This is a genomic window from Streptomyces sp. NPDC090127 (assembly GCF_044746945.1).
Classification (GTDB): domain Bacteria; phylum Actinomycetota; class Actinomycetes; order Streptomycetales; family Streptomycetaceae; genus Streptomyces.
The window spans coordinates 113,235-169,504 of the sequence record NZ_JBIVDE010000007.1; the positions used below are offsets into that span (position 1 = coordinate 113,235).

Sequence of the window (56,270 nt, forward strand, 5' to 3'; positions counted from 1 at the left end):
CGCCGGGAGACATCGGCACCGCCGCCGAATCCCCGGGCCCCCGGGTCCCGTTCAGACAGACCTGGATCAACGTGTCCCCCCGTTGCCCCCGTTGTCGCGGTTCGCGGTCACTCATGTCGCACCATTCGTCGAGCGGTCGAGCGGTCGAGCGGTCGAGCGGTTGTGCGAGGGTGCCGGCCCGGCCATGAGACATCAGCCATCAGCCATCAGCCACCGGACCGCCGTCGTCGTGTCGTCAGGCCACCGATGCCAGCCGGAGCACCGATCCGCCTCGCGCCCGCGTCAGCGCCCCGGTCGTCAGCACCGCCCGGGGAACGACCACGCCGCACGCCCCGCACACCGGGCCGAACCACGGCTTGTCCGCCAGATCCGGACGCCAGTCGATCCGGTCACCCGCGCACACCGGGCACTGCTCCCCGGGATCGGACTCCAGGGCGGTGATCAGCCGCCGCAAGACCTCGGCCAGCGGCTCCGAGGGATGGACCGCCGGGTCGTCGCAGCGGGCCACCCCGTTGCCGCCCCAGGTCCGCCGGTGCCAGTCGTCGAGCGCGCCCGGCCTGCGCAGCCCCTCGTGCTTCTCGCGCCGCCGTCGCGCCGCGAACTCCTTCTCGTACGCGAGCCACACGGCCCGCGCCTCCTCCAGCTCGTCGAGCGCGGCCACCAGCCGCCCTGGATCGAGCTCCCGATCCTCGGGCCCGAACCTGTGCCGTCGGCACAGGTGGTCCCAGGTCGCACGATGCCCGTACGGCGCGAACCGCTCCAGGCACTTACGCAGCGAATACCTCCGCAGCGCCGTGTCACTCCTTGGATCGCGCACCTGTCTCGCAAGACTCCGGAAACCCGCCATGGCTCCGCACCTCCGTCGCTGCTGCTTCGGCGTCAAGGACGTTATGGGATGGACGAACGACTACCCCGTCGTGTTCCATCGAAAATTCGATGGGGCCCATCAGAGGCGCACGGGGGAGCTCTGGTGCAGGACGTACTGCTGGGGATCGCGGACAACCCGGCGCTGCCGGAGCGGCTGCTCGAACGGCTGATAGCGATCGGTGACGAGAACACCCTCTTCCTCCTCGCCCGCCGCCCACGGAGGAGGAGGAACTCGCCCCCACCCCATGTGGCCGACCGGGCCGCGTTTGGCTCAGAACCGGCGCGTACCGGCGGCGCTGCTCGCCGCCCTCCTCGCCGGCGGCGGCCGGCCCGTGCGGAGCCGCTGTGACGCATGTCACCGGTGAGCCGGGGGCGCGCCGATCACCCGCCGGTGTCCGCCGAATCCGGCTCGTGGGCGCCTCCCACCCCGCGCCGCCCGTGGCGACGAGGCCACGGCTGCTCGTCGACGCGGAGCGGTGCCTGGTCGGGAACGCTGAAGCGCCCGCCGCCTACCGCCCCCCGATCCGTCCCGCCGTCGCCACCACCCGTGCCAGTTCCGGGTGGCAGATGTCGCTGTGCTCGCCGACGACCTCCGCCGCGTCCACGCTCACGCACCCCGTCGCCGGGAACCCGTCGCGCAGGGCTCGCGTCAGGGGGAGGGCCGGGGTGTTCGGGACGGCCTGGACGCCGTCGTGGCCGATGGCCATCCAGCGTTTGTCCGTGCCGAGCAGCGACTCCGCGTCCCTGGCCAGCCGGGAGGCCAGCGGGTAGAAGACCCGGAGCGCGCTGTCGTGCCGCGAGTAGCAGGCCACCACCGGCCCGTCCACCCGTCGCTGAAGGCCCCTCAGCGAGCCTCCCCGGCCCGGCTCGTGCGGCAGGCGCGTCGCGAACGCGTAGTGCGAGAAGGCCCCTTGGAGAAGCGTCACCGACGCCACGTTCCGCGCCCCCGCCGGCAGTCCGCGCAGCGCGTACGCGACGAGGCGGGCACCGAAACTGTGCCCGACGAGGTGGATCCGCAGGCCGGGGGACGAGTGGGCGACGTCGCCGAGCAGTCGGCCGAGGCCCCGCTCGCCGACGATGCCCGCCCGCCGTTTCATCGTGTAGTACGTCGCCTGGCGCAGCGCCTCCTTCGCGCCCTTCCAGTACCGCGACAGCGTGCCGCCGCCGAACGCCTCGCGCGGGGTCGGCACCGTCCCCGGCCCCGCCGCCTCCTCCAGCGCGTCGGCGAACATCGCGCAGACCACCACCGGGTCCGCGAGCAGGAAGTCGGGCACGTCCTGGGCGTCCTCCTGGACCCCCCGCGAGGGGACTTCCTGCGAGCCGTCCGTGTCCGTCAACGTCCGCAGCAGCCCGCCGAACTCGGCGAAGGCGGCCTCGTCGTCCGGCTGCTCCTCGAGCAGCGCGGCCAGCCGTCCGACCACCGCCTCCTTGCCCGGGTGCAGGGCCGCCACGGACTCGAAGTCGGGGATCGGCTCGTCCGAGAACATCATCGACGGCCACACCACCCCCACGTACCCCACGCGCACCCCGGGCCGCACGGCCTCCGGGAAGGGCGCGAAGAACGCGGAGAAGAGCCGTTGGGCCACGGACGGGGTGTTGTTCCACCCGTGGGCGAACAGCACCACATCCGTGACCCCCCGGGCGGCCAGCTCCGCGAACACCTCGCGCTGCCCGGCCGCCCCGTCGCCGTCCTTGTCGAAGGTGATCTCGCGGTACGGCTCCACACTCATGCCGGCCATGGTCTGCCCGTCCCTCCGCGTCGAGGAAGCTGCGAAGAAGGCCCCGAAGGCCTCCGGAGAAGCCGGGCCCGAAGGCCCGCCCCCGTAGGACGCCCCGAAGGCATTCGGGGCGTCCTACGGGGAAGCCTCGGAGAAGCCCCCGGGAAGCCTTCGGGGAATGTCCCATCCAGAGGCTTCCCGCGCCGGCATCCCGTGCACACGGAGAGGCGTCCCGGTTTTCAGCGCAGGCGCGCCGCCGCGACCTCGGGGAAGTGCACGAGCAGGTCGTACGACGTGGCGAGCCGGACCGGCGCCTGGCTGCCCGGCCACGGGTACGCGGTGCCGACCAGCCAGGCAGGGCGGTGGACGTTCAGCCAGCTCCGCGCGGCCGGTGTCGTCGTGCGCAGGTCCAGGTAGTAGGGGCGCGACGACACCCGGTCCAGCACCTCGGCGCCGCTGTCCCCCGCGCCCGGCAGCCCGACGGTGAAGCTCCTGATCGGCTCACCCGGCGCCTCGGTGTCGTGCGCGTTGAACGAGCCCTTCCCGAAGGAGGCGCCCATGCTCACGTAGTCGCGGCCCAGCGCGTCGCGCAGGAAAGCCCCCTGGAGGCGCGGGTACTGGTCCGGCTTCAGCGTCTCGTAGCCGACGTGCCCGTTGTGCGCGGAGAGCACCATCCGGTCGCCGGTCGCCCGCTGCCACCACACGGTGTTCTCGGCCATGATCCGGTCCCGGTACAGCATCGCGTCGGCGATCCCCGTCCCCGTCATGTCGTACGCGTACTCCGTGCCGACCTGGGCGATCGCCCGCGCGTGCTGGACCGTCCAGGCGTGCTCCTCGCGGTCCCGGCCCGGCTTCTGGCGCTCCAGGAGGGCCAGCGCGCGGTTCACGTCGGCCGCCATCCGCCGCCGCTCCTCCGCCGGCCTGACCAGGTACGCGTTCATCCAGGCGTCGACCTCGCCGACCGGCCGCGAGGCCCGGTAGAGCTCCTGGAAGCGCGGCAGCAGCCGGGGGTACGTCCGGGCCACGTACCCCGTGACCCTGTCGAAGAGGTTCGCGCCCGCGTAGCCGAGGTCGTTGCCCATGAAGCGCACCGGGTGGTCCGGGTGGCGCAGGTTGTGCTGCCGCATCCAGACGACCAGGTCGAGGTACTCCTCGGTGTTCCAGAAGCGGTACGCGTTCTGGAACTCGTCGTCCAGGATCCGCGCCGGGTCGCCCTTGCCGAACCGCACGTAGTCGTCGAGCAGCAGCCCCGTGGACCAGTTGGCCTCCAGGGCGAAGGTGGTGAACCCCTGCTTCTCGACCAGGTGCTCGAAGATCCGGTGCTTGGTCTCGAAGAACTCGCCCGAGCTGTGCGTGGCCTCCCCGATCCCCACCACCTTGGCCGAGCCGATCATCCGGTCCAGCGGGCGCAGGTCGACCAGGGGCCGGGCGCTGCGGGCGAGTTCGCGAGCGGGGTCGGGCGTCACCGTCGGAGCGTCCGCCCGTGCGGCGGGGGCCAGGGCGGCGAGACAGAGTGCCACGACCGCGCCCATCAGCGGTAACCGGCGCCGTCGTGCGGAGGCGGGCGGGTGCCCAGCCGTGTCCATGTCCATGTCCATGTCCATGTCCATGTTCGGGTTCGGGTTCTTGTTCATGGATCAAGCCTGTCGGCCGGTCACTCGCCCCGGCCAACCCGCCAACACCCGCCCCGTACGGGGGTTTCCCCCACCCATCACCAGCCACCCGCCACCCGCCGCCCCCGCCCGTCACCGGTACAGCAGGTACTCCCTCCGTACCGCCCGGAACGCGGCCAGGTCCGCGCCCCACGCCCCGACCACCTCGTCCGTGTCCGCGCCCGCGTCGATCATGGTCCGTACCCGCGTCGAGCCCGTCAGCTTGTCGATCCAGTTGTCCGGTCGCCACGCGAAGCCGCTCCAGGACCGCCTGGCGCTGACGAGGAGCCCGATCCCGGTCCGTACGGGGTCGAAGTCCGCCCGGTCGTGCACGTGCACCTGCACCCCGCCGACCGTCTTCCCCTGGAACTTGGAGAAGGTCGGGGCGAAGTACGCCTCCCGGAACCGCACCCCGGGCAGGCCGAGCGCGTTCGCCGCCTCCGCCCACCGCCGGTCGATCCCCTCCGCGCCGAGCAGTTCGAAGGGGCGGGTGGTGCCGCGCCCCTCGGAGAGGTTGGTGCCCTCGAAGAGGCAGGTGCCGGAGTAGACGAGCGCGGTGTCGGCCGTGGGCATGTTCGGGCTCGGCGGCACCCACGGCAGCCCGGTCGCGTCGAAGAAGTCCGCGCGCCGCCACCCGGACATCCGTACGGTCTCCAGCTCCACCGGCCGGGCCAGGAACTCCCCGTTGAACAGCAGCGCCAGCTCCGCCACCGTCATCCCGTGCGCCTGCGCGATCGGCTCGCGCCCCACGAAGGTCGCGAACGCGCGGTCGAGGACCGGCCCGAGCGCGGCCCGCCCGGTCACCGGATTCGGCCGGTCGAGCACGACGAACCGTTTCCCCGCCAGCTCGGCCGCCACCATGCAGTCGTAGAGCGTCCAGATGTACGTGTAGAAACGGGCGCCGGCGTCCTGGATGTCGAAGACGACGGTGTCCACGCCCGAGGCCGTGAAGACGTCCGCCAGCGGCTGACCGCTCTTCAGGTACGTGTCGTAGACCGGCAGCCCGGTCGCCGGGTCGTCGTACCGACCCTCGGAGCCGCCGGCCTGCGCCGTGCCCCGGAAGCCGTGCTCGGGGCCGAAGACCGCCACCAGGTCCACCCGGTCGTCGGCGTGCATGACGTCGACGACGTGCCGGACGTCCGCCGTGATCCCGGTCGGGTTGGTGACGACACCGACGCGTTCCCCGGCGAGCGCCCGGTAGCCGTCGGCGGCCAGCCGCTCGAACCCCGTACGGACCCGCCTCCCTCCCTCGTGCGCCGCCGCGGCCGGGGCGACGGCCGCGCCCACCCCGAGTGCGCCGCCGGCGGCCAGCAGACCGCGTCTGGACAGGCCCGACAGGTTCATCCGGAAACCTCCTTGATCGCCTTCCCCGACATGGCCCCGCACGCTAGCGCCCCGGACGCCCGCAGGGAACGAGGCGTGCGCACGGGACTTTCGCCGACACATACCGACTGGTTAGTCTGCCCGTACTGTCACGACGGAGAGGCGGGTCCCCGATGAGTACGGTGCAGGGTTCTGGAGTGGTCGTCACGGGCGCGGGCGGCGGCATCGGGGCCGCCCTCGCCCGCCGGTTCGCCGCCGAGGGCGCCCGGGTCGTCGTCAACGACCTCGACCCCGACCGCGCCAAGGCGGTGGCCGAGGAGATCGGCGCCACCGCCGTCCCCGGCGACGCCTCGGAGATCGTCGAGGAGGCCCGCCGGCTCCTGGGCGGCACCGTCGACGTGTGGTGCGCCAACGCCGGACTCGCCTCGGGCGGCGACGCCTTCGCCGAGGAGGCCGTCTGGGCCGCCGCCTGGGACGTCAACGTGATGGCCCACGTCCGCGCGGCCCGCGCCCTGCTGCCCGAGTGGCTGGAGCGCGGCAGCGGACGCTTCGTCTCCACGGTCTCCGCCGCCGGGCTGCTCACCATGGTCGGCGCGGCCCCGTACAGCGTCTCCAAGCACGGCGCGTACGCCTTCGCCGAATGGCTCTCCCTCACCTATCGCCACCGGGGCCTCAAGGTCCACGCGATCTGCCCGCAGGGCGTCCGTACGGACATGCTCACCGCCGCCGGATCGGCCGGTGAACTCGTCCTCGCCCCCACCGCCATCGAGCCCGAGGACGTCGCCGACTCCCTCTTCGACGCCATCGAGGCCGACCGCTTCCTGGTCCTGCCGCACCCCGAGGTCGCCGACTACTACCGGGCCCGCGCCGCCGACCCCGAGCGCTGGCTCGGCAACATGAACCACATCCAGCGCAAGTGGGAAGGGGCCCGCGCATGACCTCCACGGAGTCCCGCTACGCCGCCAGGCCCTGGCTCGCCCAGCTCACCGAGGCCCAGCGCGCGCCGATGTCCCCGCCCACCACCGCGCTGCACGCCTTCCGCGCCGCCGCCGCCCGCGTCCCCGAGCAGCCGGCCCTCGCCTACTTCGACGGCCGGCTGACCTACCGCGAGACCGACGCGCTCTCCGACTCGGTCGCCGGACACCTCGCGGCCCGCGGCCTGGCGAAGGGCGACCGGGTCGCGATCATGCTCCAGAACAGCCCGCACTTCGTCCTCGCCCTGCTCGGCGCCTGGAAGGCGGGCGCCACCGTCGTCCCGCTGAACCCGATGTACAAGTCGGGGGAGGTCGGCCACGCCCTGCGGGACTCCGGGGCGACCGCCCTGATCTGCTCCGACCGCGCCTGGGCGGCCTTCCTGCGGGAGGCCGTCGCCGACACTCCCGTACGGATCGCGCTGACGGCCTGCGAGCGCGACCTCCAGACCCGGGACGACCCGCGCGTCCTCGCCTTCGAGCGGGTGGAGACGGACGCCGACGACCTGCTCGCCGCCGCCCGCGCCGGGCACCCCGCCCCCGCGGACCGCGAGCTCACCGGCGACGACGTGGCCCTGGTCAGCTACACCTCGGGCACCTCCGGCACCCCCAAGGGCGCCCTCAACCTCCACCGGGGCATCGCCTACAACGCCGAACGCCAGCGCACCGGCCACCCCGTCCCCGAGGGCGCCGGCTACTTCGCGCTCGCCCCGCTCTTCCACATCACGGGCCTGGTCTGCGAGCTCGCCGCCTGCTTCGGCAACGCCGGCACGCTCGTCCTCGCCTACCGTTTCGACGCCGGTGTCGTCCTCGACGCCTTCCTGGAGCACCGCCCCGCCTACACGGTCGGCCCCTCCACCGCCTTCATGGCCCTCGCCGCGCACCCCGGCGCGACCCGCGACCACTTCTCCTCGTTCCTGGTGATCTCCTCGGGCGGCGCCCCCGTCCCGCCCGCCCTGGTGGAGAAGTTCCGCGCCGGCTTCGGCCCGTACATCCACAACGGCTACGGGCTCACCGAGTGCACCGCCCCCTGCGCCGCCGTGCCGCCGGAGAAGGAGGCCCCGGTCGATCCCGCCTCCGGCACCCTCTCGGTCGGCGTCCCCGGCCCCGACACGCTCGTCCGGATCCTCGACGAGAACGGCGCCGAGGTGCCCTTCGGCGCGCACGGCGAGATCGCCGTGCGCGGCCCGCAGGTCGTCCCCGGCTACTGGCGACTCCCGGAGGCCACCGCCACCACCTTCCCCGAAGGGGAACTGCGTACCGGCGACATCGGCTTCATGGACGAGGACGGCTGGCTGTACGTCGTCGACCGCAAGAAGGACATGATCAACGCCTCCGGATTCAAGGTCTGGCCGAGGGAGGTGGAGGACGTCCTCTACACCCACCCGGCCGTCCGCGAGGCCGCCGTCGTCGGCATCCCGCACGCCTACCGGGGCGAGACGGTCAAGGCGTACGTGAGCCTGCGCCCGGGCAGCGCCGTGGACCCCGCCGAGCTGGCCGCCTACTGCGAGCAGCGGCTCGCCGCGTACAAGTACCCGCGCGAGGTCGAGATCCTGGCGGAGCTGCCCAAGACGACAAGTGGGAAGATCCTCAGGAGGGAACTCCGTTCCCCCTGGTAGACACGACACACATCACGACACCCACGGTGATCACGAGAGAGGCGGCGGCGCATGGCCAGGACCACGGACGGGAGCGGTACCCCCGTCCCCCAGAGGCTGCTGGCCGCCGCCACCCGACTCTTCGCGGAGCAGGGCTACGACCGCACCTCCGTCCAGGAGATCGTGGAGGCGGCCGGGGTCACCAAGGGCGCGCTCTACCACTACTTCGGCTCCAAGGAGGACCTCCTCCAGGAGGTCTACTCCCGGGTGCTGCGGCTCCAGCAGGAGCGGCTCGACGCCTTCGCGGACGCCGACGCCCCGGTCGAGCGGCGGCTGCGGGACGCCGCCGCCGACGTCGTGGTGACCACCATCGACAACCTCGACGACGCCTCGATCTTCTTCCGCTCGATGCACCACCTGAGCCCGGAGAAGAACAAGCAGGTGCGGGCCGAGCGGCGGCGCTACCACGAGCGGTTCCGCGCGCTCATCGAGGAGGGCCAGCAGGCCGGGGTCTTCTCCTCCGCGACCCCGGCGGACCTGGTGGTGGACTACCACTTCGGCTCCGTCCACCACCTCTCCACCTGGTACCGCCCGGACGGCCCGATGACGCCGCAGCAGGTCGCCGACCAGCTCGCCGACCTGCTGCTGCGCGCACTCCGGCCGTAAGGCCTCGCACTCCGGCCGTAACGCCTCTCTAGAGGTACTTCTTCAGCTCCCGCCGCGCCAGCGACCGCTGGTGCACCTCGTCCGGGCCGTCCGCGAGCTTCAGCGTCCGCGCGCCGGCCCAGAGCTCGGCCAGCGGGAAGTCCTGCGACACCCCGCCCGCGCCGTGCACCTGCACGGCCTTGTCGATGATGTCGACCACCGCGCGCGGGGTCGCGATCTTGATGGCCTGGATCTCGGTGTGGGCGCCCCGGTTGCCGACGGTGTCCATCAGCCAGGCCGTCTTGAGGACGAGCAGCCGCAGCTGCTCGACGGTCACCCGGGCGTCCGCGATCCAGTTCTGGACCACGCCCTGCTGGGCGATCGCCTTGCCGAAGGCGGTACGGGACACGGCACGGCGGCACATCAGCTCGATGGCGCGCTCGGCCATGCCGATCAGCCGCATGCAGTGGTGGATCCGGCCGGGGCCGAGCCGGGCCTGCGCGATGGCGAAGCCGCCGCCCTCCTCGCCGATCAGGTTCGTGGCCGGGACCCGGACGTCGTGGAAGACCACCTCGGCGTGGCCGCCGTGGTAGTGGTCCTCGTAGCCGTACACCTGCATCGCCCGACGCACCTCGACGCCGGGGGTGTCGCGGGGCACGAGGATCATCGACTGCTGGCGGCGGATGTCGATGCCGTCGGGGTCGGTCTTGCCCATCACGATGAAGATCTTGCAGTCGGGGTTCATCGCCCCGGAGATGTACCACTTGCGCCCGTTGACGACGTAGTCCTCGCCGTCGCGCAGGATCCGCGTCTCGATGTTGGTCGCGTCCGAGGAGGCCACCTCGGGCTCCGTCATCGCGAACGCCGAGCGGATCTCGCCGGCGAGCAGCGGCTCCAGCCACTGCTTCTGCTGCGCCTCGTCGCCGAACTGGGCGAGCACCTCCATGTTCCCGGTGTCCGGCGCGGCGCAGTTGAGGGCGGTGGGGGCCAACTGCGGGCTGCGGCCGGTGATCTCGGCGAGCGGCGCGTACTGGAGGTTGGTCAGCCCCGCCCCGTGCTCGGCGTCCGGCAGGAAGAGGTTCCACAGGCCCTGGCGGCGGGCCTCCGCCTTCAGCTCCTCCACGACCTGCGGGGTGTCCCACGGCGAGGCGAGCAGCGCCCGCTGCTCGTGGGCGGTCCGCTCGGCCGGGTAGACGTGCTCGTCCATGAAGGCGAGCAGCTTCTCCCGCAGCTCCTCGGTGCGCGCGTCGTATGCGAAGTCCATGGCGGATCAGCCTTCCTGGAGGGTGGTGAGGCCGTGCTCGATGAAGACGGGGACGAGGTCGCCGATGCGGTCGAAACCCGCGCCGACGGTCTGGCCGAGGGTGTACCGGTAGTGGATGCCCTCCAGGATCACGGCGAGCTTGAACCAGGCGAAGGCCGTGTACCAGGAGATGGCGGAGGTGTCGCGGCCCGAGCGGGCGGCGTACCGCTCGATCAGCTCGGCGGGGTCCGGGTGCCCGGCCGCCCCGGCGGTCGTGGAGACGGGGGAGTGCGGGAGGTCGAGCTTCGCGCTGTACATCGCGAGCAGTCCGAGGTCCGTCAGCGGGTCGCCGAGCGTGGACATCTCCCAGTCGAGGACGGCGTTGATCCGGTCGTCCGCGCCGATCAGGACGTTGTCCAGGCGGTAGTCGCCGTGTACGACGGTCGGCGCCGGAGACGCCGGCAGCGAGCGGCCGAGGGCGGCGTGCAGCTCGTCGATGCCCCCGAGCTCCCGGTTGCGGGAGGCGTCGAGCTGCTTGCCCCAGCGGCGCAGCTGCCGGTCGAGGAAGCCCTCGGGTCGCCCGAAGTCGCCCAGGCCCACGGCCTCGGGGTCCACGGCGTGCAGCTCCACGAGGGTGTCGACCAGACCGAGGACGGCCGCGCGGGTGCGCTCGGGGCCGAGCGGGGCGAGCTGTCCGGCCGAGCGGTACGGGGTGCCCTCGACGAACTCCATGACGTAGAAGGGCGCCCCGAGGACGGAGTCGTCCTCGCAGAGCAGCACGGTCCCGGGGACCGGCACCGCCGTCGTGTGCAGGGCGCTGATCACCCGGTGCTCGCGCCTCATGTCGTGCGCGGTGGCGAGGACATGGCCGAGCGGAGGCCGGCGCACCACCCAGCGGTCGGTGCCGTCGGAGACCACGTACGTCAGGTTGGAGCGGCCGCCCTCGATCAGCCGGGCGTCGAGGGGGCCGCGCACGAGCCCCGGCCGTTCCCGGTCGAGGAACCGGCGCAACTGCTCGGGGTCGAGGCCTGGCGGCTGGGCTGACGTCATCGTGCGTACCTCCGGGGACGGGGGACCGGTCGGCGTTCATGATGACCGACCAGTCGGTATGTCGTCCAGGGCGGGGTGCCGGGCGGTGCGGGAAATTCCTGTCGGCGGTCTGGCCCGGAATCGGATCCATGAATAGGGTTCACATATGAATCCCGAGCTGCTTGTCGAGGACGTCCGGCTGACCCCGATCCTGATCGCCGACCCACCGCTGCTCAACACCCAGGGCGTCCATCAGCCCTTCACCCCGCGCCTGATCGTCGAAGTGGTGACGCGGGGCGGCGTGACCGGCCTCGGGGAGACCTACGGCGACGGGAAGTATCTGGACCTCGCCCGGCCGCTGGCCGAGGCCCTGCCCGGAAGCTCGGTCACGGACGTGAACGGCCTGTTCGCGCTGGCCGCGCTCGTGTGCGGCGACTCGGGGGCCGTGGACGAGCGGGTCGACGCGGGCGGCCTGCGCGGGGTCCAGACGGCGGACAAGCTCCGCCTCTCCGTCGTCTCCGCCTTCGAGGTCGCCTGCCTGGACGCCCTCGGCAAGACGCTGGGCCTGCCCGTGCACGCGCTGCTCGGCGGCAAGGTCCGTGACTGGGTCGAGTACAGCGCGTACCTCTTCTACAAGTACGCCGGGGCCGACGACTGGGGCGCGGCCCTCGACCCGGCCGGCATCGTGGCGCAGGCCCGCCGCTTCGACCGTGCGTACGGGTTCCGGTCCTTCAAGCTCAAGGGCGGCGTCTTCCCGCCCGAGGAGGAGATCGCCGCGATCCGCGCCCTGGCCGAGGAGTTCCCCGGTCGGCCGCTCCGGCTCGACCCCAACGGCGCCTGGTCCACGGAGACCTCGCTCGCCGTGGCGCGCGAGCTGAAGGACGTCCTGGAGTACCTGGAGGACCCGGCGAGCGGCATGGAGGCGATGGCGTACGTCGCGGCCCGCACGGACGTGCCGCTGGCGACCAACATGTGCGTGACGACCTTCGAGGAGGTCCCCGAGGCCTTCGCCGAGGACGCGGTACGGATCGTCCTGTGCGACCACCACTACTGGGGCGGTCTGCACCGCACCCGTGAACTGGCCGCCCTCTGTCGCACGTACGGTGTCGGGCTCTCCATGCACTCCAACACCCACCTCGGCATCAGCCTCGCGGCCATGACCCAGGTCGCCGCGACGCTGCCCCGGCTCGACCACGCCTGTGACACCCACTACCCCTGGCAGACCGAGGACGTCGTCACCGCCCGCCCCGAGTTCCGGGGCGGGCGCCTCGCGGTCTCCGACGCCCCCGGTCTCGGCGTCGAACTGGACCGCGACCGGCTCGCGGCCCTGCACCGCCGCTGGCGGGAGGACGACGGCACCCACCGGGACCGCGACGACGCGGCGGCGATGCGGAGGCTGCGGGACGCCCTCTAGGGGGTCTTGTGGATCATGCCGGGATCCGCACGTCACCCCCTAGGGCTCTCCCGGGCGGCTCAGGGGAGGGTGAGCGGCTGGGTCTTGTCCCCGGGCGCGGGCGCCGGCCGGTCCGGGTGGACGGCGACCAGCCGGGCGTTGCCCTGCGCGTAGACGCTCTCCCGGCCGAAGAACTGGTAGCCGGACTCGAGGAGCTGAAGGATCTCGTGCCCCAGCATCGCCTGGGGCCCGCCCTCGTCGGCCGACTTGTTGCTGTCCCAGAGCGCGCCGTCGCCCAGGGCCTCGACCTGCTGCCAGAAGTTGCCCGGGTTCAGCTGCCCGCCGGTCAGCATGCCCTCGATCTGCGGACCGAGACTGGTGATGATCTTGAAGACGGCGCGCTCCTCTATGCCGCCGTCCATGAAGGCGTAGTTGACGGGGACGGACCACTTCGTGGTGTTCAGCCGCCGGCCCATTCGCGCCCCCTCCGACAGCCGGTCCCCGACCTGGGGCTTGCCCTGCTGGTACGTGGCCCACGGGCCGGTGTCGCCGGTGCGGCCGAGGATGAGCTTGCGCTTGGCGTCGAGCGCGGCGGTCCGGGTCGTCGACACCGTGTCCGAGGCGGTGGAGGTCAGGTCGGCGCGGATGGTCGTCTCCAGCGCCGCCTCCAGATCCGCCTTGCTCCGCCCCGCGGGCGGGCCCACCAGGTTCTCCAGGTACTCGATGCTGTCGCTGAGGTCGGAGTTGCTCATGAGCCACTTCATGTTGCCACGCTGGGCCTGCCAGGTGTCGTACTCGGCGATGTAGTCGTCGAGGCCGTCCGCCGCCTGGGCGACCAGCCGCAGCACCTCGTCGTCGATCTTGCCCGGGTGGTGCATGCGCTGGACGTCGCCGGTCCCGGCGGAGGCCGGCGCGGCCTGCGCGGCGGCCTCCCCGCCGGTGGCGGCGGTCGCCGGGCGGCTCATCACCCGGTGGGCGGTGGCCTCCGCCTCGCGCTCGAACCGGTCCGACGGGTCGCTGACCCGCAGCCCGTCGCCCCGGTCCGTCCCCGACACCGGCCCCTGGCGCTGCTGGAGGACGTGGGTCAGTTCGTGGGCGAGGGTGTGCTGGTCGATACCGGACGGCCCGGCCACGATGTGGCTGCCGGAGGTGTACGCCGAGGCGCCGAGCTCGGCGGCGGATGCCCGGGCGGCCGAGTCGGTGTGGATGCGGACGTCGGAGAAGTCCGCGCCGAAGCGCGCCTCCATGTCGGCGCGGCTGCCCTCGTCGAGCGGCCGGCCACTGCCCCGCAGGACGTTGTGCACGGCGGAGCGCTGCACCGTGGAGCGCGGCTCCTCCTCGTGACCGCAGCCCGCGCCGTGCTGGTGCCGGTCCTGTGCCGCGCCGCCCCGGCGCAGCATCTGGACCACGGCGGCGTTCCCGACCGACCGCTGGAGGGCGAGCAGGGCCTCGGGGGGAGCCACCGGGGCCGGGGAGGTGCGCTCCGTCGGGGCGTTCCGCCCCTTCGGAGTGCGGCTGCTCGCTCGGTCGTGCATGAAGGATCCTTCCGGCGCTGGTCGTCTGCACTCCCGGTATACCGGCAGCGGCTGACGGCCCGCCAGGTACGGCAGGGCAGACTCTCCGTCCCCCAAGGACGCCCGACGCCGCCCGAACGACCCGCCCACAGGGGCGCCGGGGCTACGCGTGGCAGGCCACCGGCTCGCCGCCGTTCATCGCCGCCATGTCTCCGAAGACCGCCACCGGGTCCAGCGGCGCGCCCTCCGGGAGCCCGTTCACCTCCGCGTACGCGCGGTGCAGGTTGGCCACCAGCCGCTCGCTCTCCCGCCAGGCCGCGAACTCCCCGAGCTCCGCCCGGCGCGCCGTCTCCAGGGGCGTCGCGCCCCGCGCGTACCCCTCGCGGGCCAGCTCGCCCACCCAGCGCAGATACCGCTCCGTCGCGTCGTACGCCGACGGGTCCGTCACCCGCCCGTGGCCCGGCACCACCGTCGGCGCGTCGAGCGAGCGCAGCAGGTCGAGCGCGCGGAGCGAACCGGCCAGCGAACCCATCGGAAGGAACGGCGTCCCGCCGTGGAAGACGAGGTCCCCGGTGAACACCACGCCCCGCTCCGGGAGATGGACGATCGAGTCGCCGGTCGTGTGCGCGATCCCGGGGTGCAGCACCCGCACCTCCAGCTCGCCCACGTACAAGGTGAGACGTTCGCTGTACGTGAGGGACGGAGGAGTCACCTCCACCGCGCCGAAGTCGGTCTGCGGCCAGAGCAGATGCAGCTGGCGCCCGGCCGCGATCTGCTCGGCCCGGCAGCTGTCGTGGCCCACGACGCGCGCCTCGGGCGCGAACACCCCGTTGCCGTACGTGTGGTCGCCGTGGTGGTGCGTGGAGACGAGGGTGCGGGGGAGCGGCAGCCCCTCCGCGAGGACCGCCGTGCGCAGCAGCCGGGCGCGCCGCTCGGTCGCGGCCGTGTCCACGAGCAGCGACTCGCGGGCGTCGCCGACGAATCCGGCGTTGTTCAGGCACCAGCCGCCGTCGGGCTGGACGAAGGCGTACACCTGCGGTGCGAGAGGGACGACGTACGGATCGGTGACGGACAAGGTTTCCCCCGGACGAGATGGACGAGAGCCCGACTGACGGCTGGCAGCCTGCCAGTTGGGCCCGTCCAGGGGGAAAGCTCGGCGATTCGTCCGATCAGTGGTCGTCCCAGTGGTTGCCGTGCGCCGCGTGACGGTGGCCGTCGTGCTCGTAGTCGACGTGGTCGCCGTGCGGGACGGCCGTGTGGCCGCAGTCAGGGCCGTGCGTGTGGTCGGGGTGGGTGTGCGGGACGTGGGAGGTGGGCTCGCACTCGTCCCAGTGCCCGGAGTGTTCGCGATGGAGATGACCGTCGTGGGCGTAGTCGACGTGGTCGTGGTGGGTCACGGCGGTGTGCCCGCACGACGGCCCGTGCGTATGCGCGTGGGTGGGGTGCTCGTGGTGGAGGAGGGTCATGTCATCGCCTCTGTGAGGGGGTGTGTGACGGCTTCAGATTAGCCCTGAATGTCGGAGTCGTCCTGATTCCATCCTTGTGCCGCGACGAACGCGTCCCCGTACTCCGCCGACCACCGCCCCAGCGCCTCGATCGGACCGAGAAGCGTGCGCCCCAGGGCCGTCAACGCGTACTCCACCCGGGGCGGCGACTCGACGTGGACGGACCGCTCCACCAGGGCGTACCCCTCCAGCCGGCGCAGGGTCTCGGTGAGCACCTTGGCGCTGATCCCGCCGATTCCGGCACGCAGCTCGCGCGGGCGCCGGGGCCCGTCGGAGAGGGCGTACAGGACGACGGCGTTCCAGGTGTGTGCGAGCAGGTCGAAACCGAGGCGGGCCCGGCAGTCGGCGAGCAGTCGGTCGTCGTCCAACTCAGCCCACGCACCGTTCGGTTACCGAGGACCCCTCTAGCGTCCTTCGCATCGCTCGCATCGCTCCAGACGACCACAGGGAGGCGCACATGCGCATCGGAATTCTCGGCACCGGCGCCATGGCGGAGGCACTCGGCGGCCAGTGGGCCCGGGCCGGCCACGAGATCCTCGTCGGCGGCAGGACGGCCGCGCGGGCCGAAGCACTCGCCGGGCGGACCGGCGCCCGCGCGGGCACCCTGCGGGAGGCGGCCCGGTTCGGCGACGCGACCCTGCTCGCACTCCCGTACGACGCCGTCCTGGACGTCATCGCGGAGGTCGGGCCGCTCCCGGCCGGCCGGGTCCTTATCGACTGCACCAACGCGATCGGGCCGGGGCTCGTCCTCACCACCGGCGAGGGCCCCGGCGCGGCGCGTCGGATCGCGGCGGCCACCGGCGCCCGCGTGGTGAAGGCGTTCAACCACGTCACGCCGGCCGTCTGGTCCCGCACCCCGCCCGTCTTCGCCGACGGACCGCTCACCGTCCCGCTCTGCGGCGACGACGCGGAGGCCCTGGCGCTCGTCGCCACCCTGGCGACCGACATGGGGTGCGCCCCGCTCGTCACCGGAGGGCTGCGCCACGCCGACCTCCTGGAGTCCGCCACCGCCTTCCTCATCGGCCTCTGGCACGCCGGGCAGGACCCACGGACCCTGCTGCCCCCGCCCGCGGCGCTGGGCGGCTGACGGAGCCGCACCCCGCCCGCGGCACTGGGCGGCTGACGGAGCCGCCCGGGCCCTCGCCGAGCCGCCCGGACCTGCCCGGACGCGCTCTCCCGGGGGTATCCGGCTTGCGGGGCGCCGGGCCCGCGGTGATCGTTCGGGGTATGAAGGCGATCAGCTACAGCCGGTACGGCGGACCCGAGGTACTGGAGTACGGCGAGCGGCCCGACCCGAAGGTCGGTCCGGACGACGTCCTCGTGAAGGTGCGGGCGGCCGCCGTGAACCCCGTCGACTGGAAGGCCCAGGCGGGTTACCTGGACGGGATGATCGAGGCGGTCTTCCCCGTGATCCCCGGCTGGGACGTCTCCGGGGTCGTCGTCCAGCCGGGTGTCTCCGTCACCGAGTTCTCCGTCGGCGACGAGGTCATGGGCTACGTCCGCGAGGACTTCCTCTCCCGGGGCACCTTCGCGGAGTACGTCGCCGCCCCCATCCGTACGCTCGCCCGCAAGCCCCGCACCATGGGCTTCGAGGACGCCGCCGCCCTCCCGCTGGCCGGGCTCACCGCCTACCAGGTGCTCCACCAGGCCCTCGCCGTCCGGGCCGGCGAGACGGTCCTGGTGCACGCGGCGGTCGGCGGGGTCGGCTCGATGGCCGTCCAGATCGCCCGCCACCTCGGCTGCCGGGTCATCGGCGCCGCGCGCGAGGAGGGCCGGGAGCGGATCGAGGAGCTGGGCGGCGAGCCCGTCGTCTACGACGAGAGCACCTTCGTCCAGCAGGTCAGGGCCCTCGCGCCCGACGGCGTGGACGCGGCCTTCGACACCATCGGCGGGACCTTCCTCAAGAAGACCGCGGACGTCCTCGCCCCCGACGGCCGCCTCGCCTCCATCGCGGACGGCGAGGTGATCGGGCTCGGCGGCCGCTACTTCTGGGTCCGCCCGGATGCCCAGGACCTCGCCGCGCTCGCCGCCCTGGTCGACGAGGGCGCCCTCTCCGTACGGGTCGCCCGGACCTTCCCCCTGGAGGAGGCGGCCGACGCCCAGCGCGCCAACCAGGAGGGCGGCCTCCAGGGCAAGGTCGTGGTCACGGTCGCCTGGCCCGACTAGGCCCTGCCCGCCTGCCCGCCTGCCCGCCTGCCCCGGGGGCCCGCCCGCGGCGGGCTACAGGACGACCGCCACCGCGAACGCGGCGAGTGCGACCGTGCACGCCGTCGACAGCAGCGCGCCCCGGCGCGAGAGCGGTCCCGGCCGGGAGGCGCCCAGGGCGTGGATCCGGCGGTGGGCCACGGCCAGGAAACCGACCCAGACCAGCGCGATCAGCGCCGCCCCCGCCACGCCCGCCGCCGTGATCTCGTCGCTGATCGCCGACTTCGCGGCGAGCACCGCCACGACCGTGCAGGCCAGCGTCGTACGGCGCCACGCGAGCCGGGTCCGCTCCGGCTGGAGCCCGGGATCCCGGGCGGGCGCCGCCGACCCGGCACCCTCCCTCACCGGCCGGCCCAGCCGAAGAGGATGACCACCACCATCGCGAGCGCCACCACGGCCACCGCGAGGCTCAGCACCGTCGGGAACCGCGACACCGGAAGGTCCTCCCCGCGCCGCATCGCCCGCTCGCACCGCACCCAGTGGTTCACCGCGCGCAGCGCGCACAGCACGCCTGCGGCGAGCAGCGCGAGGGCGAGTCCGACGCGTACGCCCCAGCGCAGGTCCGGCAGGAACTGGTCGACGGCGAACCCGCCACCGACCAGCGCGAGCGCGGTCCGGATCCAGGCGAGGAAGGTGCGCTCGTTGGCCAGCGAGAACCGGTAGTCCGGCGTCTCGCCCTCGTCCCGGATCCGCTGCGGCGCGAACCACAACCGCAGGCTCTGCACGAAGTCACTCACCCGGGCACCTTAACCGCGCCCCGCCCACCGACCGCGTCCCCGCACCTCAGCCGCCGTGCGCCCCCGTGCGCCGTGTGTTCCCGCCCCTCGGGCGCCGTGCGTTCCCGCGCCCCGCCCACCGACCGCGTCCCCGCACCTCAGCCGCCATCCCCGCGCAGCCGTTCGTAGGCGGCGAGGCCGTCCGGGACCCACGGCCACTCCCCGAGCCGCGCGACCACCTCCGCCTCCGGCAGGAAGGCGTGCCAGGCGACCTCCTCGACCTGCGGGTTCACCGGCAGCTCGCACCGCACCCGGTAGACCGCCGACCACCACTTGCCCGCGACGCCCCCGGAGTCGTAGAGGAACCGGACCACCGGCTCGGGACGCGGCAGGCCAAAGACGCCGAGCTCCTCCTCGGCCTCGCGCAGCGCCGCGTCGTCGTACGACTCGCCCGCGCCGACGACTCCGCCGACGAACATGTCGTACATCGACGGGTAGACCAGCTTCCCGGGCGTGCGCCGGTGCACGAAGATCCGGTCCTCGGCGTCCCGGACCTGGATGAAGGTGCAGCGGTGGATCAGGCCCCGCGCGTACACCTCGCCGCGCGGGGCCTGTCCGATCACCTCGTCGTGCTCGTCGACGACGTCGAGTACCTCATCTGCGGGGTTCATGCCCCCATCCCATCACCGACTCATCGACTCACCGACTCATCGACGGGCTCACTGCCCCATGACGTACTTCACCGTCGGACCGGTCGTCCAGCCGCCGTCGACGGCCAGCTCCGCGCCCGTGACGTACGAGGCCGCCTCCGACAGCAGGAAGACCACCGCGCCCGCGATCTCGTGCGCCTCGCCGACCCGCCCCATCGGCGTGTTGGGGTACTTGCCCTCGCCCTTCTCGATGCCGACGCCGACGGTCATCGGCGTGTACGTCATGCCCGGGTGGACCGAGTTGACGCGTATCCGCGCCGTGCCCAGCTCCACCGCGCCGATCTTCGTCAGACCGCGCACGCCCCACTTCGAGGCGCCGTAACCGGCGGTCAGCGCGAGGCCCATCAGGCCGGCGGCCGAGGAGATGTTGACGATCGAACCGCCGCCCGCCCGCTTCATCGCCGGGACGGCGGCCTTCATGCCGATGAAGACGCCCGTCAGGTTGATGTCGAGCACCCTGCGGAAGTTCTCGACCGACTCGGTCTCCAGGAAGGCCCCGGCCGATATACCGGCGTTGTTGACCAGGCCGTGCAGCCCGCCGAACTCGTCGACCGCGTACGCGACGGCCGCGGCCCACGCCTCCTCGGACGTCACGTCGTGGTGGAGGAAGCGCGCCCGCTCGCCCAGTTCGGCCGCGGTCGCCCTGCCCTCGTCGTCGAGCACGTCGGTGATCACGACGTTCGCGCCGGCGGCGACCGCCTGCCGCGCGGCCTCGGCGCCCAGGCCGCGGGCGCCTCCGGTGATCAGGACGGTCCTGCCGGTCAGGTCGTGCTGCGGGTCGGTGTTCTCGGTCATGAGAGGTCCTTTCGGGTCGAGGGCGGCGGAGCCTGGAGCAGGGCCGTCGTGGTCTGGACGAGGTCGGCGAGGAAGAGCTCCTCGTCCGTGAGCGGGACGGTGCCGTCGAGGTACTGCCGGGCCCGGTCGGCCAGGGCGGCGCCGACGACGGTCAGCGCCAGGTCGAGCCGCTCCAGCCGCAGTGGCTCGGGCAGGCCGGTCAGGCAGGCCTCGATCCGCTCGATCAGCCGCCAGTAGACGGTGCCGTCGAGCGTCGGATGCGGCGTGCGGGTGCGCACCCCGCTCTCGTGGCTGAGCTGGGCGGAGATCCGCAGACAGCGGCGCCCACGCTCGGTGCGCAGCTCGCTCGCCTCGGCGTCGACCAGGGCCCGCAGCAGCGCGTGCGGTGTGTCGGCCGCCTCGGCCAGGAGCGGTTCGAGGACCTGTTCCGTACGCCTCTGGCGGCCGGCCATCACCGCGTCCAGGAGCCCCGCGCGTGAGCCGAAGTGGTACTGCACGGCCGACGGGTTGCTCTGGCCCGCGAGGGCCACGACATCCCGCAACTGAGCGCCGTCGACGCCCTGCGCCGCGAAGATCTCCTCCGCCGCGCGGATCAGTTTCTCCCGGGTCTCGGGCCCTGATGTCCTCGCCATGGGCTCATGTTAATGCTCGACATTAGAAAACGGGAGGGCCGTGCACGGGTCCGGACTGTTGACTCGATACATCGGTGTATCCAAGATTCGGACCATGTCGTACGACGCTGATGTGATCGTGGTCGGAGCGGGCCTCGCCGGCCTGGTGGCCACCGCCGAACTCGTGGACGCCGGGCGGAGCGTCATCCTGCTCGACCAGGAGCCCGAACAGTCCCTGGGTGGCCAGGCCCACTGGTCCTTCGGCGGGCTCTTCCTCGTCGACTCGCCCGAGCAGCGCCGACTGCGGATCAAGGACAGCCACGAGCTGGCCCTCCAGGACTGGCTCGGCACGGCGGGCTTCGACCGCGCCGAGGACCACTGGCCCAGGAAGTGGGCGGAGGCGTACGTCGACTTCGCGGCGGGCGAGAAGCGGTCCTGGCTGCACGCGCGCGGGGTGCGGTTCTTCCCCGTGGTGGGCTGGGCCGAGCGCGGCGGGTACGGCGCGACCGGGCACGGCAACTCGGTGCCCCGCTTCCACATCACCTGGGGCACAGGTCCCGGCCTCGTCGCCCCCTTCGAGCGCCGGGTCCGCGAGGGCGTGGCGCGCGGCCTCGTCCGGTTCCGCTTCCGGCACCGGGTGACCGCCCTCGGATCCACGGCCGGAGCCGTCGACACCGTCAGCGGCGAGATCCTGGAGCCGTCCACCGCCGAGCGCGGCGCCGCGAGCAGCCGGGAGACCACCGGCACCTTCGCCCTGCGCGCCCAGGCGGTGATCGTCACCTCGGGCGGCATCGGCGGCAACCACGACCTCGTACGGAAGCAGTGGCCCGACCGGCTCGGCACCCCGCCCGCGAAGCTGCTCTCCGGCGTCCCCGCCCATGTCGACGGACTGATGCTCGGCATCACCGAGGAGGCCGGTGCGCACCACATCAACCGCGACCGGATGTGGCACTACACCGAGGGCATCGAGAACTGGAACCCGATCTGGGCGAAGCACGGCATCCGCATCCTGCCCGGCCCGTCCTCGCTCTGGCTGGACGCCCGCGGCCGCCGGCTGCCCGTCCCGCTCTTCCCGGGCTTCGACACCCTCGGCACGCTCGAACACATCATGCGGACCGGGCACGACCACACGTGGTTCGTCCTGGACCGGCGCATCATCGGCAAGGAGTTCGCCCTCTCGGGCTCCGAGCAGAACCCGGACCTCACCGGCAAGTCCGTCCGGGACGTCATCGGCCGGGCCCGCGCGGACGTGCCGGGACCGGTGCGGGCGTTCATGGACCACGGCGTCGACTTCGTCGTGGAGGACGACCTGACCGCCCTCGTCCGGGGCATGAACGCCCTCACCGACGAGCCCTTGATCGACGAGGCGGAGCTGCGCCGCGAGATCACGGCCCGGGACCGCGAGATCGCCAACCCCTTCACCAAGGACGCCCAGGTCACCGCAGTCCGGGGCGCGCGCAGGTACCTGGGCGACAAGCTGATCCGTACCGCGCCCCCGCACCGGATCCTGGACCCCAAGGCCGGTCCGCTGATCGCCGTACGCCTGAACATCCTCACCCGCAAGTCGCTGGGCGGCCTGGAGACCGACCTGTCGTCGCGGGTGCTCAAGGCGGGCGGCGAGGTACTGGAGGGGGTGTACGCGGCGGGCGAGGCGGCCGGCTTCGGCGGCGGAGGCGTCCACGGCTACCGCTCCCTGGAGGGCACCTTCCTCGGCGGCTGCGTCTTCTCGGGCCGGGCGGCGGGCCGGGCGGCCGCGCGCGCCGTGGGCTAGGGGGTGGCGCGCGGTCGCGGACGACGGCGCGCGGTGGGGTGGCGCGCGGTCGCGCGCCGTGGGCTGGCCCCGCCGCGCCTTGTCGCGGGCGGCGGCAGCGCGTGAACGCCGACGGGCCGGGCCCGGAACGCCCAGGAGGCATCCGGACCCGGCCCACGCCGAGCGGAGCGCGGCGGCTACAACACCAGCGACAGCAGCAGCACGAAGACGATGCCGACGACCGAGATGATCGTCTCCATCACCGACCAGGTCTTGATGGTCTGGCCGACGCTCATGCCGAAGTACTCCTTCACCAGCCAGAACCCGGCGTCGTTCACATGGCTGAAGAAGAGCGAACCGGCACCGATCGCGAGGACGAGCAGCGCCGTCTCGCTCGTGCTCATGCCCGCGGCCAGCGGGGCCACCAGACCGGCCGCCGAGATGGTCGCGACCGTCGCCGAGCCGGTCGCCAGACGGATCGCCACCGCGATCAGCCAGGCGAGGAGCAGCGCGGGGATCGACCAGTTCTTGGAGAAGTCCAGGATCATCTGGCCCACGCCGACGTCGATCAGGGTCTGCTTGAAGCCGCCGCCCGCACCGACGATCAGCAGGACGCCCGCGATCGGGGCGAGGGACTTCTCGACGGTGGTGGAGAGCCGCTGCTTGGTGAAACCGGCCGCCCGGCCCAGCGTGAAGAGGCCCACGAGCACCGCCGCCAGCAGCGCGATGAGCGGCGAGCCGATGACGTCGGTGACCTTCTGCAGGCCGTTGTCGGGGTTGTCGACGACGATGTCGACCAGCGCCTTGACCAGCATCAGGACGACGGGCAGCAGGACGGTCGCGACGGTGGCGCCGAAGCCGGGGCGCTTCTCCAGGTCCTCCGAGGGACGCGCGGGGATCATGTTGTCGGGGGCCGGGATGTCGACCCAGCGGGCCGCGTACCGGGAGAACAGCGGACCGGCGATGATCACGGTCGGGATGGCGACCAGCACACCGAGGGCGAGGGTGACGCCGAGGTTGGCGCCGAGCGCGTCGATGGCGACCAGCGGGCCGGGGTGCGGCGGGATCAGCCCGTGCATGACGGACAGACCGGCCAGGGCGGGGATGCCGATCCGCATCAGCGAGTAGTTGCCGCGCTTGGCGACCAGCAGGACCACCGGGATCAGCAGCACGATGCCGACCTCGAAGAAGAGCGGCAGACCGATGACGGAGGCGATCAGCACCATCGCCCAGGGCATGGACCGTCCGCTCGCCTTGGCGAGGATCGTGTCGACGATCTGGTCCGCACCGCCGGAGTCGGCGAGCAGCTTGCCCAGGATCGCGCCGAGCGCGATCAGCACGCCCACACCCGCGACGGTCTTGCCCAGACCCGAGGTGAAGGAGTCGATGGTCGCCCCGAGCGGCGCGCCGGCGAAGGCGCCGAGGGCGAGCGAGCCGATGGTCAGGGCGAGGAAGGCGTGCAGCTTGAAGGTGGTGATGAGCAGCACGATGACGGCGATGCCCGCGAGCACGGCTATGCCCAGCTGGGCGTTGCCGGCCGAGGTGATCGGCTCGACGGCGTCCGCTGCCAGCATCTCGACACTGAGACTGGTCACGGTGGTTCCTTAGGGACGGGGTGGGAGCAGGAGAGGGTACGGGCGGAGCGCGGCGTACGGGAGAACCGGAGGTACCGGGCGGTCAGCGGGCGGTGAGCCGGCCCAGCGCGGCGACCGCCCGTGCGGCGATCTCCTCGGGCGAGCCGGAGACGTCGACGGCGACACCGGCCTCGTCCTCGCCGAGCTGCTCCAGGGTGGCGAACTGCGAATCGAGCAGGGCCGTCGGCATGAAGTGCCCCGTGCGCTCGCCCATCCGCCGCTCGATCAGCTCGCGGTCGCCGGTCAGATGCAGGAAGACCACGTCCGGGGCGGCCGCCCGCAGCCGGTCCCGGTAGATCCGCTTGAGCGCCGAGCTGCTCACCACCCCGCCGAGTCCTTCCCGGCCGTGCGCCCAGCGCCCGATCGCGTCGAGCCAGGGGCCGCGGTCGGTGTCGTCCAGCGGGACGCCGGCCGACATCTTGGCGACGTTCGCCGCCGGGTGGAAGTCGTCGCCCTCGGCATAGGGGACGCCGAGCGCGTCCGCGACCAGCGGTCCGATGGTCGTCTTGCCGGTACCGGCGACGCCCATCACGACGACGACCCGGGGAGCCGTCGGGGAGGTGGTGCTCATGGAGTGGTGCCTCGCTGTCTTCTTCGACATCGATCCGTCGCGCTCATGAAACCCATTGGGTACGACGTATTCAAGAGCCTGTGACATTAAAGTCATACTTTTTGTTGCCGATCTTGGTCGCCCCGTAGGCTGACCCCCATGACGACACCGGCCCAGGGGCTTCATTCGCACGTCCTCGCCACCCTGGGTCTCGCGATCACCGCGGGGGAGTACCCGCCCGGCAGCGTGCTGCGCACCGACGAGCTCGCCCAGCGCTTCGACGTCTCCCGCACCGTGGTCCGCGAGGTCGTCCGCGTCCTGGAATCCATGCACCTCGTCGAGTCCCGCCGCCGCGTCGGCGTGATCGTCCTGCCGACCGCGCAGTGGAACGTCTACGACCCCCAGGTCATCCGCTGGCGCCTGGCCGGCGCCGACCGCCCCCGCCAGCTGCGTTCGCTCACCGTGCTCCGCTCGGCGATCGAACCCGTCGCCGCCGGACTCGCCGCCGCCCACGCCACCCCCGAGCAGTGCCGCGAGCTGACCGAGCAGGCGCTCGGCATGGTCGCCACCTCGCGCGGCCGGCAGCTGGAGGCGTACCTCGTCCACGACATCGCCTTCCACCGGGTGGTCCTCAACGCCTCCGGCAACGAGATGTTCGCCCGCCTCGGCGACGTGGTCGCCGAGGTCCTCACCGGCCGCACCCACCACCAGGTGATGTTCGAGGACCCCGACCCGGCCGCCGTCACCCTGCACGTCCAGGTCGCCGAGGCGGTCCGGGAGCGCGACGCGGTCCGCGCCGAGGAGCTGACCCGCCAGATCGCGGTCGGCGCCCTCAAGGAGCTGGACGTCCTCGCCCCGTAATCCCATGTTCCCGGGGGCTTCGACCCCGCCTTCCCGAGGCTTCATGGTCGCGCAACCTCAGAACTAGCTCAAATATGGGCGAGCAGTGACATTGGCCACTGCTGAAATCGCGCCGTGCCGTGACGATGTGCGCTGGCCGTGAGCCGTGGACGACCTCCACGCGCGCGGCCGGGTACCGCACAGACCCTCCCCCTCACGAAGGCGAACAACTCCATGAGTGACCGCACCCCCTCTGCGGCCGACACGCTGTCCGCCTCGCCGCCTCCGGCGACGGCCACCGGAGCGTCCCCCCACGTCGACGCCGGTGACGCCGGGTACCGCAAGGACCTCAAGTCCCGGCACATCAACATGATCGCCATCGGCGGCGCGATCGGCACCGGCCTCTTCCTCGGCGCCGGCGGCCGCATGGCCAACGCCGGACCGTCGCTCTTCATCGCCTACGCCGTCTGCGGCGTCTTCGCCTTCTTCGTGGTGCGGGCCCTCGGCGAGCTGGTCCTCTACCGCCCCTCCTCGGGCGCCTTCGTCTCCTACGCCCGTGAGTTCATGGGCGAGAAGGGCGCCTACACGGCCGGCTGGCTCTACTTCCTCAACTGGTCGACCACCGCCATCGCCGACATCACCGCGGCCGCGACCTACGCCCATTTCTGGGCCATGTTCAGCGACGTCCCGCAGTGGATCCTCGCCCTGATCGCCCTCGCGGTCGTCCTCGCCGCCAACCTCATCTCGGTGAAGTACTTCGGCGAGATGGAGTTCTGGTTCGCGATCGTCAAGGTCGGTGCCCTCGTCGCCTTCATGCTCATCGGCATCTTCCTGGTCGTGACCTCGCACGACATCGGCGGCCACACCCCGGGCCTGTCCACCATCACGGACAACGGCGGCATCTTCCCGAGCGGCGTCATGCCGATGCTGCTGCTGATCCAGGGCGTCGTCTTCGCGTACGCCTCCGTCGAGCTGTGCGGCGTCGCCGCCGGTGAGACCGAGAACCCCGAGAAGATCATGCCCCGCGCGATCAACTCGATCATGTGGCGCGTGGGCCTCTTCTACGTCGGCTCGGTCGTCCTGCTCGCGCTGCTCCTGCCGTACACCGCGTACACCGGCGACCAGAGCCCCTTCGTCACGGTCTTCGACAAGCTGGGCATCCCCGGCGCCGCCGGCGTGATGAACCTGGTCGTCCTGACGGCCGCGCTCTCCAGCCTCAACTCCGGCCTGTACTCCACCGGGCGCATCCTGCGCTCCATGTCGCTCGCAGGCTCCGCGCCCAAGTTCACCGGCGTCATGAACAAGGGCGGCGTCCCCTACGGCGGCATCCTGCTGACCGCCGCCTTCGGTGTCCTCGGCGTCGGCCTGAACTACGTCATGCCCGGCGAGGCCTTCGAGCTCGTCCTGAACTTCGCCTCGGTCGGCATCATCGGCACCTGGGCCATGATCATGGTCTGCTCGCTGCTCTTCGTGAAGCGCTCCAAGGAAGGCCGGGTCACCCGCCCCGGTTACCAGCTGCCCTGGGCTCCGTACACCCAGATCGTCACGCTGGTCTTCCTCGGCTCCGTCCTCGTCCTGATGTGGATGGACGGCGGCATCAGCCGCACCACCGTGAACTGCCTCCCGCTGATCGGGCTCCTGCTCGTCGGCGGCTGGTTCCTGGTCCGGGGACGGGTCCGCGCGACCGCGGCCTCGCGCCAGGACTGACACACCCCCCACGGGAACCGGGACCCCCGCAGGCGGCGGCCTGCGGGGGTCTCGCCGTACGTCAGGAGATAGTGGTACCCAAGAGCCTTACCGAGGAAGGGAAGTGCCCGATGCCGCAGCAGGTCCGAGGGGTCATCGCCCCCGGCAGGAACGAGCCCGTACGGGTCGAGACGATCGTCGTCCCCGACCCGGGACCGGGCGAGGCGGTCGTGAGGATCCAGGCGTGCGGCGTCTGCCACACCGACCTCCACTACAAGCAGGGCGGCATCAACGACGACTTCCCCTTCCTCCTCGGCCACGAGGCGGCGGGCATCGTCGAGACGGTCGGCGCCGGCGTGACCGACGTGGCCCCCGGCGACTTCGTGATCCTCAACTGGCGTGCCGTGTGCGGCGCCTGCCGCGCCTGTCTGCGCGGCCGCCCCCAGTACTGCTTCGACACCCACAACGCGCGCCAGAAGATGACCCTGCTGGACGGCACCGAGCTCTCCCCGGCCCTCGGGATCGGCGCCTTCGCCGAGAAGACCCTGGTCGCCGCCGGCCAGTGCACCAAGGTCGACCCGGCCGTCGCCCCCGAGGTCGCGGGCCTCCTCGGCTGCGGAGTGATGGCCGGCATCGGCGCCGCGATCAACACCGGGAACGTCGGCAGGGGCGACACCGTCGCCGTGATCGGCTGCGGAGGCGTCGGCGACGCCGCCGTCGTCGGCTCCCGCCTCGCGGGCGCGGCGAAGATCATCGCCGTGGACATCGACGACCGCAAGCTGGAGACCGCGCGGGCGATGGGCGCGACCCACACCGTCAACTCCCGTACGACCGACCCCGTCGAGGCGATCCGCGAACTCACCGGAGGCTTCGGCGCCGACGTGGTCGTCGAGGCCGTCGGCCACCCGGAGACGTACAAGCAGGCCTTCTACGCCCGCGACCTCGCCGGAACCGTGGTCCTCGTCGGCGTCCCGACCCCCGAGATGACGCTCGAACTCCCCCTCCTGGACGTCTTCGGCCGCGGCGGCGCGCTCAAGTCCTCCTGGTACGGCGACTGCCTGCCCTCCCGCGACTTCCCGATGCTCATCGACCTGCACCAGCAGGGCCGCATCGACCTCGCCGCCTTCGTCACCGAGACCATCGGCCTCGGCGACGTCGAGAAGGCCTTCGCCCGCATGCACGAGGGCGACGTCCTGCGCTCGGTGGTGGTCCTCTGATGGCCCCCCGCATCGACCACCTGGTCACCTCCGGCACCTTCAGCCTCGACGGCGGCACCTGGGACGTCGACAACAACGTCTGGATCGTGGGCGACGAGACGGAGGCGATCGTCATCGACGCCGCCCACGACGCCTCCGCCATCCTCGCCGCGCTCGACGGCCGTACGCTGCGCGCGATCGTCTGCACCCACGCCCACGACGACCACATCGACGCCGCCCCTGCCCTCGCCGCGGCCACCGGCGCCCGGATCCTGCTGCACCCCGACGACCTGCCGCTGTGGAAGCAGACCCACCCGGACCACACCCCCGACGGCGCCCTCGCCGACGGCCAGGTCCTGACCATCGGGGGGACGGACCTCACCGTCCTGCACACCCCCGGTCACGCCCCCGGAGCGGTCTGCCTGCACGCCCCCGGCCTGGGCACGGTCTTCACCGGCGACACCCTCTTCCAGGGCGGCCCGGGCGCGACGGGCCGCTCCTTCTCCGACTTCCCCACCATCGTCGACTCGATCCGCGACCGACTGCTCACCCTCCCGCCGGAGACGGTCGTCCGCACCGGCCACGGCGACACCACCACCATCGGCGCCGAGGCCCCGCACCTCCAGGAGTGGATCAGCCGAGGCCACTGAGGAGCAGCCCGCTCTCGAACCGCATCGGGGCCCCCGTGAACGGGTCGGTGAACTCCAGCACGCGCGCCAGCAGCTGCAGCGGTCGCGTGAAGTCCTCCGGCCCGTCCTCCCGGACCACGGGATAGACCGGATCGTGCAGGATCGGCAGCCCCAGGCTGTTCATGTGCACGCGGAGCTGGTGCGTACGCCCGGTCGCCGGCCGCAGCCGGTACCGCCCGAGCCCGCCCCGCCGCTCCACCAGCTCGATCCGGCTCTCGCTGTTCGGCTCGCCCGGCACCTCCCGGGCGGCGATCACCCCGCGCTCCTTCTCGATCCGGCTCCGCGCGGTCACCGGCAGCGCGACGGCCGGGTCGTACGCCGCCACGGCCTCGTACTCCTTGCCGACCAGCCGGTCCCGGAAGAGCGTCTGGTACGCGCCCCGGTCCCCGGGCCGCACCACGAACAGCACGAGCCCGGCCGTCAGCCGGTCGAGCCGGTGCGCGGGCTGCAGTTCCGGCACCCCGAGCTCCCGCCGCAGCCTGGCGAGCGCCGTCTCGGTCACATGCCGCCCGCGCGGCATCGTCGCCAGGAAGTGCGGCTTGTCGACGACGACGATCCGCTCGTCCCGGTGGACGATCCCGATCTCGAACGGGACCCGCTCCTCGACCGGGAAGTCCCGGTGGAACCAGAGGTACGTCCCGGTGCTGTACGGCTCGTCCTCCCGCACGGGCCCGTCCACCCCCACGAACCGCCCGTCCCGCACCATCTCCCGCACCCGAGCGTCCCCCACGGCCTCGCCGTACCGAGCCCGCAGGTACTCCCCGACGGTCGCCCACCCCTCGCCGGAGTCCTCGGGCAACCGCACCCGCACGGGGTCGATCCCCTCCCGCTGCGCGAGCGGCGCCACGGGGCCCTTCGTTCTGCGTCTCACCCGTCCCACCGCCGTCGCGCCGTCCCTGCCCGAGATCCGTAAGGCCAGCATCCGTAGAGCAAGCATCCGTAAAGCAAGAAGGACCCCACATGACGTGGGGTCCTTCGCTGGTGTCCGAGGGGGGACTTGAACCCCCACGCCCGATAAAGGGCACTAGCACCTCAAGCTAGCGCGTCTGCCATTCCGCCACCCGGACAAGGTGTCTGTCTTTTCGGCCTGGGCCGTTCCGACGTGGAAAACCATAGCAAACATCGGAGGGGGTCGATCACCACCCCCGGTCGGGCGGAACCGTGTGACAGGCGGATGTCGGTCGACGGCCGCCCTTGGGTCCAGGGGGTCGGGGGAGCGAGGATGGGGGCGTCCACCAGCACGCACGTGGGGCACGTAGTGGGAGGAAGCAGCGTGAGCGAGTCGAACACGGCCCGGAGCGTCACCGGCGAGGACGAGGTGGTCGACCTCTGTCGTGACCTCATCCGCATCGACACCAGCAACTACGGCGACCACTCCGGCCCGGGCGAACGGGCGGCGGCGGAGTACGTCGCCGAGAAGCTCGCGGAGGTCGGTCTCGAGCCGAAGATCATCGAGTCACACAAGGGGCGGGCCTCCACCGTCGCCCGGATCGAGGGCGAGGACCCGTCACGGCCGGCCCTGCTCATCCACGGCCACACCGACGTCGTGCCGGCCAACGCCGAGGACTGGACCCACCACCCCTTCTCCGGCGAGATCGCCGACGGCTGCGTCTGGGGCCGGGGCGCGGTCGACATGAAGGACATGGACGCGATGACCCTCGCGGTCGTACGGGACCGGATGCGCAGCGGCCGCAAGCCCCCGCGCGACATCGTGCTCGCCTTCCTCGCCGACGAGGAGGCGGGCGGCACCTTCGGCGCCCGGCACCTGGTCGACCACCACCGGGACCTCTTCGACGGGGTCACCGAGGCCATCGGCGAGGTCGGCGGCTTCTCGTTCACGGTCAACGAGAACCTGCGGCTCTATCTGGTCGAGACGGCCCAGAAGGGCATGCACTGGATGCGGCTGACCGTCGAGGGGACGGCCGGTCACGGGTCGATGACCAACAACGACAACGCCATCACGGAGCTCTGCGAGGCCGTGGGCCGTCTGGGCCGCCACCAGTGGCCGGTCAGGGTCACCAAGACCGTGCGGTCGTTCCTGGACGAGCTCTCCGACGCGCTGGGGACCCCGCTCGACCCCGAGGACATGGAGGCGACGCTCGCCAAGCTCGGCGGCATCGCCAAGATGGTCGGCGCGACCCTGCGCAACTCCGCCGCCCCGACCATGCTCGGCGCCGGCTACAAGGTCAACGTCATCCCCGGCCAGGCCACGGCGCACGTCGACGGCCGGTTCCTGCCGGGGTACGAGGAGGAGTTCCTGGCCGACCTCGACCGGATCCTCGGCCCCCGGGTCAAGCGTGAGGACGTGCACGGGGACAAGGCACTGGAGACCAGCTTCGACGGCGACCTCGTGGACGCGATGCAGCTGGCCCTCAAGGCCGAGGACCCGATCGCCCGGGCCGTGCCGTACATGCTCTCCGGCGGCACCGACGCCAAGTCCTTCGACGACCTCGGCATCCGCTGCTTCGGCTTCGCGCCGCTCAAGCTGCCGCCGGAGCTGGACTTCGCCGGGATGTTCCACGGCGTGGACGAGCGGGTGCCGGTGGACGGACTGAAGTTCGGTGTCCGCGTCCTCGACCGGTTCATCGACGCCTCCTGAGCCGGCGCTCGATCACCCGTTTCCGATAATCGGCCACACGTACGCCTTTGACCGGAAAGAGTGAATGAACTCATAGGCTCGTAGCCCCATTACTTCCCCCTCGTTACAGGTGGTGCGGTCCGCGGCTGGGATCGCATTGCCAACAAGGAGGAATAATGATCAAGAAGGTCGTCGCTGCTGCGGCTGCCACGGGCGGTCTCGTTCTCGCGGGTGCGGGCATGGCCGTTGCCGACTCGGGTGCCCAGGGTGCCGCCATCGGTTCCCCCGGCGTGCTCTCGGGCAACGTCGTCCAGGTGCCGGTTCACGTCCCGGTGAACGTGTGCGGCAACACGGTCTCCGTGATCGGGCTGCTGAACCCCGCCTTCGGCAACACCTGCGTCAACGCCTGACGTTGTGCCTCGACCCGTGAGGGTCTGAGCCAGGCCGGCCCCGGAGTGCGTGCCATGCACTCCGGGGCCGGTGGGCATTCCGCCCCCGGGCGTCACGCTCGGGGGCCTCTTCTGGAGCCAGAAGGCAGAAGCCGAGAAGGCAGGGAACAAGCTATGCGACAGGTCACGCGCAAAGGCCTGATCACCGTTGCGGCCGCGGGCGGCGTCATCGCCCTCGGTGGTGGTTATGCGAATGCCGATTCGGGTGCGAACGGCACGGCCTCGAATTCCCCGGGCGTCGCGTCCGGCAATTCCGTCCAGGTCCCGGTGCACGCGCCGGTGAACGTCTGCGGAAACACCGTCAACGTCGTCGGGCTGCTCAACCCGGCGTTCGGCAACAAGTGCGCCAACGTCTCCAAGGGCAAGCACCGCGGCTCCTCCGCCGAGGGCGGCGCCACGCGCTCCCCGGGCGTCGGCTCCGGCAACACCGTGCAGGTGCCGATCGACGTGCCGGTCAACGCGTGCGGGAACAGCGTCACGGTCATCGGCGGCCTCAACCCGACGATGGGCAACGACTGCGCCAACGGCATCGAGCCGACGCACCCCGGGCACCCGGGCAACCCTGGGAACCCGGGAAACCCGGGAAACCCGGGAAACCCGGGTAACCCCGGTGAGCCGGGTAACCCCGGTAACCCTGGTGAGCCGGGTAACCCCGGGAACCCGGGCAACCCTGGTGAGCCGGGTAACCCCGGTAACCCTGGCGCTCCCGGTAGCCCCGGCGACTCCGGCGAGAACGGGACGCCGCCCGGGCCGAACACGCCCGGTACGCACACGATCGCGCAGCCGGAGGCGACCGAGGAGCTGGCGCAGACCGGCGCCGGTCCGCTCGGCGTGGCCGTCCCGGCCGGTGCCGCTCTGCTGCTGGCCGGATCGGTGCTCTACCGCCGCGCCCGCCGCACCGCGTAGGACCGCGCAGGGCCGTCCGGGAACGGCCGCGCGCGACGCACAAGGGGCCCCGCATCGCGGGGCCCCTCCTCATGTCACCAGGTGGCGCGGACCTGACGGATGATGCGCCGGCGCAGCCGCACCCTGCGGCTGCCGTCCCGGTGCAGGCTCAGGCGGTCCAACTCCCAGTGCCCGTACTCGGCATGGTCGGTCAGAAGCCGCGTCGCCTCCTTGCGGGAGACACCGCGCGGCACGTACACGTCGACAAATTCGTATTCCGGCATCGCATCTATTGTGCGGGCACCGGCCCGGTACGGATAGCGTGCGTCCCATGTCTGATGCTGCGCAGCCCACCGCTGCCGAGGTACGTGCCGCCGCCGAGGCGGTCAAAGCCGCACTGGACCGTCACCTTGAGGCGGTCGAACGTCGTTCGGGGGACGACGACCCGGCCGTCTACGAAGCCTTCAACGCCCTCGCCGCGGCCGCCGAGGCCTATGACGAGCGACTCTACGACCGTTATGACGAGGTCACCCCCTTCGAGATCCCGGGCGCCGACGACTCGCTCCCGCCCTACGCGGGTCCGGAGGAGCCGCACGCCCTCAGCGTGCTGATCCGCCGCGACTACGCCGTCGTGGAGCCGCAGCGGCTGCTCGCCCAGGCCCAGCGCATCGTCGATCTGGAGAAGGACGAGGAGGACGCGGACGCGGCCGTCGTCGGTGTCAGCACGCACGCCGCGCTCGGTGTGCTCTTCGGTGAGTACGAACCGGACGAAATCGCCTCGCGGCACAAGGAGTTCGGCCTGGAGGAGGGTGACTCCACCCTCTGGGTCTCCGCGTCGGAGGAGCTGCCCGAACCGGGCGAGTGGCTGAACGCCCCCTTCGAGCAGGCCGATCCGGAACGGATCGTCTGCCGCTTCGACGTCAGCGCGGTCTTCGACGACGAGCTGGACGACGACCTGGAGGAGCAGGACGCCTGAACGGTACGACGGAGGGCGGGACACCTCGGTGCCCCGCCCTCCGCCGCACCCGGACCCCGGGCCGTTCCCGGGCCGTGCCCGCCCTCGGGTCCGGTGACAGGCCCCCGGGGCCCGGCCGTCAGTCCTCCTCGGCCGCCAGCAGGGCTTCCAGCAGCGGCCTCAGTCGGGTCGTGCGTTCCTGGGTCGCGCCCTCGGCCACCGCGCGGGGCAGCGCCTGGTCCACGCCGTGCACGACCGAGAGGTGGCGCTCGCCCCGGCCGAAGGCCGTGTACACCCATGCCCGGCTCAGCCCCTGGGCCGCGTCACCCGGCAGCACCACGACCGCGGCGGGCCAGCGCATCCCGGCCGCCTGGTGCGCCGTGAGCGCCCAGCCGTGCCGGACGGTGGACTCCACCCGCTCCTTCGGCACGACGAGGGGCTCGCCCGCGCACTCCAGGCGCAGGCCCTCGGCGTCCGCCCCCACGACCGTCCCGGGCACCGTCCGCCCCGGGGCCGGCACATAGGCCACCCGGTCGCCCGGGTCGAAGCCGCCGAAGCGGCCGGGGCCGGGGTTGAGCCGCTCCTTGAGCGCCGCGTTGAGCGCGCGGGTGCCCGCCGAGCCGCCGTGGCCGACCGTGATCACCTGGGTCAGCCCGGCCGGCACGCCGAACGCCCGGGGGATCGAGTCGGCGACGAGCTGGACCGTGCGGTGGACGGCCTCGCCCGCGTCCCGGACCGGGACGATGACGACCTCCTTGCCGGGGGCCTCCACCTGGTTCAGCTCGCCGATGCCGATGCCCGAGACCAGCTCGCCGATCGGACCGGCATCGGGGAGGCGGGAGGCGACCGCCGGGCACACCCGGGCCGCCAGCACATCGCCGAACACCCGGCCGGCGCCCGCGGAGCCGAGCACGCCGGGGTCTCCGCTGAGGACGAGACGGCAGCCGTCGGGCAGGGACTCCACGAGCGTCGTCGCGCTCTCGACGTCCAGCTGCGGCGCGTCCAGGACGACCAGCAGGTCCAGGGCCAGGGCGCCCTCCTCGTCCCGGCCGGGACCGGCGGCGCCGGACAGCAGGGCGGCGACGGTCACCGCCCGCGCGCCGAGGCGCTGGACCCCGTTCTCGCTGTGTGTGGCCACGGCGACCCGCAGGCCCCGTCCCCGGGCGGCCTCGGCGAGCGCCACCGGCTCGCCGCGGGCGGCCTCGCCCCCGGTGTGCAGCACCAGACCGTGCGCGCCGACCGCGCGGGCCAGCTCGGGTCCTTCCCAGACCTCTGTCGAGACGGTCTTGACCAGCCGGGCCAGACCGTCGGCCAGGCTCTCCTCGGCCAGCGCGTACCGGTCGAGCCCCAGCAGGGCGGGCGCCTCCGGCGCCTCCGCGGCCTCGGAGACCGCGGCGCCGGACGGGTCGCCGCCCTGCTCGACGGCCTCTTCCTCGTCGGCCTCGTCCTCGTCGGCCTCGTCGGGGAACTGCTCGTCCTCCTGCTCCTGGAACAGCAGCACCGCACCCTCGGCGGCCGCCTCCCGGACGGCCTCGTCCGGGTCGGCCACCGACAGCTTGGCCAGCCCGGCCCGTACGGCGGTGTCCTCCAGGGCCGTGTGTCCCTTCAGCGCGGCCCGTTCGAGCAGCCAGGTCACCAGGGCGACGGCCCGGCGGGGGTCGTCGGGGCCGCACTCCGCGCCGAGCAGGGCCCGGGCGAAGCCGTCGGCGTGCTCGGGCTGCACCCCCGGTACCGCCAGCAGCTGCCAGGGGTCCTCCCGCAGCGCCTCGGCGGCGCCCTCGCCCAGGGTGGCGACGACCTGCCCGGCCAGGGTCTCGGGCGCCCCGCCGTGCGCGAGGACCTCCCGCACGGCCGCCAGCGCCTCCGGGGCGGCCGTCTGCGCCTGGACCGGCACGCGTGCGGGGGCGGCCGGTGAAGCCGTGGCGGGCGCCGGCGCCGGGGCGGGGGTGGGCGCGGCGGGGTGCCGGGGCTCGGGTGCGGGCTCCGGCGCCTCGAAGAACGCGCTGCCCGACGTCGTACCGCTCTCCACCGCCCGTACCGCCGCGAGCAGATCGGCCGCGGGGCCGCTCAGCTTCGCGCCCGCTTCCACGGGCGCCGCCTTCTCCGCCTTGCGCTGCTCGATCCGGGCCCGCAGCTCCCGCTGCGCGGCAAGCTCCGCCTGCGCCTCGGACACCTCGGCAGCCTTCGCCTCCGCGTCACCCGCCGCCGCCCCCTCGCCGGCTTCGGCACCGTCTGCGACCTCGGCGACCTCAGCCTCGTCAGCGACCTCTGCCTCTTCGGCGGCCTTGGCCCCGTCGACAGCCTTGGCCCCGTCGGCGACCTCCGCACCGTCCGGGCCCTCAGAGCCGTCGACGGCCCCAGCCTCCTCAGCGACTCCAGCCTCCTCAGCGACTCCAGCCTCGTCGGCGGCCTCCGCCTCGTCGGCGGCCTCCGCCTCGTCGACGGCCTCCGCCCCGGCCGTCTCCGCGTCCGTGGCCTCCGGCGCGCGCTCGGCCGCCGTCTCGCCGTCCGCCGCCCGGTCGGCCGCCGTCTCGCCGCCCGCTGCCTCGTCGGCTGCCGCCTCGCCGCCCGCGGCCCCGTCGGTCTCGCCCGGCTCGGGCTCGGTGGCCTCGGGCGGGGTCTCCCGCGAAGGCTCGGTCACAAGGTGCTCCAGTCCTGGTCCGGATAGCGGTGCACGGGCGCCGACACATCGTCGAGCGCCCGGCAGATCTCGACAGGAAGACTAAGGCTCTCCACTGACAAAGCGGCCGTGAGCTGCTGTGCGTTGCGCGCGCCGACGATCGGGGCGGTCACGCCGGGCCGGTCGCGTACCCAGGCGAGCGCCACCTGGAGGGGGGTCGTCGCCAGGCCGTCCGCCGCCGTGGCGACCGCGTCCACGATCCGGCTCGCGGCCTCGTCGAGATACGGCTCCACGAAGGGGGCCATGGTCTCGGAACCGCCCCGGGAGTCCGTCGGCGTCCCGGTGCGGTACTTCCCCGTCAGCACCCCGCGCCCCAGCGGAGAGGACGGCAGCAGGCCTATGCCCAGGTCGAGGGCGGCCGGCAGCACCTCCCGCTCGACGCCCCGCTGGAGCAGGGAGTACTCCATCTGCGTCGCCGCGAGCCGCGTCCGTCCGGCCCCGGCCGCGCCGAGCTGCCAGGTGCCCGCCTTCGCCAGCTGCCAGCCGCAGAAGTTGGACACCCCCACGTACCGGGCGCGGCCGCTGCTCACGGCGATGTCCAGCGCCTGCAGGGACTCCTCCAGCGGGGTGTGCGGATCGAAGGCGTGCAGCTGCCACAGGTCCACGTGGTCCGTGCCGAGCCGGTCCAGGGACGCGTCGAGCGCGGCCAGCAGATGCCCGCGCGAGCCGTCCATCCGCCGGTCCGGGTCGGGCACGCTGCCGGCCTTGGTGGAGACGACCAGATCCCGCCGCGGCACCAGTCGCTCCATGAGCTGTCCCAGCACGTACTCGGCCTCGCCCCCGCCGTACACGTCGGCGGTGTCGACGAGGGTGCCGCCCGCGTCCCAGAACGCCTTCAACTGGTCGGCGGCGTCGTGCTCGTCGGTGCCCCGGCCCCACGTCAGGGTGCCGAGCCCGAGCCGTGACACGCGCAGGCCGGTACGTCCGAGATGCCTCTGCTCCATGGGCGCGAGATTACTGGCCAAGGCCCCACGCGGAGAGAGCCTGTGGACAACCTCCCCCTGACGGATTCCGTGGACGCGCGCTAGAGTCCGGCGCAAGGGACGTTACTGATCGGTAAAGAGGGTGCGATCATGAGGCTCGGCATCAATCTCGGCTACTGGGGCGCCGGTATGGACGGCGACAACCTCGCCGTCGCCCAGGAGGCGGACCGCCTCGGCTACGACGTCTGCTGGGCCGCCGAGGCCTATGGCTCCGACGCGCCCACCGTGCTCGCCTGGGTGGCCGCCAAGACGGAGCGGATCGACATCGGCTCCGCGATCATGCAGATCCCCGCGCGCCAGCCCGCGATGACGGCGATGACCGCCGCCACCCTCGACTCGCTCTCCGGCGGCCGCTTCCGTCTCGGCCTCGGGGTGTCCGGCCCGCAGGTCTCCGAGGGCTGGTACGGCGTGAAGTTCGACAAGCCGCTGGCCCGCACCCGGGAGTACGTCGAGATCGTGCGCCGGGCCATGTCGCGCGAGCGGCTCAGCTACGAGGGGCAACACTGGACGCTCCCGCTGCCGGACGGCCCGGGCAAACCCATCAAGCTCACGGTCCACCCGCAGCGCGAGCACATCCCGCTCTACATCGCGGCGATCGGCCCGAAGAACCTGGAGCAGACCGGCGAGATCGCCGACGGCGCGCTGCTGATCTTCCCCTCCGCCGAGCACCTGGAGGAGACCGCCCTCCGTCCGCTCCGCGCGGGCCGCGAGAAGGCCGGGCTGACGATGGAGGGCTTCGACGTCCATCCCACCCTGCCGATCGCCCTCGGCGACGACATCGACGCCCTGGCGGACATCTTCCGCCCGTACACCGCCCTGTACGTCGGCGGCATGGGCAGTCCGAAGCAGAACTTCTACAACCAGCTGGCCCAGCGCATGGGCTACGAGAAGCAGGCCGCCGAGATCCAGGAGAAGTACCTCTCCGGCGACAAGGCGGGCGCCGCGGCCGCCGTACCGCGTCAGCTGATCGACCAGACGACCCTGCTCGGCTCCGTCGAGCGGATCGCCGACCGGATGAAGGCGTACGCGGAGGCCGGGGTGACCACCCTGAGTCTCAACCCGGCCGGCTTCACCCTCGACGAGCGGCTCGCGGCGCTGCGGGCGGGCACCGAGGCCTTGGAGCACGCGGGCCTGGCCTAGCGGGAGACCCGGGAGCGCCTCCGGGAGCCCCGCAGAACGCCTCCGGGAGCCCCGCAGAACGTCTCCCGGAGACCCGCAGAACGTCTCCGGAAGACCCGCGGAGCGCCCGCGGGAGCCGGCGGGAAGCCCGTCGAGAAGTCTGCGGCCGTGGTGGGGGCTCGGGGGTCTTCCCCGCCACGGCCGTCATCCAGGACAACGCTCCACCGGGCGCGCGGTTACGAGCGAAACGCTCCTTCTTTCAGCCGAACGGCCCGCCCCTCGTGTTGCCCACCGGCCCGTACCGCATTTGACTCGTTCTCTGCGGACGTGCGGCGTGCGGACGCCCGCTTGGAGGTGGCTGCAATGCTCACGGCCAAGGGCCTGTTCCAGGAGATCATCGACAACGACGAGTCCTTCCAGCTGTTCTGCTCCATCGCCGCCAGCGGCGAGTCGCAGGGCGGCTGGGAGAACGCGCGCATCGCTGCCCTCGTCGCCCCCGGCATGCGGGAGCTCGCCCCCAAGATCACCCGGCACGGCGCCGACGAGGACAAGCACGGCCGGATCTTCCAGGCGTTGCTGAAGAAGCGCGGCCTGGCGGCCGTACCGGTCCCGCCCGAGACCGACTACACGATGCTCCTCGAACAGAGCGGCATCGGCCTCGCCCACGACAAGCTCCGCCGCGACGAGCCGCTGACCGAGGACGACATCATCGTCTACCTCGCGCACAGCCGGGTCACCGAGCAGCGGGCCGCGGACCAGATGGACATGCTGGTCACGTACTTCGGGGACCACCCCGAGCTCGGCAAGGCGATCCACATGATCGACCACGACGAGGCGAACCACCTCGCGTACTGCCACGAGGAGCTGCTGCGCCTCGCGTACGCCGGGCACGGCCCGCTCATCCATCGCACCCTGCGTGAGTCCGCGCTCGCCGAGATCAAGGTCTACCGCGACGTCAGCCTCGCCGTGATGAGCCACATGGGCCGCATCCTGAAGTGGCCGAAGGCCAAGGCGGGCGCGCTCGCCGCCGGGATCAACGGCATGTACGCGTACGAACGCCTCGCCGGCTGGCACAAGATGGTCGACCTGAAGATGCCGGAGCGCCGCGACGCCCTGGGCGGGCCCGCGACCCCGGCCCCCGCCTTCTGAGCCGTCCGAAGCGCCGGGCACGTGGCCCCGCCGGGGGCTACAGCCACCCCCGGCGCTTGAACAGCCGGTACAGGCCGATCTCGATGCCGGCCATCAGCAGGATCACCGCCGGATACGACCAGGTCCAGGTCAGCTCCGGCATGTGGTCGAAGTTCATGCCGTAGATCCCCGCCACCATCGTGGGGACCGCGGCCATGGCCGCCCACGCCGAGATCTTCCGCATGTCGTCGTTCTGCCGCACCCCCATCTGCGCCAGATGCGCCGACAGCACGTCCGACAGCAGCCGGTCCAGCCCCTCCACCTGCTCGTTGGCGCGGATCAGGTGGTCGCTGACGTCCCGGAAGAAGGGCCGCGCGCTCTCGTGCACGAACGGCACGTCCCCGCCCGCGAGACGGGCCATCGGCCCTGCGAGCGGCCCGCCGGCCCGCCGGAACTCCAGGACCTGCCGCTTGGCCGTGTAGATCCGCTCCGCCGTGTTCGACGGGCTGACGCCCACCGGGGCGAACACGTCCGCCTCCAGCTGCTCCAGGTCGACCTGGAGTTCACCGGCCACGTCGATGTAGTGGTCCACGACCTCGTCGCTGATCGCGTACAGCACCGCCGTCGGACCGTGCCGCAGGACCTCGGGGTCGGCCTCCAGACGGCGCCGTACGGCCGCCAGCGGCGCCCCCTCGCCGTGCCGGACCGTCACCACGAACGAATCGCCCACGAACAGCATCACCTCGTCCGAGGTGACCCGGTCGCTCTCCGGCTCGTACACCACCGGCTTGAGGACGACGAAGAGCGAGTCGTCGTAGATCTCCAGCTTGGGCCGCTGATGGGCCTTCAGGGCGTCCTCGACGGCCAGCGGATGCAGCGCGAACTCGGCCGAGACGTGGTCGAACTCCGCCTCCGTCGGCTCGTGCAGCCCGACCCAGAGGAAGGCGTTCCCGGCCGCCCGCGCCTCCGCCAGGGCGTCGGACAGGTCGGCGGGCCCCTTGGTGCGGCGCCCGTCCCGGTAGATGGCAGAGTCCACGATCACGCGCCGCATTCTCCCTTCCCGACGCGCCGCACGCACGCGCGTGCACCGCCTACCCTTGCCGCCATGGCCACGCTTCTCCTCGTCCGGCACGGACGCTCCACCGCCAACACCTCCGGCGTCCTCGCCGGTCGTCTGCCCGGGATCGCCCTCGACGAACGCGGGCACGCCCAGGCCGCCGCCCTGCCCGACCGCCTGGCCGGGGTGCCGCTCGCCGCCGCCGTCAGCAGCCCGCTCCAGCGCTGCCGCGAGACCCTGCGGCCGCTCCTGGCCGCCCGGCCCGACCTGCCGCTGCACACCGAGGAGCGGATCAGCGAGTGCGACTACGGCGACTGGTCCGGCCGCAAGCTCGCCGAACTGGCCGACGAACCCCTCATGCAGGTCGTCCAGGGCCACGCCTCCTCCGCCGCCTTCCCCGGCGGCGAGTCGATGCGCGCCATGCAGGCCCGGGCCGTCGACGCCGTACGGGACTGGAACGCGCGCGTGGAGGCCGAACACGGCGAGGACGCCGTCTACGTCATGTGCTCGCACGGCGACATCATCAAGTCGATCGTCGCCGACGCGCTCGGCATGCACCTGGACCTCTTCCAGCGCATCCACGTCGACCCCTGCTCCGTCACCGCCATCCGCTACACCCGGATGCGGCCCTTCCTCGTACGGCTCGGCGACACCGGCGACTTCGCCGCGCTCGCCCCCCGGGAGAGCGCCGAACCGAACGGGGCGGCCGAGGTAGGGGGCGGTGCGGGCGCACCGTGATCCATCCGCGCAGTAGGGTGGACGGGCCGCTGTAGCGCGGGCCTCCATCACTGCCGAGACCCAAGGGAGTCAGGGACGTGTCCCGTCAGGTGTTCCTCTACGACCCACCGGAGCGTTTCGTGGCCGGTACGGTCGGGCTGCCTGGCCGCCGTACGTTCTTCCTGCAGGCCTCCGCGGCCGGCCGGGTCACCAGCGTGGCCCTGGAGAAGACCCAGGTCGCCGCACTCGCCGAACGCATCGACGAACTCCTGGACGAGGTCGTCCGCCGCACCGGCGGCAACGCGCCCGTCCCGGCCATGGCGCCCACCGACATCGCCGACACCGCTCCGCTCGACGTGCCCGTCGAGGAGGAGTTCCGGGTCGGCACCATGGCGCTCGCCTGGGACGGCGAGGAGCAGCGCATGATCGTCGAGGCGCAGGCGCTGGTCGAACTCGACGCCGAGTCCGAGGAGGACCTCGCGGCCGCCGAGGAGCGGCTGCTCCAGGACGAGGAGAACGGGCCGCCGATGCTGCGCGTCCGGCTCTCCGGGGCGCAGGCCAGGGCCTTCGCCAAGCGCGCCCTGGACGTGGTCAACGCCGGCCGCCCGCCGTGCCCGCTGTGCAGCCTGCCGCTCGACCCCGAGGGCCATGTCTGCCCCCGCCAGAACGGATACCGACGCGGAGCATGAGCGGTCCCGACAGCCGGGCGGTCGTCGACCTGCTCACCAAGGGCGAACTGACCGTGCGCGGTCAGGTTCGTGAGGCGTCGAACGCGGTGCTCGTCTGCTCCGTCACCCTCGACGGCGCCACCGCCGACTGCGTCTACAAGCCGGTCGCCGGCGAGCGGCCGCTCTGGGACTTCCCCGACGGCACCCTCGCCCAGCGCGAGGTCGCGGCCTACGAGCTCTCCGAGGCCACCGGCTGGGGCCTCGTACCGCCGACCGTGCTGCGCGACGGCCCGTACGGCGAGGGCATGGTCCAGCTGTGGATCGAGGCCGATCCCGGGGCGAGCCTGCTCGCCCTCACCGAGGACGAGGAGGCGGGGGAGGGCTGGAAGGCCGTCGGACCCGCCCAGGTGGGCGAGGACCGCACCGCCCTGCTCGTCCACGCCGACCGCCCCGAACTGCGCCGGCTCGCCGTCCTGGACGCCGTCATCAACAACGGCGACCGCAAGGGCGGCCACCTGCTGCCCGCGCCGGACGGACGGCTCTACGGGATCGATCACGGCGTGACCTTCCACGTCGACGACAAGCTGCGCACGCTGCTGTGGGGCTGGGCCGGCGAGGAGCTGCCCGCCGAGGCGGCCGACGTCCTGACCCGGCTCGACGCCTTCCTGGCTCCCGAGGGCCCGCTCACCACCCGACTGGCCGAGCTGCTCACGGCCGCCGAGGTGGACGCCCTGCGCGGTCGCGTCACGGCCCTGCGGACCGGCGGCCGTCACCCCGAGCCTTCCGGCCAGTGGCCGGCGATCCCCTGGCCGCCGGTCTGACCGCTCGGATTCGGCCATTTCGGCAAGGAGGGGCCGTACCCCCGGGGGGAATGCACGAACCGGCCCCGAGCTGCAAGAGCGCCTCGTCGGCCAAGATCCGGATCCGGTTCGTTTCGGGAACGGGTGTCCGGTTACGCTCAGGTCATGCATGCCTGGCCCGCTTCTGAGGTCCCCGCCCTGCCCGGCAAGGGCCGCGACCTCCGGATCCACGACACCGCGACCGGTGGACGAGTGACCCTCGCCCCCGGCCCCGTCGCCCGTATCTACGTCTGCGGCATCACGCCGTACGACGCGACCCACCTCGGTCACGCGGCGACCTACAACGCGTTCGACCTCGTTCAGCGCGTGTGGCTCGACACCAAGCGGCAGGTTCACTACGTCCAGAACGTCACCGACGTCGACGATCCGCTCCTGGAGCGGGCGATCCGGGACGGCGTCGACTGGGTCGGCCTCGCCGAGCGCGAGACGGCCCTCTTCCGCGAGGACATGACCGCCCTGCGGATGCTGCCGCCGCAGCACTACATCGGCGCGGTCGAGGCCATACCGGGCATCGTGCCGCTCGTCGAGCGGCTGCGGGACTCCGGCGCCGCCTACGAACTCGACGGCGACATCTACTTCTCCGTCGAGTCCGACCCGCACTTCGGCTCGGTGTCGAACTACGACACCGAGCTGATGCGCCACCTCTCCGCCGAGCGCGGCGGCGACCCGGACCGCCCGGGCAAGAAGAACGCGCTCGACCCGATGCTGTGGATGGCGGCCCGTGAGGGCGAGCCGAGCTGGGAGGGCGGCAGCCTCGGTCGTGGCCGTCCCGGCTGGCACATCGAGTGCGTCGCCATCGCCCTCGACCACCTGGGCATGGGCTTCGACGTCCAGGGCGGCGGCTCCGACCTGATCTTCCCGCACCACGAGATGGGCGCCTCCCACGCCCAGGCGCTCACCGGCGAGTTCCCCATGGCCAAGGCGTACGTGCACGCCGGCATGGTCGCCCTGGACGGCGAGAAGATGTCCAAGTCCAAGGGCAACCTGGTCTTCGTCTCCGCGCTCCGCCGCCAGGGCGTCGACCCGGCCGCCATCCGTCTCTCGCTCCTCTCGCACCACTACCGCGCCGACTGGGAGTGGACCGACCAGGTCCTCCAGGACGCCCTGGACCGCCTGGGCCGGTGGCGCGCCGCCGTCTCCCGTCCCGACGGTCCCTCCGCCGACGCCCTGGTCGAGGAGGTCCGCGAGGCGCTCGCCGACGACCTCGACGCGCCGGCCGCGCTCGTCGCGGTCGACCGGTGGGCCGAGCGGCAGCACGCCGAGGGCGGTACGGACGAGTCCGCGCCCGGCCTCGTCTCCCGCGCCGTGGACGCCCTGCTCGGGGTGGCCCTGTAGCCCCGCCCCGGACGACCCACTCGTCGGCAACCGCCCCCGGACTTCTCACGAAGTCCGGGGGCGGTTCCCTTTTGTCCTAGCCCTGTTGCTCGATTCTGCGCTAAATACCGTCCATGCAATCAACATTGCGCATGAAGGCTGCATTCGCCGGCGCCGTGCTCGGGCTTCTCGCGGTGTTCGCGGGGCCGGGCAGCGCCCAGTCCGCCGAGCCCCCACCGACCGGCGCCGAGCCCGCACCGACCACCGTCGGGGATCTCACCGGCTTCGAGGCCGACGGCGCCGTCTACCGGCTGACCGCCGGTACCGCCCAGGCCCGCGTCAGCTTCGTCACCGACGAGACCTTCCGGATCGAACTGGCCCCCGACGGCCGGTTCACCGACCCGACCGGGCGGGACATCGTCCAGCCGCAGGGAGCCCCGCCCCGCACCCGCTGGCGCGACCGCGGCGACCGCTACGAACTCACCACCGCGAAGGTGACCCTGCGCGCCTACAAGTCGCCGCTGCGCTTCGCCGCGCTCCGCGCCGACGGCACGCAGCTCTGGTCCGAGACCACCGGCCTCAGTTGGAGCCAGGAGCGCACCACCCAGACCCTGGCCCGCGGCGCCGACGAGCAGTTCTACGGCGCCGGCATGCAGAACGGACGCGGCAACACCTCGCACCGCGGCAAGACCGTCGAGGTCGGCGTCGACTACAACTGGGACGACGGCGGTCACCCCAACTCCGTGCCGTTCTACCTCTCCTCGGCCGGCTACGGCGTCTACCGCAACACCTACGCGCCGAACACCTACGTCTTCGGTGAGCCGGTCACCACCAGCGCCCGCGAACAGCGCTTCGACGCCTACTACTTCGCCGGCTCCGGCTCCGACGCGCTCAAGGACGTCATCGGCGAGTACACGAACCTGACCGGAAAACCGTTCCTGCCGCCCGTCTACGGACTGGAGATCGGCGACGCCGACTGCTACCTCCACAACGCCAACCGGGGCGAGCGCCACACGCTGGACGCCCTGAAGGTCGCCGACGGCTACGTCCAGAACGACATGCCCAACGGCTGGATGCTCGTCAACGACGGCTACGGCTGCGGCTACGAGAACCTCGCCGAGACCGCGCAGGGGCTCCAGCAGCGCGGCATGCAGCTCGGGCTGTGGACCGAGGACGGCATCGACACGCTCGAAGAGCAGGTCAAGGCCGGCCAGCGGGTCGCCAAGCTCGACGTCGCCTGGGTCGGCTCCGGCTACAAGTTCGCCCTCGACGGCTGCAAGGACGCCTACGCCGGCATCGAGGCGCACAGCGACGCCCGCGGCTTCACCTGGGCGCCCGAGAGCTGGTCCGGCGCGCAACGCTGCGGCGTCCAGTGGTCCGGCGACCAGTCGGGCACCTGGGAGTACATCCGCTGGCAGATCCCCACCTACGCGGGCGCGTCGATGTCCGGACTCGCGTACACCACCGGTGACGTGGACGGCATCTTCGGCGGCAGCGCGAAGACGTACACCCGTGATCTCCAGTGGAAGATGTTCCTGCCGGTCACGATGACCATGGACGGCTGGGCGGCCAACGACAAGCAGCCCTTCCGCTACGGCGAGCCGTACACCTCCGTCAACCGCGACTACCTCAAGCTCCACGAGTCGCTGCTGCCCTACATCTACTCGCACGCCCACCGTGCCACCACGACCGGTGTCGGCCTCGCCAGGCCGCTGGTCCTGGAGTACCCGAACGACCCGAAGGCAGCCTCGGACTCGGCGAAGTACGAGTTCCTCAGCGGCGAGGACTTCCTCGTCGCCCCCGTCTACCAGGACGCGGTGGAGCGCGACGGCATCTACCTCCCCGCGGGCACCTGGATCGACTACTGGACCGGCCGCACCTACCAGGGCCCGGTCACCGTCGACGACTACAGCGCCCCGCTCGACACCCTGCCGCTCTTCGTCCGGGCAGGCGCCACCGTCCCGATGTGGCCCGGCGGCATCCGCTCGTACAGCGACCGCACCCCGGACTCCCCGCTCGCCTGGGACATCTACCCGCAGGGCAGTTCGTCCTTCGAGCTGTACGAGGACGACGGCGTCACCCGCGCCCACCGCACCGGCCAGTACGCCACCCAGACCGCGGAGGTCCGCGCGCCGCAGCGGGGCGCGGGTGACGTGACGGTACGGATCGGCGCGAGCAAGGGCTCCTTCACGGGCAAGTCCGCCGCCCGGCCCTACCAGTTCACGGTCCACACCGGCGACGCCCCGAGCGAGGTCACGCTCGGCGGGCGCGCACTGCCGCGCCTCACCTCCAAGGCCGCCTACGAGGCCGCCGGCCAGGGCTGGTGGTACGACCGCGACGACCGCGGGGGAGTGGTGAAGGTCAAGACGGCCGCCCAGCGCACCGACCGCGCCTTCACCCTCGAGCTGGAGGACACCAGCGCGGTCGGCGGAGCCGTCCCGGGCGCCGCCGCCACGGTCGCCGTCCCGACCGGTCACGAGCTGGGCGCGGGCGCGCCCGGCACCGTCGCCGTCGACGTCACCGCGGGCACCAGGGACGCCACCGGCGTCGAGGTGTCGCTCGTGGCCCCGGCCGGCTGGCAGGTCACCCCGGCCGCCCCGATCGGGCGGATCCCGGCCGGCACCACGCGCCGGGTCGAGGTCGCCGTCACCCCCGCGAGGACGGCCGAGCCGGGGGAGGTGACGCTCACCGCGACGGTCCGCCACCGCGCCGCGTACGAGGACCGCACCGCCGTGCAGCGCTTCGCCGTCGGGGTGATGCCCGAACCCCCGTCCACCGGAGTCTGGGCGAGCGACCTGACCTGGCTGACGTCCACCAACGGCTGGGGGCCGCCCGAACGCGACCGCTCGAACGGCGAGTCGGGCGCGAGCGACGGCCGGCCCCTGACCCTGGCGGGGACGACCTACGACAAGGGCATCGGCGCCCACGCCGACTCCGACATCGAGGTCTACCTCGGCGGCCGCTGCACCGCGTTCACCGCCGACGTCGGCATCGACGACGAGATCAACGGCTATGGGGAGGTGGCCTTCTCGGTCGAGGCCGACGGCAAGGTGCTGTGGACCTCGCCGAAGCTGACCGGGGCCTCGGCGACGCTTCCGGTCGACGTGGACGTCACCGGCGCCCGCCACGTCCGGCTGCGGATCACCGACACCAACGGTTCCAAGAGCGGTGACCACGGGGACTGGGCCGCCGCCCGCTTCGCCTGCGCCTGACCCGGCCGGCCCGGAAACGGGGAGAGGGGCCGCACCGTGATCGGTGCGGCCCCTCTCGTACGGCTCGATCCGCTACGGCTCAGTCCCTGCCGTCGCGGCCCTCGGAACCCTCGTCGCCCCGAGGCGCCCCGGGAGCGCCCGGGGCCTCCGGGGACCCGGACGCCTCGGGGGACTCGGGGGACTCGGGGGACCCGGACGCCTCTGGCGCGTCCGGCGCCTCCGGCCCTTCGGGTGTGTCCGGCTCTTCGGGTCTGCCCGAGGTGCCCGGGGTGTCAGCGGCCTGGGGAGTGTCCGAGGCTTCCGGGGGGTCAGCGGCCTCGGGGTTGTCCGCGGCTTCCGGGGTGTCCGAAGCCTCCGGGGGGCCCGCGGACTTCGGGGCGCCCGAAGCCCCCGCGGCGCCCGAAGCCTCCGAAGCCTCCGCGGTCTCCGGGAGCGACTCCGGGCCCGGCTGCTCCGGCTTCGGGGGGCGGGTCCTGCCGCCGCCGGTCTCCCGCAGGTACGAGGTGTCCCCGCCCTCCGTGGCGACCCCCGGCCCCTGACCCGGTCCGGGTCCGGGCCCCGGCCCCTGGCCGGGACCGCCGTCGCGTCGCCGTAGATAGCGCTCGAACTCCCGGGCGATGGCCTCGCCCGAGGCCTCCGGCAGTTCGGCGGTGTCCCGCGCCTCCTCCAGCGTCTGGACGTACTCCGCCACCTCGCTGTCCTCGGAGGCCAGTTGGTCCACGCCCAGCTGCCAGGCCCGCGCGTCCTCGGGCAGTTCGCCCAGCGGGATGCGCAGGTCGATCAGGTCCTCGAGCCGGTTCAGGAGGGCCAGGGTCGCCTTCGGGTTGGGCGGCTGCGAGACGTAGTGCGGCACGGCCGCCCACAGGCTGACCGCGGGCACGCCCGCGTGGGTGCACGCCTCCTGGAGGATCCCGACGATGCCGGTGGGCCCTTCGTAGCGGGTCTCCTCCAGGTCCATCGTCCGCGCCAGGTCCGGGTCGGAGGTGACCCCGCTGACCGGGACGGGCCGGGTGTGCGGGGTGTCGCCGAGCAGCGCGCCCAGGATCACCACCATCTCCACGCCCAGCTCATGGGCGAAGCCCAGGATCTCGTTGCAGAACGAGCGCCAGCGCATCGACGGCTCGATCCCGCGCACCAGCACCAGGTCGCGCGGCTTCTCGCCGCCGACCCGGACCACGGAGAGCCTGGTCGTCGGCCAGGTGATCTTCCGGACACCGTTGTCCAGCCAGACCGTCGGCCGGTTGACCTGGAAGTCGTAGTAGTCCTCGGCGTCCAGCGCCGCGAACACCTCGCCCTTCCATTCCCGGTCCAGATGGGCGACCGCGGTGGAGGCGGCGTCGCCGGCGTCGTTCCAGCCCTCGAACGCGGCCACCATGACCGGGTCGATCAGCTCGGGAACCCCCTCGAGCTCGATCACCCAGTGCCTCCTTTTCGACGTTCCTGTCGTACCTCTCGTACGGACCAACCTTACGGCTTTCCAGGGGCCCGTCCGCAGCCCTCGTGCACCACCGAGCGCCATTCGCGGCCTTGATCGACTACCCAGGAACGCCCCTCGGCACACGGACGCGTAAGGGGCGGCCTCCCGGGAGGCCGCCCCTTACATCCGTATCTCAGTCCGTCACTTGCGCAGCATGGACTCGACCTTGCCGCGGATCTCGTCCGTCGCCAGGCCCCGGATGGTCAGGGTCGTACGGCGGCGCAGCACGTCGTCCGCCGTCTCGGCCCACTCGTGGTCCCGGGCGTAGGCGACCTGCGCCCAGATCTCCGGCGCGTCGGGGTGGACGCGCTCGGCCAGCTCCGGGTTCTCGTTCGCCATCCGCGCGATGTCGAAGGAGAGCGAACCGTAGTGCGTCGCCAGGTGCTTGGCGGTGTCGGCGGCCATCCGCGGGCCGGGGGCCGGTCCGTCGACGAGCAGCCGGTGCACGACCGCGTCCGGGTTGGCGATGCCGGGCAGCGGGAGCCGCTTCGGCAGCGTCGAGACGGATTCGTAGTCCTCGCCCAGCGGGTGGCCCGGCAGGGACTCCAGCTTCTTCATGACCGTACGGCCGATGTGGCGGAAGGTCGTCCACTTGCCGCCGGCCACCGACAGCATGCCGCCGCGGCCCTCGGTGACGACCGTCTCGCGCTTGGCCTTGGAGGTGTCGCCGGGGCCGCCCGGCAGCACCCGCAGACCCGCGAAGGAGTACGTGATCAGATCGCGCGACAGCTGCTGGTCGCGGATGGAGAACGCGGCCTCGTCGAGGATCTGGGCGGTGTCCTTCTCGGTCACCCCGACCTCGCCCGGGTCGCCCTCGTACTCCTCGTCGGTGGTGCCGAGCAGCAGCATGTCCTCCCAGGGGAGGGCGAAGGTGATGCGGTACTTGTCGATCGGGGTCGCCAGCGCTGCCTTCCACGGCGAGGTCCGCTTCAGGACCAGGTGCGCGCCCTTGGAGAGCCGGATGGAGGGCGCCGCGTTCGGGTCCTCCATCTTCCGCAGGTGGTCGACCCAGGGGCCGGTCGCGTTCAGCACCAGACGGGCGGTGACGCCGAACTCCTCGCCGCTCGTCCGGTCCTTCAGCTCCGCGCCGGTGACCCGGCCGCGGGTGAAGCGCAGCCCGGTGACCTCGGCGTGGTTGAGGACGACGGCGCCGGCGGCGACCGCGGCGCGGACCGTCATCAGCGCCATGCGGGCGTCGTTCATCTGGTCGTCGCCGTAGACGGCGACGGCCTTCAGGTTGTCCGTCCGCAGCTCCGGCACGTCCTGCGCGGCCTTGGCCGGGCTGAGCAGGTGTCCGACGCCGTCACCGAAGGCGGACAGCGCGCTGTACGCGAAGACACCGGCGCCCAGCTTGGCCGCGCCGTGCGGGCCGCCCTTGTAGACGGGCAGGTAGAAGGTGAGCGGGTTGGCGAGGTGCGGGGCCACCTGGCGGGAGACCGCACGGCGCTCGAAGTGGTTCTCCGCCACCAGCTTGACCGCTCCGGTCTGGAGGTAGCGCAAGCCCCCGTGGAGCAGCTTGGAGGAAGCGGAGGAGGTGGCGCCGGCGAAGTCGCCGGCGTCCACCAGGGCCACCCGCAGGCCCGACTGCGCGGCGTGCCAGGCCGTGGATATGCCCAGGATGCCACCGCCGATCACCAGGAGGTCGTACGTCGCCTTGGAAAGCTGCTCCCGAGTCTCGGCGCGGCTCGGCAGGGAACCGGCAGCCGGGCGCGTCCCCAGGGCAGGGACGCTCTGCAGGGTGGTCATGTCGATCTACTCCTCGTCCTCGATCCAGCCCATGGTCCGCTCGACGGCCTTGAGCCAGCTCTTGTACTCGCGCTCACGCTTGTCGGCGTCCATGCGAGGGGTCCATTCCGCCGCGCGGCGCCAGTTGGCGCGCAGGGCGTCGGTGTCGGGCCAGAAGCCGACGGCCAGGCCGGCGGCGTAGGCGGCACCGAGGCAGGTGGTCTCGGCGACCATCGGGCGCACGACCGGCGCGTCGAGGAAGTCCGAGAGGGTCTGCATCAGCAGGTTGTTGGAGGTCATGCCGCCGTCGACCTTGAGCGCGGTCAGCTCGACGCCGGAGTCCTTCGTCATGGCGTCGGTGATCTCGCGGGTCTGCCAGGCGGTGGCCTCCAGGACGGCGCGCGCGATGTGCGCCTTGGTGACGTACCGGGTGAGGCCGGCGATCACACCGCGGGCGTCGGAGCGCCAGTACGGGGCGAACAGGCCGGAGAAGGCGGGCACGAAGTAGGTGCCGCCGTTGTCCTCGACCGAGGACGCGAGGGTCTCGATCTCGGCGGCGGACTTGATCAGGCCCATCTGGTCGCGCATCCACTGCACCAGCGAACCGGTGACGGCGATCGAGCCCTCCAGCGCGTAGACCGGCTTCTGGTCGCCGATCTGGTAGCCGACCGTGGTCAGCAGGCCGCTGTAGGAGTTGATGATCTTGTCGCTGGTGTTCATCAGCATGAAGGTGCCGGTGCCGTACGTCGACTTCGCCTCGCCCTCGGCGAAACACGTCTGGCCGAACAGGGCGGCCTGCTGGTCGCCCAGCGCGGAGGCGACCGGGACGCCGCTCAGGGCGCCGTCCTTGACCGTGCCGTACACCTCGGCGGAGGAGCGGATCTCCGGCAGCATGGCGGCAGGGATGTTCATCGACTGCACGATGCGGTCGTCCCACGCCATGTCGTGCAGGTTCATCAGCATGGTGCGCGAGGCGTTGGTGACGTCGGTGACGTGCCGGCCGCCCTCGACGCCGCCGGTGAGGTTCCAGATGAGCCAGGAGTCCATCGTGCCGAAGAGGATCTCGCCGCGCTCGGCGCGCTCGCGCAGGCCCTCGACGTTGTCGAGCAGCCAGCGGACCTTCGGGCCGGAGAAGTACGAGGCGAGGGGGAGGCCGGTCTCGCGGCGGAAGCGGTCCTGGCCGACGTTGCGGCCCAGCTCCCTGCACAGCGCGTCGGTACGGGTGTCCTGCCAGACGAGCGCGTTGTGGACGGGCTCACCGGTGTTCCGGTCCCAGAGCAGCGTGGTCTCGCGCTGGTTGGTGATGCCGACGGCCTTGACGTCCGCGGCGGTGATGCCGGCCTTCGAGATCGCCCCGGCGACCACTTCCTGGACGTTGGTCCAGATCTCGGCGGCGTCGTGCTCGACCCAGCCGGGCTTCGGGAAGATCTGCTCGTGCTCCTTCTGGTCGACGGAGACGATCCGGCCGTCCTTGTCGAAGACGATGCAGCGGCTGGAGGTGGTGCCCTGGTCGATGGCGGCGATGAACGGGCCGGCGGTGTGTGCGTCGGTCACGGTGTGCTCCTGGGGAAGTCTGGAAGAAGGACGGCTCAGGCGAACGCGATGGTGTAGATACCCGCGGCGAGGGCGCCACCGATCAGTGGACCGACGACCGGGATCCAGGCGTAGCTCCAGTCGGAGCCGCCCTTGTTCGGCAGCGGCAGCAGGGCGTGCACGATACGCGGACCGAGGTCTCGGGCCGGGTTGATGGCGTAGCCGGTCGGGCCGCCGAGCGAGAGGCCGACGGAGACCACGACGAAGGCCGTGATCAGGGCGCCGATGACGCCCAGGCCCTTGCCGCTGTCGTTGAGGCCCTGCGTCAGCACCGCGAGGACCAGCACGACCGTGCCGATGATCTCGGTGACCAGGTTCTGCCAGACGACACGGACCTCGGGGCCGGTGGAGAAGACCCCGAGCACCGGGCCGGCCTTCGGTGCGGACTTCTGGTCGACCATGCCCTCCTCGCGCGGCTCGGAGATGATCTCCGGATCCGTCAGATGCGCCTGGAACTGGCCGTAGTAGGCCAGCCAGACCAGTGCGGCACCGATCATCGCGCCGAGCATCTGGCCCGCGAAGTACACGGGGACGTTGCTCCAGTCCCCGTCCTTGATCGCTATGCCGACCGTGACGGCGGGGTTCAGATGGGCGCCCGAGAGGGAAGCCGTCATGTAGACGGCGGTCATGACCGCGAAGCCCCACCCGAAGGTGATCGCGAGCCAGCCCGCGTTGCGGGCCTTGGAGGCCTTGAGCGTGACGGCGGCGCAGACGCCGCCGCCCAGCAGGATGAGTACGGCGGTACCGATGGTCTCGCCGATGAAGATGTCGGAGCTGGACACCCGCGACTCCTTTGTCCTTCGTCCAGGGGAAGGCGAACCCCGGGTCCCTCCGGTGGTCCGCGCCCTCCGATGAGGGCGTTGCCGGCCCTTGGCACTGCCACACTCTAGCGCGTATTGCCGGTAGGTGTTCGGCAATGCCGACCGATGCACGGAAGTTTTGCCCTCGGGTTAACAGCGCGTCAAGGGTTGCGGGAACGAAAAAACCGCCGATAACGGGATCGTTACCGACGGGTTGATCAGGCACTTCGGCGCGGGCGCGGCCCCGCGCCGTGGCTCAGAAGCGCCGGGCGCCCAGGTCGCGGGAGACCGCGCGGGCGCAGTCCCGTACCGCCGCGACCAGCTCGGGGCGCAGCTCGCCGTCCGCGCAGACCCGCTCCACCGCTCCGGTGATGGCGATCGCGCCCACCGGCATCCGGCGCCGGTCGTGGATCGGCGCGGCCACCGAGGCCACGCCCTCCCAGGTCTCCTCCACGTCCGCCGCCCAGCCCTTGGCGCGGGTCAGGTCGAGGAGCGACTCGAACTCCGTCAGGTCGGTGACCGTACGCGGCGTGAACCCCTCGCGCGGCACCTCCAGGACCTCGCTGTGTGCCACCGGGTCGTACGCCGACAGCACCTTGCCCAGGGCCGTGGAGTGCAGCGGCTGCATGGCCCCCACCTCCAGGACCTGCCGGCTGTCGTCCGGTCGGAAGACGTGGTGCACGATCAGCACGCCCTGCTGGTGCAGGACGCCCAGATGGACGCTCTCGCCGCTGGAGCGCGCCAGGTCGTCCGTCCAGACCAGCGCCCGCGCGCGCAGCTCGTGCACGTCCAGGTAGCTGTTGCCCAGGCGCAGCAGCTCGGCCCCCAGCTGGTAGCGGCCCGAGGCCGCCTCCTGCTCCACGAAGCCCTCCGCCTGCAAGGTCCGCAGGATGCCGTGGGCCGTGCCCTTGGCCAGGCCCAGGGACGAGGCGATGTCGGAGAGGCCGAGCCGGCGCTCGCCGCCCGCGAGCAGTCGCAGCATCGCCGCCGCTCGTTCAAGCGACTGGATGTTCTTCGCCATCGCCCGGCCCTTCTCCCTCTCCATGGCGTCCACGCCCCCGGGTCTGCCCCTGGATCCTGGAACAGAATCGCGTGGATCATGCTGTTCGGCAATGCTGAACACTATCGGTCGATGCCGACCGTGTGTTACCTCCACAGTGTCGGTCATGGACGGGCCCCACCGGGAGCCCCCGGAGAGAAGGATGCCGTCCGCCCAGTGGAACGCGATGTCCACCCCGGGCACCACGCGGTTACGCTGGCCCCGTGCACCCTCCACCGAGCGTGCAAAGCCGACAGCCGTCGCATCCCAGGGAGCTCATCCATGGCCTCGTCGCCGACCCCTTCCGTTGACAGCCGGACCCGCGCCGCAGCACTCCGCGAGGCACTCGCGACCCGGGTGGTGGTGGCCGACGGAGCCATGGGCACCATGCTCCAGGCCCAGGACCCCACCCTCGAGGACTTCCAGGACCTCGAAGGCTGCAACGAGATCCTGAACGTGACGCGCCCCGACATCGTCCGCTCGGTGCACCAGGAGTACTTCGCCGCCGGCGTCGACTGCGTCGAGACCAACACCTTCGGCGCGAACCACGCGGCCCTGGCGGAGTACGACATCCCCGAGCGGGTGTACGAGCTCTCCGAATCCGGCGCCCGGATCGCCCGCGAGGTCGCCGACGAGTTCACCGCCTCCACCGGACAGCAGCGCTGGGTGCTCGGCTCCATGGGCCCCGGCACCAAGCTGCCGACCCTGGGCCACGCCCCGTACACCCTGCTGCGCGACGCCTACCAGCAGAACGCCGAGGGCATGATCGCCGGCGGCGCCGACGCGCTGCTCGTGGAGACCACCCAGGACCTGCTCCAGACCAAGGCCTCCGTCATCGGCGCCCGCCGCGCCCTCGACTCCCTCGGCGCCGACCTGCCGCTCATCGTCTCCGTCACCGTCGAGACCACCGGCACCATGCTCCTCGGCTCCGAGATCGGCGCCGCGCTGACCGCGCTCGAGCCGCTCGGCATCGACATGATCGGCCTGAACTGCGCCACCGGCCCCGCGGAGATGAGCGAGCACCTGCGCTACCTCGCCCGCCACTCCCGTATCCCGCTCTCCTGCATGCCCAACGCCGGCCTGCCCGTCCTCGGCAAGAACGGCGCGCACTACCCGCTCTCCGCCACCGAGCTCGCCGACGCCCAGGAGACCTTCGTCCGTGAGTACGGACTCTCCCTGATCGGCGGCTGCTGCGGTACGACCCCGGAGCACCTGCGCCAGGTCGTCGAGCGGGTCCGCGGCCTCACGCCGACCGTCCGCGACCCGCGCCCCGAGCCCGGCGCCGCCTCGCTCTACCAGACGGTCCCGTTCCGCCAGGACACCTCGTACATGGCGATCGGCGAGCGCACCAACGCCAACGGCTCCAAGAAGTTCCGCGAGGCGATGCTGGAGGCCCGCTGGGACGACTGCGTCGAGATGGCGCGCGACCAGATCCGCGAGGGCGCGCACATGCTCGACCTCTGCGTCGACTACGTCGGCCGGGACGGCGTCGCCGACATGGAGGAGCTGGCCGGCCGCTTCGCCACCGCCTCCACCCTGCCGATCGTCCTCGACTCCACCGAGGTCGAGGTCATCCGGGCGGGCCTGGAGAAGCTCGGCGGCCGCGCCGTCATCAACTCGGTCAACTACGAGGACGGCGACGGACCCGAGTCGCGCTTCGCCAAGGTCACCCGACTGGCCCAGGAGCACGGTGCCGCGCTCATCGCGCTCACCATCGACGAGGAGGGCCAGGCCCGTACCGTCGAGCACAAGGTCGCCATCGCCGAGCGGCTCATCGACGACCTGACCGGCAACTGGGGCATCCACGAGTCGGACATCCTGATCGACACGCTCACCTTCACCATCTGCACCGGGCAGGAGGAGTCCCGCAAGGACGGCATCGCCACCATCGAGGCCATCCGCGAACTCAAGCGGCGCCACCCGGACGTCCAGACGACGCTGGGCCTGTCCAACATCTCCTTCGGCCTCAACCCGGCCGCGCGGATCCTGCTGAACTCGGTCTTCCTCGACGAGTGCGTGAAGGCGGGCCTGGACTCGGCGATCGTGCACGCCTCCAAGATCCTGCCGATCGCCCGCTTCGACGAGGAGCAGGTCACCACCGCCCTCGACCTGATCTACGACCGGCGACGCCCCCAGCAGGGGGACGAACCGGCCTACGACCCGCTGCAGAAGCTGATGGAGCTCTTCGAGG

At 72.2% G+C, this 56,270-nt stretch carries 51 protein-coding genes and 1 tRNA gene (2 of these 52 cut by a window edge); 23 read left to right on the plus strand and 29 right to left on the minus strand.

Annotation, left to right across the window (positions count from 1 at the left end):
- The 5 genes from ACIPPS_RS25105 to ACIPPS_RS25125 form a co-directional block, all read right to left on the minus strand.
- Nucleotides 1-70, minus strand: partial view of a 3-keto-5-aminohexanoate cleavage protein gene (locus ACIPPS_RS25105; protein WP_401436838.1) — the start only. The gene continues 638 nt to the left of window position 1, outside the view; the window shows 70 of its 708 coding nt (coding positions 1-70); its start codon is at nt 68-70; its stop codon lies beyond the left edge, outside the window.
- Nucleotides 71-235: 165 nt separating this feature from the next.
- Nucleotides 236-847, minus strand: coding sequence for a hypothetical protein (locus tag ACIPPS_RS25110; protein ID WP_401436107.1), 612 nt, complete (start codon nt 845-847; stop codon nt 236-238).
- A 529-nt stretch (nt 848-1,376) separates the two neighbouring features.
- A complete protein-coding gene (locus ACIPPS_RS25115) occupies nt 1,377-2,606 on the minus strand; it encodes a serine-threonine protein kinase (protein WP_401436110.1) in 1,230 nt (409 codons plus the stop codon).
- A gap of 218 nt (nt 2,607-2,824) precedes the next feature.
- Nucleotides 2,825-4,219, minus strand: a complete 1,395-nt coding sequence (locus ACIPPS_RS25120; RefSeq protein WP_401436112.1) for an erythromycin esterase family protein — start codon at nt 4,217-4,219, stop codon at nt 2,825-2,827.
- Between the two features lie 111 nt (nt 4,220-4,330).
- Nucleotides 4,331-5,581, minus strand: coding sequence for an exo-beta-N-acetylmuramidase NamZ domain-containing protein (locus ACIPPS_RS25125; protein WP_401436115.1), 1,251 nt, complete (start codon nt 5,579-5,581; stop codon nt 4,331-4,333).
- Between the two features lie 152 nt (nt 5,582-5,733).
- Between ACIPPS_RS25125 and ACIPPS_RS25130 the strand changes: the two genes are divergently transcribed.
- Genes ACIPPS_RS25130 through ACIPPS_RS25140 form a run of 3 tightly spaced genes read left to right on the plus strand, consistent with a single transcriptional unit; the run spans nt 5,734 to nt 8,795 of the window.
- Complete coding sequence (locus ACIPPS_RS25130; protein ID WP_401436117.1) at nt 5,734-6,498, plus strand: SDR family oxidoreductase; 765 nt, start codon at nt 5,734-5,736, stop codon at nt 6,496-6,498.
- Nucleotides 6,495-8,150 (plus strand): AMP-binding protein, encoded by a 1,656-nt coding sequence (locus tag ACIPPS_RS25135; protein WP_401436120.1) that lies wholly within the window; start codon nt 6,495-6,497, stop codon nt 8,148-8,150. Before ACIPPS_RS25130 ends, ACIPPS_RS25135 begins: the two co-directional genes overlap by 4 nt.
- Before the next feature lie 51 nt (nt 8,151-8,201).
- Nucleotides 8,202-8,795: a TetR/AcrR family transcriptional regulator gene (locus ACIPPS_RS25140; protein ID WP_401436123.1), complete on the plus strand. Its 594-nt coding sequence runs from the start codon at nt 8,202-8,204 to the stop codon at nt 8,793-8,795.
- 28 nt (nt 8,796-8,823) lie between these two features.
- Here the strand turns inward: ACIPPS_RS25140 and ACIPPS_RS25145 are convergent, their stop codons facing one another.
- Together ACIPPS_RS25145 and ACIPPS_RS25150 are read right to left on the minus strand one after the other, a co-directional pair.
- Nucleotides 8,824-10,038 carry an acyl-CoA dehydrogenase family protein gene (locus ACIPPS_RS25145; RefSeq protein ID WP_401436125.1) on the minus strand — a complete coding sequence of 405 codons (1,215 nt, stop codon included), beginning with the start codon at nt 10,036-10,038 and terminating at the stop codon, nt 8,824-8,826.
- 6 nt (nt 10,039-10,044) lie between these two features.
- On the minus strand, nt 10,045-11,067 hold the full coding sequence (locus ACIPPS_RS25150; protein ID WP_401436127.1) for a phosphotransferase family protein: 1,023 nt from the start codon (nt 11,065-11,067) through the stop codon (nt 10,045-10,047).
- A 145-nt stretch (nt 11,068-11,212) separates the two neighbouring features.
- Between ACIPPS_RS25150 and ACIPPS_RS25155 the strand changes: the two genes are divergently transcribed.
- Entirely contained in the window at nt 11,213-12,460 is a 1,248-nt protein-coding gene (locus tag ACIPPS_RS25155; protein ID WP_401436130.1) for a glucarate dehydratase family protein, read from the plus strand.
- Between the two features lie 59 nt (nt 12,461-12,519).
- On the opposite strand, the gene ACIPPS_RS25160 is transcribed toward ACIPPS_RS25155, so the two are convergent.
- From ACIPPS_RS25160 to ACIPPS_RS25175, 4 genes are all read right to left on the minus strand, one after another.
- Nucleotides 12,520-13,974: a DUF4157 domain-containing protein gene (locus tag ACIPPS_RS25160; protein ID WP_401436132.1), complete on the minus strand. Its 1,455-nt coding sequence runs from the start codon at nt 13,972-13,974 to the stop codon at nt 12,520-12,522.
- Between the two features lie 142 nt (nt 13,975-14,116).
- Complete coding sequence (locus ACIPPS_RS25165) at nt 14,117-15,028, minus strand: MBL fold metallo-hydrolase (RefSeq protein WP_401436134.1); 912 nt, start codon at nt 15,026-15,028, stop codon at nt 14,117-14,119.
- Between the two features lie 94 nt (nt 15,029-15,122).
- The gene (locus ACIPPS_RS25170; RefSeq protein ID WP_401436137.1) at nt 15,123-15,419 is read right to left on the minus strand and encodes a hypothetical protein; all 297 of its coding nucleotides are present in this window, start codon (nt 15,417-15,419) and stop codon (nt 15,123-15,125) included.
- Nucleotides 15,420-15,457: 38 nt separating this feature from the next.
- Entirely contained in the window at nt 15,458-15,826 is a 369-nt protein-coding gene (locus ACIPPS_RS25175; RefSeq protein WP_401436139.1) for a winged helix-turn-helix transcriptional regulator, read from the minus strand.
- An 89-nt stretch (nt 15,827-15,915) separates the two neighbouring features.
- Between ACIPPS_RS25175 and ACIPPS_RS25180 the strand changes: the two genes are divergently transcribed.
- Both ACIPPS_RS25180 and ACIPPS_RS25185 read left to right on the plus strand, forming a co-directional pair.
- Nucleotides 15,916-16,545, plus strand: a complete 630-nt coding sequence (locus tag ACIPPS_RS25180; RefSeq protein WP_401436142.1) for an NADPH-dependent F420 reductase — start codon at nt 15,916-15,918, stop codon at nt 16,543-16,545.
- Between the two features lie 140 nt (nt 16,546-16,685).
- Entirely contained in the window at nt 16,686-17,624 is a 939-nt protein-coding gene (locus tag ACIPPS_RS25185) for an NADP-dependent oxidoreductase (protein ID WP_401436145.1), read from the plus strand.
- Nucleotides 17,625-17,678: 54 nt separating this feature from the next.
- Here ACIPPS_RS25185 and ACIPPS_RS25190 read toward each other — a convergent pair whose 3' ends face one another.
- The 5 genes from ACIPPS_RS25190 to ACIPPS_RS25210 form a co-directional block, all read right to left on the minus strand.
- Nucleotides 17,679-18,008, minus strand: coding sequence for a DUF202 domain-containing protein (locus ACIPPS_RS25190; protein ID WP_401436148.1), 330 nt, complete (start codon nt 18,006-18,008; stop codon nt 17,679-17,681).
- Complete coding sequence (locus ACIPPS_RS25195) at nt 18,005-18,400, minus strand: DUF202 domain-containing protein (RefSeq protein ID WP_315894504.1); 396 nt, start codon at nt 18,398-18,400, stop codon at nt 18,005-18,007. The genes ACIPPS_RS25190 and ACIPPS_RS25195 overlap by 4 nt, the downstream gene beginning before the upstream one ends.
- Before the next feature lie 137 nt (nt 18,401-18,537).
- On the minus strand, nt 18,538-19,050 hold the full coding sequence (locus tag ACIPPS_RS25200; RefSeq protein ID WP_401436152.1) for an NUDIX hydrolase: 513 nt from the start codon (nt 19,048-19,050) through the stop codon (nt 18,538-18,540).
- Nucleotides 19,051-19,098: 48 nt separating this feature from the next.
- The gene (locus ACIPPS_RS25205) at nt 19,099-19,884 is read right to left on the minus strand and encodes a glucose 1-dehydrogenase (protein ID WP_401436154.1); all 786 of its coding nucleotides are present in this window, start codon (nt 19,882-19,884) and stop codon (nt 19,099-19,101) included.
- Complete coding sequence (locus ACIPPS_RS25210) at nt 19,881-20,516, minus strand: TetR/AcrR family transcriptional regulator (RefSeq protein WP_401436157.1); 636 nt, start codon at nt 20,514-20,516, stop codon at nt 19,881-19,883. The genes ACIPPS_RS25205 and ACIPPS_RS25210 overlap by 4 nt, the downstream gene beginning before the upstream one ends.
- Nucleotides 20,517-20,610: 94 nt before the next feature.
- Here ACIPPS_RS25210 and ACIPPS_RS25215 point away from each other — a divergent pair, with 94 nt between their 5' ends.
- Nucleotides 20,611-22,266, plus strand: a complete 1,656-nt coding sequence (locus tag ACIPPS_RS25215) for an FAD-binding dehydrogenase (protein WP_401436160.1) — start codon at nt 20,611-20,613, stop codon at nt 22,264-22,266.
- A gap of 176 nt (nt 22,267-22,442) precedes the next feature.
- Here the strand turns inward: ACIPPS_RS25215 and ACIPPS_RS25220 are convergent, their stop codons facing one another.
- Together ACIPPS_RS25220 and ACIPPS_RS25225 are read right to left on the minus strand one after the other, a co-directional pair.
- On the minus strand, nt 22,443-23,840 hold the full coding sequence (locus ACIPPS_RS25220) for a gluconate:H+ symporter (RefSeq protein WP_401436162.1): 1,398 nt from the start codon (nt 23,838-23,840) through the stop codon (nt 22,443-22,445).
- 82 nt (nt 23,841-23,922) lie between these two features.
- Entirely contained in the window at nt 23,923-24,450 is a 528-nt protein-coding gene (locus tag ACIPPS_RS25225; protein WP_401436165.1) for a gluconokinase, read from the minus strand.
- Between the two features lie 138 nt (nt 24,451-24,588).
- On the opposite strand from ACIPPS_RS25225, the gene ACIPPS_RS25230 reads away from it, so the two are divergent.
- The 4 genes from ACIPPS_RS25230 (at nt 24,589) to ACIPPS_RS25245 (ending at nt 28,801) form a co-directional block, all read left to right on the plus strand.
- Nucleotides 24,589-25,290 carry a FadR/GntR family transcriptional regulator gene (locus tag ACIPPS_RS25230; protein WP_401436168.1) on the plus strand — a complete coding sequence of 234 codons (702 nt, stop codon included), beginning with the start codon at nt 24,589-24,591 and terminating at the stop codon, nt 25,288-25,290.
- Between the two features lie 213 nt (nt 25,291-25,503).
- Nucleotides 25,504-26,976: an amino acid permease gene (locus tag ACIPPS_RS25235; protein WP_401436170.1), complete on the plus strand. Its 1,473-nt coding sequence runs from the start codon at nt 25,504-25,506 to the stop codon at nt 26,974-26,976.
- Nucleotides 26,977-27,086: 110 nt separating this feature from the next.
- Entirely contained in the window at nt 27,087-28,172 is a 1,086-nt protein-coding gene (locus ACIPPS_RS25240) for an S-(hydroxymethyl)mycothiol dehydrogenase (protein WP_401436173.1), read from the plus strand.
- Nucleotides 28,172-28,801 (plus strand): MBL fold metallo-hydrolase, encoded by a 630-nt coding sequence (locus ACIPPS_RS25245; RefSeq protein ID WP_401436176.1) that lies wholly within the window; start codon nt 28,172-28,174, stop codon nt 28,799-28,801. Before ACIPPS_RS25240 ends, ACIPPS_RS25245 begins: the two co-directional genes overlap by 1 nt.
- Here the strand turns inward: ACIPPS_RS25245 and ACIPPS_RS25250 are convergent.
- Nucleotides 28,785-29,711 (minus strand): RluA family pseudouridine synthase, encoded by a 927-nt coding sequence (locus ACIPPS_RS25250; RefSeq protein ID WP_401436178.1) that lies wholly within the window; start codon nt 29,709-29,711, stop codon nt 28,785-28,787. The two genes, ACIPPS_RS25245 and ACIPPS_RS25250, sit on opposite strands and share 17 nt — an antisense overlap.
- Before the next feature lie 108 nt (nt 29,712-29,819).
- A tRNA-Leu gene (locus ACIPPS_RS25255) sits at nt 29,820-29,907 on the minus strand.
- Between the two features lie 206 nt (nt 29,908-30,113).
- Here ACIPPS_RS25255 and ACIPPS_RS25260 point away from each other — a divergent pair.
- The 3 genes from ACIPPS_RS25260 to ACIPPS_RS25270 all read left to right on the plus strand — a co-directional run bounded on the left by ACIPPS_RS25260 (nt 30,114) and on the right by ACIPPS_RS25270 (nt 32,773).
- Complete coding sequence (locus ACIPPS_RS25260; RefSeq protein ID WP_401436181.1) at nt 30,114-31,439, plus strand: M20/M25/M40 family metallo-hydrolase; 1,326 nt, start codon at nt 30,114-30,116, stop codon at nt 31,437-31,439.
- 155 nt (nt 31,440-31,594) lie between these two features.
- Nucleotides 31,595-31,828 carry a chaplin ChpH gene (gene chpH, locus ACIPPS_RS25265; protein WP_030315925.1) on the plus strand — a complete coding sequence of 78 codons (234 nt, stop codon included), beginning with the start codon at nt 31,595-31,597 and terminating at the stop codon, nt 31,826-31,828.
- Between the two features lie 153 nt (nt 31,829-31,981).
- Nucleotides 31,982-32,773, plus strand: coding sequence for a chaplin (locus tag ACIPPS_RS25270; RefSeq protein ID WP_401436183.1), 792 nt, complete (start codon nt 31,982-31,984; stop codon nt 32,771-32,773).
- A gap of 74 nt (nt 32,774-32,847) precedes the next feature.
- Here the strand turns inward: ACIPPS_RS25270 and ACIPPS_RS25275 are convergent, their stop codons facing one another.
- Nucleotides 32,848-33,036: a DUF5703 family protein gene (locus ACIPPS_RS25275; RefSeq protein WP_005319466.1), complete on the minus strand. Its 189-nt coding sequence runs from the start codon at nt 33,034-33,036 to the stop codon at nt 32,848-32,850.
- A 47-nt stretch (nt 33,037-33,083) separates the two neighbouring features.
- Between ACIPPS_RS25275 and ACIPPS_RS25280 the strand changes: the two genes are divergently transcribed.
- Nucleotides 33,084-33,728, plus strand: a complete 645-nt coding sequence (locus ACIPPS_RS25280) for a hypothetical protein (RefSeq protein WP_401436187.1) — start codon at nt 33,084-33,086, stop codon at nt 33,726-33,728.
- Between the two features lie 118 nt (nt 33,729-33,846).
- Here the strand turns inward: ACIPPS_RS25280 and ACIPPS_RS25285 are convergent, their stop codons facing one another.
- Together ACIPPS_RS25285 and ACIPPS_RS25290 are read right to left on the minus strand one after the other, a co-directional pair.
- Complete coding sequence (locus ACIPPS_RS25285) at nt 33,847-36,348, minus strand: helix-hairpin-helix domain-containing protein (protein WP_401436189.1); 2,502 nt, start codon at nt 36,346-36,348, stop codon at nt 33,847-33,849.
- Nucleotides 36,345-37,331, minus strand: a complete 987-nt coding sequence (locus ACIPPS_RS25290; protein ID WP_401436192.1) for an aldo/keto reductase — start codon at nt 37,329-37,331, stop codon at nt 36,345-36,347. Before ACIPPS_RS25290 ends, ACIPPS_RS25285 begins: the two co-directional genes overlap by 4 nt.
- A 129-nt stretch (nt 37,332-37,460) precedes the next feature.
- On the opposite strand from ACIPPS_RS25290, the gene ACIPPS_RS25295 reads away from it, so the two are divergent.
- Both ACIPPS_RS25295 and ACIPPS_RS25300 read left to right on the plus strand, forming a co-directional pair.
- Nucleotides 37,461-38,510: an LLM class F420-dependent oxidoreductase gene (locus ACIPPS_RS25295; RefSeq protein WP_401436195.1), complete on the plus strand. Its 1,050-nt coding sequence runs from the start codon at nt 37,461-37,463 to the stop codon at nt 38,508-38,510.
- 342 nt (nt 38,511-38,852) lie between these two features.
- Nucleotides 38,853-39,638 (plus strand): ferritin-like domain-containing protein, encoded by a 786-nt coding sequence (locus ACIPPS_RS25300; protein WP_401436198.1) that lies wholly within the window; start codon nt 38,853-38,855, stop codon nt 39,636-39,638.
- A 37-nt stretch (nt 39,639-39,675) separates the two neighbouring features.
- Here the strand turns inward: ACIPPS_RS25300 and corA are convergent, their stop codons facing one another.
- Entirely contained in the window at nt 39,676-40,668 is a 993-nt protein-coding gene (corA, locus tag ACIPPS_RS25305) for a magnesium/cobalt transporter CorA (protein WP_401436201.1), read from the minus strand.
- Nucleotides 40,669-40,722: 54 nt separating this feature from the next.
- Here corA and ACIPPS_RS25310 point away from each other — a divergent pair, with 54 nt between their 5' ends.
- The 5 genes from ACIPPS_RS25310 (at nt 40,723) to ACIPPS_RS25330 (ending at nt 47,445) form a co-directional block, all read left to right on the plus strand.
- On the plus strand, nt 40,723-41,412 hold the full coding sequence (locus tag ACIPPS_RS25310; RefSeq protein ID WP_401436204.1) for a histidine phosphatase family protein: 690 nt from the start codon (nt 40,723-40,725) through the stop codon (nt 41,410-41,412).
- A gap of 77 nt (nt 41,413-41,489) precedes the next feature.
- Entirely contained in the window at nt 41,490-42,080 is a 591-nt protein-coding gene (locus ACIPPS_RS25315) for a DUF3090 domain-containing protein (RefSeq protein WP_401436206.1), read from the plus strand.
- A complete protein-coding gene (locus ACIPPS_RS25320; protein WP_401436209.1) occupies nt 42,077-42,880 on the plus strand; it encodes an SCO1664 family protein in 804 nt (267 codons plus the stop codon). The genes ACIPPS_RS25315 and ACIPPS_RS25320 overlap by 4 nt, the downstream gene beginning before the upstream one ends.
- Before the next feature lie 144 nt (nt 42,881-43,024).
- A complete protein-coding gene (mshC, locus tag ACIPPS_RS25325) occupies nt 43,025-44,254 on the plus strand; it encodes a cysteine--1-D-myo-inosityl 2-amino-2-deoxy-alpha-D-glucopyranoside ligase (protein ID WP_401436212.1) in 1,230 nt (409 codons plus the stop codon).
- Between the two features lie 113 nt (nt 44,255-44,367).
- On the plus strand, nt 44,368-47,445 hold the full coding sequence (locus tag ACIPPS_RS25330; protein ID WP_401436215.1) for an NPCBM/NEW2 domain-containing protein: 3,078 nt from the start codon (nt 44,368-44,370) through the stop codon (nt 47,443-47,445).
- Between the two features lie 79 nt (nt 47,446-47,524).
- Here ACIPPS_RS25330 and ACIPPS_RS25335 read toward each other — a convergent pair whose 3' ends face one another.
- From ACIPPS_RS25335 to ACIPPS_RS25355, 5 genes are all read right to left on the minus strand, one after another.
- Nucleotides 47,525-48,862, minus strand: a complete 1,338-nt coding sequence (locus ACIPPS_RS25335; RefSeq protein ID WP_401436218.1) for a PAC2 family protein — start codon at nt 48,860-48,862, stop codon at nt 47,525-47,527.
- Nucleotides 48,863-49,063: 201 nt separating this feature from the next.
- A complete protein-coding gene (locus tag ACIPPS_RS25340) occupies nt 49,064-50,668 on the minus strand; it encodes an FAD-dependent oxidoreductase (protein WP_401436221.1) in 1,605 nt (534 codons plus the stop codon).
- A gap of 6 nt (nt 50,669-50,674) precedes the next feature.
- On the minus strand, nt 50,675-52,201 hold the full coding sequence (glpK, locus tag ACIPPS_RS25345; protein ID WP_401436224.1) for a glycerol kinase GlpK: 1,527 nt from the start codon (nt 52,199-52,201) through the stop codon (nt 50,675-50,677).
- 35 nt (nt 52,202-52,236) lie between these two features.
- Complete coding sequence (locus ACIPPS_RS25350; protein ID WP_401436226.1) at nt 52,237-53,022, minus strand: MIP/aquaporin family protein; 786 nt, start codon at nt 53,020-53,022, stop codon at nt 52,237-52,239.
- 274 nt (nt 53,023-53,296) lie between these two features.
- Nucleotides 53,297-54,061 carry an IclR family transcriptional regulator gene (locus tag ACIPPS_RS25355; RefSeq protein WP_401436840.1) on the minus strand — a complete coding sequence of 255 codons (765 nt, stop codon included), beginning with the start codon at nt 54,059-54,061 and terminating at the stop codon, nt 53,297-53,299.
- Between the two features lie 300 nt (nt 54,062-54,361).
- Between ACIPPS_RS25355 and metH the strand changes: the two genes are divergently transcribed.
- A protein-coding gene (gene metH, locus ACIPPS_RS25360) for a methionine synthase (RefSeq protein ID WP_401436228.1) crosses the window boundary here: on the plus strand, nt 54,362-56,270 show its 5' portion. The gene runs 1,619 nt beyond the window's last position; 1,909 of the gene's 3,528 nt are visible here — the first part of the coding sequence; its start codon is at nt 54,362-54,364; its stop codon lies beyond the right edge, outside the window.

Bases quoted from the DNA above. Each gene is read 5' to 3' on its own strand.
- ACIPPS_RS25110 (WP_401436107.1), bottom strand. From the start codon at position 847: ATGGCGGGTTTCCGGAGTCTTGCGAGACAGGTGCGCGATCCAAGGAGT.
- ACIPPS_RS25115 (WP_401436110.1), bottom strand. From the start codon at position 2,606: ATGGCCGGCATGAGTGTGGAGCCGTACCGCGAGATCACCTTCGACAAG.
- ACIPPS_RS25120 (WP_401436112.1), bottom strand. From the start codon at position 4,219: ATGAACAAGAACCCGAACCCGAACATGGACATGGACATGGACATGGAC.
- ACIPPS_RS25125 (WP_401436115.1), bottom strand. From the start codon at position 5,581: ATGAACCTGTCGGGCCTGTCCAGACGCGGTCTGCTGGCCGCCGGCGGC.
- ACIPPS_RS25130 (WP_401436117.1), top strand. From the start codon at position 5,734: ATGAGTACGGTGCAGGGTTCTGGAGTGGTCGTCACGGGCGCGGGCGGC.
- ACIPPS_RS25135 (WP_401436120.1), top strand. From the start codon at position 6,495: ATGACCTCCACGGAGTCCCGCTACGCCGCCAGGCCCTGGCTCGCCCAG.
- ACIPPS_RS25140 (WP_401436123.1), top strand. From the start codon at position 8,202: ATGGCCAGGACCACGGACGGGAGCGGTACCCCCGTCCCCCAGAGGCTG.
- ACIPPS_RS25145 (WP_401436125.1), bottom strand. From the start codon at position 10,038: ATGGACTTCGCATACGACGCGCGCACCGAGGAGCTGCGGGAGAAGCTG.
- ACIPPS_RS25150 (WP_401436127.1), bottom strand. From the start codon at position 11,067: ATGACGTCAGCCCAGCCGCCAGGCCTCGACCCCGAGCAGTTGCGCCGG.
- ACIPPS_RS25155 (WP_401436130.1), top strand. From the start codon at position 11,213: ATGAATCCCGAGCTGCTTGTCGAGGACGTCCGGCTGACCCCGATCCTG.
- ACIPPS_RS25160 (WP_401436132.1), bottom strand. From the start codon at position 13,974: ATGCACGACCGAGCGAGCAGCCGCACTCCGAAGGGGCGGAACGCCCCG.
- ACIPPS_RS25170 (WP_401436137.1), bottom strand. From the start codon at position 15,419: ATGACCCTCCTCCACCACGAGCACCCCACCCACGCGCATACGCACGGG.
- ACIPPS_RS25180 (WP_401436142.1), top strand. From the start codon at position 15,916: ATGCGCATCGGAATTCTCGGCACCGGCGCCATGGCGGAGGCACTCGGC.
- ACIPPS_RS25185 (WP_401436145.1), top strand. From the start codon at position 16,686: ATGAAGGCGATCAGCTACAGCCGGTACGGCGGACCCGAGGTACTGGAG.
- ACIPPS_RS25200 (WP_401436152.1), bottom strand. From the start codon at position 19,050: ATGAACCCCGCAGATGAGGTACTCGACGTCGTCGACGAGCACGACGAG.
- ACIPPS_RS25205 (WP_401436154.1), bottom strand. From the start codon at position 19,884: ATGACCGAGAACACCGACCCGCAGCACGACCTGACCGGCAGGACCGTC.
- ACIPPS_RS25210 (WP_401436157.1), bottom strand. From the start codon at position 20,516: ATGGCGAGGACATCAGGGCCCGAGACCCGGGAGAAACTGATCCGCGCG.
- ACIPPS_RS25215 (WP_401436160.1), top strand. From the start codon at position 20,611: ATGTCGTACGACGCTGATGTGATCGTGGTCGGAGCGGGCCTCGCCGGC.
- ACIPPS_RS25225 (WP_401436165.1), bottom strand. From the start codon at position 24,450: ATGAGCACCACCTCCCCGACGGCTCCCCGGGTCGTCGTCGTGATGGGC.
- ACIPPS_RS25230 (WP_401436168.1), top strand. From the start codon at position 24,589: ATGACGACACCGGCCCAGGGGCTTCATTCGCACGTCCTCGCCACCCTG.
- ACIPPS_RS25235 (WP_401436170.1), top strand. From the start codon at position 25,504: ATGAGTGACCGCACCCCCTCTGCGGCCGACACGCTGTCCGCCTCGCCG.
- ACIPPS_RS25240 (WP_401436173.1), top strand. From the start codon at position 27,087: ATGCCGCAGCAGGTCCGAGGGGTCATCGCCCCCGGCAGGAACGAGCCC.
- ACIPPS_RS25245 (WP_401436176.1), top strand. From the start codon at position 28,172: ATGGCCCCCCGCATCGACCACCTGGTCACCTCCGGCACCTTCAGCCTC.
- chpH (WP_030315925.1), top strand. From the start codon at position 31,595: ATGATCAAGAAGGTCGTCGCTGCTGCGGCTGCCACGGGCGGTCTCGTT.
- ACIPPS_RS25270 (WP_401436183.1), top strand. From the start codon at position 31,982: ATGCGACAGGTCACGCGCAAAGGCCTGATCACCGTTGCGGCCGCGGGC.
- ACIPPS_RS25275 (WP_005319466.1), bottom strand. From the start codon at position 33,036: ATGCCGGAATACGAATTTGTCGACGTGTACGTGCCGCGCGGTGTCTCC.
- ACIPPS_RS25280 (WP_401436187.1), top strand. From the start codon at position 33,084: ATGTCTGATGCTGCGCAGCCCACCGCTGCCGAGGTACGTGCCGCCGCC.
- ACIPPS_RS25290 (WP_401436192.1), bottom strand. From the start codon at position 37,331: ATGGAGCAGAGGCATCTCGGACGTACCGGCCTGCGCGTGTCACGGCTC.
- ACIPPS_RS25295 (WP_401436195.1), top strand. From the start codon at position 37,461: ATGAGGCTCGGCATCAATCTCGGCTACTGGGGCGCCGGTATGGACGGC.
- ACIPPS_RS25300 (WP_401436198.1), top strand. From the start codon at position 38,853: ATGCTCACGGCCAAGGGCCTGTTCCAGGAGATCATCGACAACGACGAG.
- corA (WP_401436201.1), bottom strand. From the start codon at position 40,668: ATGCGGCGCGTGATCGTGGACTCTGCCATCTACCGGGACGGGCGCCGC.
- ACIPPS_RS25310 (WP_401436204.1), top strand. From the start codon at position 40,723: ATGGCCACGCTTCTCCTCGTCCGGCACGGACGCTCCACCGCCAACACC.
- ACIPPS_RS25320 (WP_401436209.1), top strand. From the start codon at position 42,077: ATGAGCGGTCCCGACAGCCGGGCGGTCGTCGACCTGCTCACCAAGGGC.
- mshC (WP_401436212.1), top strand. From the start codon at position 43,025: ATGCATGCCTGGCCCGCTTCTGAGGTCCCCGCCCTGCCCGGCAAGGGC.
- ACIPPS_RS25330 (WP_401436215.1), top strand. From the start codon at position 44,368: ATGCAATCAACATTGCGCATGAAGGCTGCATTCGCCGGCGCCGTGCTC.
- ACIPPS_RS25340 (WP_401436221.1), bottom strand. From the start codon at position 50,668: ATGACCACCCTGCAGAGCGTCCCTGCCCTGGGGACGCGCCCGGCTGCC.
- ACIPPS_RS25355 (WP_401436840.1), bottom strand. From the start codon at position 54,061: ATGGCGAAGAACATCCAGTCGCTTGAACGAGCGGCGGCGATGCTGCGA.